At 43.4% G+C, this 57,671-nt stretch carries 43 protein-coding genes and 1 pseudogene (1 of these 44 running past the window's edge); 18 read left to right on the forward strand and 26 right to left on the reverse strand.

All coding sequences use genetic code 11. The features are described 5' to 3' along the window. Window positions 1-12,560 (reverse strand): PKD domain-containing protein (locus AS141_RS27280; RefSeq protein ID WP_157243457.1); only part of this gene is annotated, 12,560 nt, incomplete at its 3' end. A 964-nt stretch (window positions 12,561-13,524) separates the two neighbouring features. Between AS141_RS27280 and AS141_RS12220 the strand changes: the two genes are divergently transcribed. From AS141_RS12220 to AS141_RS12235, 4 genes are all read left to right on the forward strand, one after another. After that, on the forward strand, window positions 13,525-13,992 hold the full coding sequence (locus AS141_RS12220) for a MarR family winged helix-turn-helix transcriptional regulator (protein WP_057937959.1): 468 nt from the start codon (window positions 13,525-13,527) through the stop codon (window positions 13,990-13,992). A 10-nt stretch (window positions 13,993-14,002) separates the two neighbouring features. Continuing rightward, window positions 14,003-14,506 (forward strand): hypothetical protein, encoded by a 504-nt coding sequence (locus AS141_RS12225; RefSeq protein ID WP_057938201.1) that lies wholly within the window; start codon window positions 14,003-14,005, stop codon window positions 14,504-14,506. A 100-nt stretch (window positions 14,507-14,606) separates the two neighbouring features. After that, window positions 14,607-15,491, forward strand: a complete 885-nt coding sequence (locus AS141_RS12230; RefSeq protein WP_057937960.1) for an alpha/beta fold hydrolase — start codon at window positions 14,607-14,609, stop codon at window positions 15,489-15,491. An 86-nt stretch (window positions 15,492-15,577) separates the two neighbouring features. Continuing rightward, window positions 15,578-16,246: a class I SAM-dependent methyltransferase gene (locus AS141_RS12235; protein WP_057937961.1), complete on the forward strand. Its 669-nt coding sequence runs from the start codon at window positions 15,578-15,580 to the stop codon at window positions 16,244-16,246. A 551-nt stretch (window positions 16,247-16,797) separates the two neighbouring features. On the opposite strand, the gene AS141_RS12245 is transcribed toward AS141_RS12235, so the two are convergent. The 13 genes from AS141_RS12245 to AS141_RS12295 all read right to left on the reverse strand — a co-directional run bounded on the left by AS141_RS12245 (window position 16,798) and on the right by AS141_RS12295 (window position 29,397). Then, entirely contained in the window at window positions 16,798-17,175 is a 378-nt protein-coding gene (locus AS141_RS12245) for a nuclear transport factor 2 family protein (protein ID WP_057937963.1), read from the reverse strand. A gap of 89 nt (window positions 17,176-17,264) precedes the next feature. Further along, a complete protein-coding gene (locus AS141_RS12250; protein ID WP_057937964.1) occupies window positions 17,265-18,020 on the reverse strand; it encodes an N-acyl homoserine lactonase family protein in 756 nt (251 codons plus the stop codon). An 11-nt stretch (window positions 18,021-18,031) separates the two neighbouring features. After that, entirely contained in the window at window positions 18,032-18,886 is an 855-nt protein-coding gene (locus AS141_RS12255; RefSeq protein WP_057937965.1) for an SDR family NAD(P)-dependent oxidoreductase, read from the reverse strand. Window positions 18,887-18,963: 77 nt separating this feature from the next. Continuing rightward, entirely contained in the window at window positions 18,964-19,800 is an 837-nt protein-coding gene (locus AS141_RS12260) for a helix-turn-helix domain-containing protein (protein ID WP_057937966.1), read from the reverse strand. Between the two features lie 371 nt (window positions 19,801-20,171). Beyond that, window positions 20,172-22,175: a sensor histidine kinase gene (locus tag AS141_RS12270; RefSeq protein ID WP_057937968.1), complete on the reverse strand. Its 2,004-nt coding sequence runs from the start codon at window positions 22,173-22,175 to the stop codon at window positions 20,172-20,174. Between the two features lie 41 nt (window positions 22,176-22,216). Further along, complete coding sequence (locus AS141_RS12275) at window positions 22,217-22,963, reverse strand: LytR/AlgR family response regulator transcription factor (RefSeq protein WP_057937969.1); 747 nt, start codon at window positions 22,961-22,963, stop codon at window positions 22,217-22,219. Window positions 22,964-23,541: 578 nt separating this feature from the next. Further along, complete coding sequence (locus AS141_RS12280; protein ID WP_057937970.1) at window positions 23,542-23,898, reverse strand: zinc-ribbon domain-containing protein; 357 nt, start codon at window positions 23,896-23,898, stop codon at window positions 23,542-23,544. Window positions 23,899-24,124: 226 nt separating this feature from the next. Then, window positions 24,125-24,406 (reverse strand): SelT/SelW/SelH family protein, encoded by a 282-nt coding sequence (locus AS141_RS12285; protein WP_057938202.1) that lies wholly within the window; start codon window positions 24,404-24,406, stop codon window positions 24,125-24,127. Between the two features lie 549 nt (window positions 24,407-24,955). Next, window positions 24,956-25,099 (reverse strand): hypothetical protein, encoded by a 144-nt coding sequence (locus tag AS141_RS26565; protein WP_157243458.1) that lies wholly within the window; start codon window positions 25,097-25,099, stop codon window positions 24,956-24,958. 245 nt (window positions 25,100-25,344) lie between these two features. Further along, window positions 25,345-25,497 (reverse strand): hypothetical protein, encoded by a 153-nt coding sequence (locus AS141_RS26570; RefSeq protein WP_157243459.1) that lies wholly within the window; start codon window positions 25,495-25,497, stop codon window positions 25,345-25,347. A gap of 102 nt (window positions 25,498-25,599) precedes the next feature. After that, window positions 25,600-25,746 (reverse strand): hypothetical protein, encoded by a 147-nt coding sequence (locus AS141_RS26575; protein ID WP_157243460.1) that lies wholly within the window; start codon window positions 25,744-25,746, stop codon window positions 25,600-25,602. Between the two features lie 315 nt (window positions 25,747-26,061). Then, entirely contained in the window at window positions 26,062-28,227 is a 2,166-nt protein-coding gene (locus AS141_RS12290; RefSeq protein ID WP_057937971.1) for a peptidase domain-containing ABC transporter, read from the reverse strand. Between the two features lie 9 nt (window positions 28,228-28,236). Next, window positions 28,237-29,397, reverse strand: coding sequence for an HlyD family secretion protein (locus AS141_RS12295; RefSeq protein WP_057937972.1), 1,161 nt, complete (start codon window positions 29,395-29,397; stop codon window positions 28,237-28,239). Window positions 29,398-29,642: 245 nt separating this feature from the next. On the opposite strand from AS141_RS12295, the gene AS141_RS26580 reads away from it, so the two are divergent. Then, window positions 29,643-29,795, forward strand: a complete 153-nt coding sequence (locus tag AS141_RS26580; RefSeq protein ID WP_157243461.1) for a hypothetical protein — start codon at window positions 29,643-29,645, stop codon at window positions 29,793-29,795. Window positions 29,796-30,060: 265 nt separating this feature from the next. Here the strand turns inward: AS141_RS26580 and AS141_RS12300 are convergent, their stop codons facing one another. The 5 genes and pseudogenes from AS141_RS12300 to AS141_RS27290 all read right to left on the reverse strand — a co-directional run bounded on the left by AS141_RS12300 (window position 30,061) and on the right by AS141_RS27290 (window position 32,073). Then, entirely contained in the window at window positions 30,061-30,537 is a 477-nt protein-coding gene (locus AS141_RS12300) for a carboxymuconolactone decarboxylase family protein (RefSeq protein WP_057937973.1), read from the reverse strand. 63 nt (window positions 30,538-30,600) lie between these two features. Then, window positions 30,601-31,176 (reverse strand): Crp/Fnr family transcriptional regulator, encoded by a 576-nt coding sequence (locus AS141_RS12305; RefSeq protein WP_057937974.1) that lies wholly within the window; start codon window positions 31,174-31,176, stop codon window positions 30,601-30,603. Window positions 31,177-31,436: 260 nt separating this feature from the next. Beyond that, window positions 31,437-31,748 carry a helix-turn-helix domain-containing protein gene (locus AS141_RS12310; protein WP_232424893.1) on the reverse strand — a complete coding sequence of 104 codons (312 nt, stop codon included), beginning with the start codon at window positions 31,746-31,748 and terminating at the stop codon, window positions 31,437-31,439. Continuing rightward, window positions 31,729-31,896 (reverse strand): annotated as a pseudogene (locus AS141_RS27285) (type II toxin-antitoxin system RelE/ParE family toxin); the annotation flags it as partial. The gene AS141_RS12310 and the pseudogene AS141_RS27285, both read right to left, overlap by 20 nt. Before the next feature lie 12 nt (window positions 31,897-31,908). Beyond that, entirely contained in the window at window positions 31,909-32,073 is a 165-nt protein-coding gene (locus AS141_RS27290; protein WP_317043037.1) for a hypothetical protein, read from the reverse strand. Between the two features lie 744 nt (window positions 32,074-32,817). On the opposite strand from AS141_RS27290, the gene AS141_RS12320 reads away from it, so the two are divergent. Then, a complete protein-coding gene (locus AS141_RS12320; protein ID WP_057937975.1) occupies window positions 32,818-35,151 on the forward strand; it encodes a DUF2339 domain-containing protein in 2,334 nt (777 codons plus the stop codon). A 7-nt stretch (window positions 35,152-35,158) separates the two neighbouring features. Next, complete coding sequence (locus tag AS141_RS12325) at window positions 35,159-36,367, forward strand: DUF3999 family protein (protein ID WP_198293540.1); 1,209 nt, start codon at window positions 35,159-35,161, stop codon at window positions 36,365-36,367. A 402-nt stretch (window positions 36,368-36,769) separates the two neighbouring features. On the opposite strand, the gene AS141_RS12330 is transcribed toward AS141_RS12325, so the two are convergent. Further along, window positions 36,770-38,656 carry a helix-turn-helix transcriptional regulator gene (locus tag AS141_RS12330; RefSeq protein WP_057937977.1) on the reverse strand — a complete coding sequence of 629 codons (1,887 nt, stop codon included), beginning with the start codon at window positions 38,654-38,656 and terminating at the stop codon, window positions 36,770-36,772. A 187-nt stretch (window positions 38,657-38,843) separates the two neighbouring features. Between AS141_RS12330 and AS141_RS12335 the strand changes: the two genes are divergently transcribed. The 10 genes from AS141_RS12335 to AS141_RS12380 all read left to right on the forward strand — a co-directional run bounded on the left by AS141_RS12335 (window position 38,844) and on the right by AS141_RS12380 (window position 46,484). Then, a complete protein-coding gene (locus tag AS141_RS12335; RefSeq protein ID WP_057938204.1) occupies window positions 38,844-39,170 on the forward strand; it encodes an import component protein in 327 nt (108 codons plus the stop codon). A 19-nt stretch (window positions 39,171-39,189) separates the two neighbouring features. Continuing rightward, window positions 39,190-39,588 carry a hypothetical protein gene (locus AS141_RS12340; protein ID WP_057937978.1) on the forward strand — a complete coding sequence of 133 codons (399 nt, stop codon included), beginning with the start codon at window positions 39,190-39,192 and terminating at the stop codon, window positions 39,586-39,588. A 12-nt stretch (window positions 39,589-39,600) separates the two neighbouring features. Next, window positions 39,601-40,491 (forward strand): hypothetical protein, encoded by an 891-nt coding sequence (locus AS141_RS12345; RefSeq protein ID WP_057937979.1) that lies wholly within the window; start codon window positions 39,601-39,603, stop codon window positions 40,489-40,491. A gap of 1 nt (window position 40,492) precedes the next feature. Next, the gene (locus AS141_RS12350) at window positions 40,493-41,041 is read left to right on the forward strand and encodes a hypothetical protein (protein ID WP_057937980.1); all 549 of its coding nucleotides are present in this window, start codon (window positions 40,493-40,495) and stop codon (window positions 41,039-41,041) included. Between the two features lie 19 nt (window positions 41,042-41,060). After that, the gene (locus AS141_RS12355; RefSeq protein ID WP_157243462.1) at window positions 41,061-41,909 is read left to right on the forward strand and encodes a hypothetical protein; all 849 of its coding nucleotides are present in this window, start codon (window positions 41,061-41,063) and stop codon (window positions 41,907-41,909) included. Between the two features lie 18 nt (window positions 41,910-41,927). Next, window positions 41,928-42,812 carry a hypothetical protein gene (locus AS141_RS12360; RefSeq protein ID WP_157243463.1) on the forward strand — a complete coding sequence of 295 codons (885 nt, stop codon included), beginning with the start codon at window positions 41,928-41,930 and terminating at the stop codon, window positions 42,810-42,812. 11 nt (window positions 42,813-42,823) lie between these two features. Beyond that, a complete protein-coding gene (locus tag AS141_RS12365) occupies window positions 42,824-43,387 on the forward strand; it encodes a hypothetical protein (RefSeq protein ID WP_057937983.1) in 564 nt (187 codons plus the stop codon). A gap of 65 nt (window positions 43,388-43,452) precedes the next feature. Beyond that, window positions 43,453-44,145, forward strand: coding sequence for a hypothetical protein (locus AS141_RS12370; protein ID WP_057937984.1), 693 nt, complete (start codon window positions 43,453-43,455; stop codon window positions 44,143-44,145). Between the two features lie 490 nt (window positions 44,146-44,635). Further along, entirely contained in the window at window positions 44,636-45,088 is a 453-nt protein-coding gene (locus AS141_RS12375; RefSeq protein ID WP_057937985.1) for a hypothetical protein, read from the forward strand. Window positions 45,089-45,353: 265 nt separating this feature from the next. Further along, window positions 45,354-46,484: a hypothetical protein gene (locus tag AS141_RS12380; protein WP_057937986.1), complete on the forward strand. Its 1,131-nt coding sequence runs from the start codon at window positions 45,354-45,356 to the stop codon at window positions 46,482-46,484. A gap of 104 nt (window positions 46,485-46,588) precedes the next feature. Here the strand turns inward: AS141_RS12380 and AS141_RS12385 are convergent, their stop codons facing one another. The 6 genes from AS141_RS12385 to AS141_RS12410 form a co-directional block, all read right to left on the reverse strand. Beyond that, window positions 46,589-47,029 carry an ABC transporter permease gene (locus AS141_RS12385; protein ID WP_057937987.1) on the reverse strand — a complete coding sequence of 147 codons (441 nt, stop codon included), beginning with the start codon at window positions 47,027-47,029 and terminating at the stop codon, window positions 46,589-46,591. A gap of 24 nt (window positions 47,030-47,053) precedes the next feature. Next, complete coding sequence (locus tag AS141_RS12390; RefSeq protein WP_057937988.1) at window positions 47,054-49,015, reverse strand: ABC transporter permease; 1,962 nt, start codon at window positions 49,013-49,015, stop codon at window positions 47,054-47,056. A 316-nt stretch (window positions 49,016-49,331) separates the two neighbouring features. Then, the gene (locus AS141_RS12395) at window positions 49,332-50,870 is read right to left on the reverse strand and encodes a RagB/SusD family nutrient uptake outer membrane protein (protein ID WP_057937989.1); all 1,539 of its coding nucleotides are present in this window, start codon (window positions 50,868-50,870) and stop codon (window positions 49,332-49,334) included. 111 nt (window positions 50,871-50,981) lie between these two features. Next, window positions 50,982-54,245 carry a SusC/RagA family TonB-linked outer membrane protein gene (locus AS141_RS12400; RefSeq protein ID WP_232424894.1) on the reverse strand — a complete coding sequence of 1,088 codons (3,264 nt, stop codon included), beginning with the start codon at window positions 54,243-54,245 and terminating at the stop codon, window positions 50,982-50,984. Window positions 54,246-54,264: 19 nt separating this feature from the next. Further along, on the reverse strand, window positions 54,265-55,122 hold the full coding sequence (locus AS141_RS12405; RefSeq protein ID WP_057938206.1) for a hypothetical protein: 858 nt from the start codon (window positions 55,120-55,122) through the stop codon (window positions 54,265-54,267). A 1-nt stretch (window position 55,123) separates the two neighbouring features. Next, window positions 55,124-56,377: a YdcF family protein gene (locus AS141_RS12410; RefSeq protein WP_057937990.1), complete on the reverse strand. Its 1,254-nt coding sequence runs from the start codon at window positions 56,375-56,377 to the stop codon at window positions 55,124-55,126. Between the two features lie 922 nt (window positions 56,378-57,299). Between AS141_RS12410 and AS141_RS12425 the strand changes: the two genes are divergently transcribed. Next, window positions 57,300-57,671, forward strand: partial view of a hypothetical protein gene (locus AS141_RS12425; RefSeq protein WP_057937993.1) — the beginning only. Its footprint extends 870 nt past the window's final position; only the first 372 of its 1,242 coding nucleotides appear in the window; the start codon lies at window positions 57,300-57,302; the stop codon falls past the right edge of the window.

Consider the following 57,671-nt stretch of genomic DNA (forward strand, 5'->3'; position numbering starts at 1 on the left):
AAATCAGGCTCTGGTTCTGCTGGCAATTCCACATTCACTGTAAATGTGGTGAAATCAATGTTAAAGTCTCCATCAATCACCGTTAGCATCACCTCGTATTGACCTACTTCATTATAGATATGAGTTGGATTCATTTCAGCTGAAGCAGTTCCATCATCAAAGTTCCAGGCATAGATCAGGTCCCCGTCATCGGTAGAGTTCTGCCCGATAAAGCTGATCTGCTCTCCTACTTCAGCAGGGTTTGGTGTAGCACTTGCTACTGCTATAGGATCTACCTTTGGTGCATTCACCGTGATCTGAATCACCGTACTGTTGGACAAGCCCTCAGCATCTACCACGGTCAATTCCACATCATAAGTACCGGCTACAGTAAAGGTATGGATAGGATCTGCCAGATCGGAAGTGATTCCATCCTTAAAGTCCCATGCATAGCTTACTATTGCTACGTCATCTGTAGAGTTGCTACCGGTAAAGCTAACCGCCTCTCCAAGCAAGATCTCTTCCTTATCTGCAGTAGCAACAGCCACCGGAGCCTCGTTTACAATTACCTGATGTTTCTCTATCGCCAAACCGGATATACTCGGTCTGTTTGCAGTTGCCGGCATATTGATATTCAAAACCCCGTCTGTCACTTCTACCTCTTCGAATACCAGCTTCATAGGATTGTTGCCTGCTTCCAGGAACAGATCCAGGTTATCTTTTACCAGTGCGCCTTCAATCAGGATATCAAACACTCTTCTTCCTGCAATTCCACTTGGTGATCCAGCCGCCTTGCCATAATACAGTTCATTATGATAAGTACTGATGGTATAGGTACCGTTTGGTACAGGAATACTGTAATTCAGTGGCAACAGATTACCCATAGATCCACGTTCTGTCTGGTACAAACTAATAGTACTTGCATTGGTATTGGTATAGGTATGCGTGCTGTTGTAGTAGCTAGGCGATCCTATATCACCCACAAATACCTTGTCGTCAAAGTTGACCGTAGCGCTGCTACCTGTGTTCAAGTACAGACTAAACTCAATCTCTGGCTCGACCACAATCTGAAGCGTCGCAGTTCCGGTAAGTCCTGAAGCATCCTCCACTGTAAGAGTGGCAGTAAATGTACCGGCAGAAGTATAAGTATGTGTTGGGTTAGCTTCTGAAGAAGCAGGAGATCCGTCTCCAAACGTCCATTCGTAGCTCACCACCTCGAGTTCGTCCGTACTAGTATCACCGTTAAAGACCACAGTCAACGGAACAGTGCCCCCTTGGACGCTGGCTGTAGCTATAGCCACAGGCGGCAGATTCTCCAGTACAGAAATGCTAAGTTCCGCCTCATCTGAAAGTCCATTGTCATCTGTAACAGTCAATGTTACCGTATACTGTCCAGGTGTAGTGAAGGTATAGACAGGACTCATTTCCGAAGAGTTATCCCCGTTGCCAAAATCCCATAGGTAATCCACTATTTCTCCGTCCGAAGTAGAACCACTACCGTCAAAGGAGACAGAAAGCGGAGCATTTCCGCTACTTACATCAGCAGTGGCGACAGTAAGCGGACCAAAGTTTTCCACCACCGAGATGGTAACAGAATCCTTACCTACCAGCCCGGTATCATCAGTGACCGTAAGGACAACATTGTACTCGCCTTCCGCATTGAAGATAAAGCTAGGGTTTGCCACATTGGCAGTTCCAACGCCTCCAAAGTTCCAGGAGTATTCAGCGATCGTGCCATTATCTGAGGAATTGTCTCCGGTAAACTGTACCGTCAACGGAAGTCTTCCTTCAGTAACGTCTGCTTCTACCACTGCAAGTGGGGCTTTGTTGACATCCACCTGCAGCACACTTGAAGTGACCAGTCCATTGACATCGGTGGCAATAACATTGACCTCATAACCTGCCAAGGCAGTAGCGTCGGCATTACCGGAGATTATTCCATTTGCACCCATGGTCATCCAGGAAGGAATTGCTCCACCTCCCACTAAGGTAGCGGTGTACGTCAGTTTGTTGCCCGGATAACCTTTATTAAATGATGCGGTGATATCCTGTGAGAAGAATTCCCCCTCATTGATGAACAAGGCATCAATCGCTTCAGCTGTAGGCACTGCCTCAGGTCTGATGTTGGTAAAGTAGAAGGTATTGTCGTTCCAGTCACAGTTGGCAGATCCTGCACCACATCCACCCTGGATAAAGTCCTGAAGTACGATGTATTCGTTCGGAATGATGTCACCATTATGGTCTATTACTTTATACACCCTGATTCCCAAGAGATCCGGTCTGGCCCCGGTGATATTGTTACCCCCACTGGACAGGTAGTCCGCAATGGCAATTCTAAACGGCACCGTAATACTGGCCGCCAGGTCATTGTTGATGGCACCTGCTCCGTTTTTAGGGAATAAGGTCTGATAGTAAGCACTAGCGTGGGAGAAATTAATTCCTCCAACTGTGCCAGTACCGCCTACCTGTACAAATTTAGCTCCGTTGCTTCCAGGTCCATGTAACGCAGATATCTGGAATCCGATAACCGGTTTGCTTGGGTCAGCCTGCACAAAGTTGCTGGACAAGATCAGATCACCTTCATATCCTGCATCGATATTCTCAGGAATCGGGTAATTGGAACTTGGTCTATAGGTTATGCTATTCGGAGGTGTAATAGTACCCTGATCATTCACTATACTGTTCATTTTGGACTGGAATCCGAATACGTTGAACAGGTCATCAGAGTCAATCTCCACCCCACCTTCCGGTACAGGAGAGAATGCACCATGGAGCACAGCTGTATTATCTGAACCATTGTCAGCATTGGAGACTATCTGTATGCTCTCCTTGAACAGCATATGTCCGTTACCGCCATGGTCACCTTTGAAGGTAATGTCCAGGTCAATGAATCCACCTGGTGCAATGGTACGAGGCAATGCCCCACCAGCTGTAATGATCTCGTATTCAAAATCATTCAGATCAGAGATCAAAATGTCAGAGACAACCAGATTATCCGTGCCTGTATTGTTTATTCTCAACACATTTTTATCATGAACCAAAGCGGTGCCCGGATTTCTAAGTCTGTGGAACGTATAATAATCGTTAGCAGGGAAACCTCTGTTCGTACCTGGAATTTTATTCATATTTTCTATGAACAGCATTGCGCCTGTAGGCTGCTCTACAGTAAACTGGTAAGATTTAACTGACTTATTACCATTACCGTCTTCCGCTTCCAGCAAAACTATATAGCTACCCAAATCTGTCAGTGTTATTGGATTGGTATAATCCTGCAAAGCCTGACCGTTTACACTGAATTGGAATCTTACAATTCCCTCAGCCGACCCACTCAGGTCAGTGGCCTGGGAAGATAGGGTCACAGGACCTCTGTACACATCTTCGGAGAACATCACCCCATCCAGGGTAGTCTCGATCAGCGGAGGCTGCTTGCCTGTCTGGACTGGAGCTATTCTAATGTAGTTCACCTTCGCATTTACACCTCCTGAAGCCAGGGATAGTCGGAGTACTCCGTTGGATACGACTACGGTTTTTGTATCCTGGAAATGTACCGGCGCACTTGTACCTGCAGTTTCCTGGTTGTAATTGATCACATTGACCCCATTCACATCCAGGTTATGGTAACTGTCTGTAGCGGTAATATCCCCTACACTGATGTTAACTGAATAAGTACCATTAGGAAGATTGACTACCCAGTCCCTAAGCGGATAAGTAGCTGCTGTTCTGTGGCCTATAATGGTTAGGGTATTTAACAAAGCATCATTGTTGGATGCAGTATTTCTGTTTCTAGCATTCTCAACCGCACTGGCAGGAGTGGTGGTACCAGGGAGCACCCACCCAAAATTCACCGCACCCTGCTCGGTAGTCTGAGCTCCATAAGGTGCACCCAGATCATTGATCCAGCCCGCAGGAGAAGGGGCAATATTGGTAGGCAACTGGAAGTTGAACTGATAGGTAAATACCGGTTCAGTACCAGTCAGCGTGAGGTTAAGCTGCATCTGGTCAGAAGTATAACCAGGAGCACTTGCATTGATCACGCCCAGGTATTCACTTTGGGACAGTCCCGCAGTATTGATGGTTATGTCAAAAGGCACACCCAGTTCGAATTCCTCAGGTAAAGTAATCCAGGAAGCTGCGCTGGTAAGCGTCACTTCCGAGGCATCCAACCCTCCTGTAGCATTCAGGGTCACCTGCTGGGTGATACTATTTCCATCCGTTACAGCAGCTGATACATTGATGTTATCTGCTTCAAATTCCAGCTTCAGCGCACCGTCTTCATAAGGAATGACATTGTCAATGATAAACATGTAATCCTGATAGTCGCCGTTCGAAGCATCTTCAAAGCTTACCAAGTAACTGTTTTCAATCAGGTTACCGGCTCTGTCTTTCATAGGGTATGTTCTTACACGTCGGGCTACAACCCCACCTGTTCCACCACTAGTCAGGTTTAAAGCGTCTTCTGTATAATTAGATCTTTGGAAGGAATTCGAAGTCACATAGATACCAAATATTGCGCTGCCCGGATCAAAGAAATCATCACCTTCTGCAATTTCTGGGAATAGGGTCTGGGCATTGAAAATATCTGATGCGAGCACACCTACTTGATTTCTTACAATTGACGATCCATTGGTGTACCAACCAAAAGGCAAGGATTCGGCAGGAGAATACCTGCCCACAGGGGTAATGTTTACCTGACCTGGACCCGCTTTGATCCATTGCTGCACCAATACCTCTTCACCTTTTAGAACTTGCTGCACACCATCGGCAAGAGAAGTCCAGCCTACATTGATACCAATACCTAAAGTATTGACTACAGCTTGAAGAGGAGGTTCATTTCCACCTTCAAAACCGTTTTTCTTAAGCGCATATAGGCCAAGTGCAAATTCGGAAGCTTCTGCGTTTGCCAAAGCCAGTACCATTTCAGCTGCATGGTAGCCCAGATTGGAGTTATTGAGCTCCGGTGCATAGGTAACGGTGTAATCAACAGATTCACCAGCTGCAAGGGTAACCGAAGTAGGTCCTGTAGTACTAAAGTGGCTTGCAAATGTACCTCTGAAAGAGACGCCGGTAATCTGAACAGGCTCTTCACTGTCATTGGTAATACTTACCACATGACTATCCGTCTTTCTACCAGGTCCTGCGCTGGAATTCTGTACTTCCACTTCAAATATAAGTTCTTCCGGATCAGCTACCAGAGAAACATCCTCACCACCAGGCGTAATTTGGGTAATACCCAAAGAATACAGTTTGGTATTGAATCCACCGGAAGCATCTATGGTAAGCTTGCCGTCTTCAACAGTAACAATAGCTGAACCTGAGGTAACTCTAGTAGGCGCACCGACAGCTCCGGAAGGAACAAATTCATTTATGACATTGACCCCCTCTGCATTTACATTATGGATAGGGTTGGTCGTTGGATCTCCATCCACATTCAGGTCACCAGCTCCCACAGTCACGGCATAGGTGCCGTTAGGCAGGGCAACTTCCCAGATTCCTTCTACCATTACCCCATTTGGAGTTCCTCCAGGAGGCACACCATTTTGGTATTGCATATGTATAATGGTATTCTGAATGAAGTCAGCACCTGAAACATTCCTGTTTCTGGTGTTGGCTGTAAGATCCAGCGGAGTGACACCGTCTGTATTCATCCAGCCATAGGTGTAGCCATTGCCTCTATCCCCATATGGTGAGCCACTATCTTTCTCATATCCGGCAGGCGTAGCGTCTGCAGGTGTGGAGAAATTGATACTAAGCGGGCCGAATGTAGGCGTTACCGGCTCATTATCCGGGATGATAGAGAAGTCTGAGAACGTGTAAACTACGTTTGCAGTAGCCTCCCTTCGCTTGGTGGCAAAAATCCCTGCAAAACTCAGATTCGAATACGAGGTATTTCCGTTTCTGTAAGCAGCCGGTAAAGCCAATGTACCTACAGTAACTTCAGCACCTCCATTAAGGCTATAGAATCCTGTCAGGGTATTGTTTTCTACGTCCACATACATTCTTAGCGTCACTGTACTGGTATGCAAACCTGCAATTCCAGTAAGCTGTACATCATTATCAGCTGTATTGGGGGCAGCTCCGTTTATTTCACGTAACATCTGTACTGTACCCGGATTTGCTGTTACCAATTTCACGAAATTATCTTCGTTCAATCCAAACCAGATACCTGCCTGCTCTGAATTGCCACTTCCATCAGTATATGGATTGACAATGGTGGTACTGATACTGAAATTGCCGAAGGCATCTGCATCTATTCCGGCACCAAGTGCATTGATCTGGGAGTTGACATCAGTGCTAAAACCTGTACCGGTACCATTTCTAATATAGGCGATGCCATTAGCGGCATTTACCAGTAGATTTCCTCCTGAGAAGCTCAGTCGGCTTGGTTCAAAACCTGGAACAGCTGGGTTGGAGGTTGGTCCATCAGCTGTGATTCTCGCTGAAGGATTATCCACCATGGTAAAGCCTGTATTTGCCATACCTCCTTCAGATCCTGAGAAATCCAAGTTGAACGGTAGCGATACTGCCAGCTGGTCACAATCCAGTGTACTTATAGGAGAGCAACCCTCTTCAGGATTGACAGCTCCAAAAGGCTTGATGTTTCTCACGATCACTACGATATCCTGGTAATCAAATCCAGAAACATGTTCTTCAGTAGCGATCACATAAGCATTGGTTTCACCAGGTAAAGCATATACCCTTACATGGTGCGGGATTGCACCTGAGAAAGTGTTTAGCGCATCCTCACTGAACAGTTGTCTGTTCTGGAAATATGGCCACCTGCTTACAAATCCGAAACTGCTGATACCAGGATCAAATTCCAGTACCCCGTTTACTACAGGCTGTAAGGTCTGCCCATTGGTAACCGGAGAGTTGGATACGGTAAACAGTTCCTGCACTGATCCTGCATTTCCGGACTGGTAATAACCAAATGCCACTACTGGATTGGAATCCGTAGGACCATACACACTCAAAACTTCAACAGATACCGGTCCATCAGAAGCTGCCTGGAATTCCTGTATATCCAATTCATCCCCTATCAGTGAATTGTAATTGGTAGAGGCACCTGTGGTAATCAGGTTGGTAGATGGATCAACATCCCCCACATTTATAGCTCCGGCACCCAGATGGGTATCCAAAACCCACTGTAGAGAAGGCTCATTGCTTCCTCCGTTACCTTGCTTGCCCAAACCATTTAAACTAATGGTCACAGGATCTGCATTATAACTGGAAATAGTCAACAAGGCAGTTTTTGTCCCGTTGGAGGTAGGGTTGAACGTAATAGTAAATGACCCTGAGTTTTGTACGTTTATAGTCTGCGGAAGAGCAGAAATACTAAACTGATCGCTATTTGTTCCAGTGATTGAGGTCTGTATATCAGTCAACGGAGCATTACCCAGATTGGAAATCAGGATTTCCTGGGTGAACACATTATCTCCCGCCGAAATAGCATCCCCGGCAAACCTATCTGTACTGAGTGCGATTACCGGCCTAGGGGAAGCCTGGTTAGAAGGCTTCAAGAGAACAATCTGCTGTCTCGCATAATCAGAGACATAAATATTTCCGGTAGATACATCCTCGATAAGATCCAGCGGGTCACCGAATCCGGTAAATCCTGGTATCCCTATTTTAAAGGTTTGGACATCCCCGCCCGGACCATCAGGCACCAGGGCAATGATATCACTTCCACCACTGTACCGTACGACAAGCATTGCGCCTTGCAGATTTCCGTTTTCCGCGTTGCTCTTATATTCTATGACACCGTTAGGTGATTTGTTCAGTTCAAAATCAAAAGCCGCTCCTCTGTAATTGATATCCGCTTGAACTCCGTTATAAAGTGAATTGTCCACATCGGCATCGCCTCTATTGAGTACAAATTCCCCACGGTAAGGATTAGGATGACCGTAGTAACCGATCGGCTCACTTGGATTAACCCTGAAAAGCCAGTCTTTTTGAACGTTGGTATTATTGATGGCTGAGATGGCAGGGAAAGAAGAAGGATTACCTGAGGTATTATAGAAGGTACCGTTTGGCCTTCTCATTCCATCAATTGATGCTGGGGAGTTACTTCCTCCGGCTGTTCCGTTGGTAGGAATGTAAAGTTGTCCGTTTGAATGCCACACGAGATCATAGGCATTCCGGATTCCGGAGGCATAGATTGTCAATGGGGCATTGACATAATATGGGTTATAACCAGGGGTACCCAAATCAGTAAGTCCAAGAGTCGGTGAGCTTGTGCTGGCAGCTTTGATCGCCTCAATATTTCTTGTAGTTCTTACGTTCAAAGGTAAAGTGGAAGGCAGCTTGGTAAGGTCCAATCTCAAGGCTGCTCCGGAAAGAAGACTTTCCTCCCTTTGCCAAGCTCCATCATAGGCCCCACCTGCTGAATTACTTCCCTGTAGGAAATAAAGTACGTTTGGTTCAGAAGGTCTAAATGCCAGGCTGTTAGTCAGGTGATCACGGTTTGATCGAGGCAGCTGGGTTACCAACAGTTGTTCGTTCTGGAGATTTGCTCCACTTAACTTTGAAATATTACCATCCCAATCCGGTGCCCCGGCATTTACACCAAAAGAAACGTGTGTAATATAGGCGATAAGGTTTCCTGCTGTAGCAGCAGGGTCAAATACGAATCCAATAGCAGTTCTGCTGTTGTTATAATTGGCTTTCCAGGAAGTTAATACTTCTTCATTGGCAAGGGTACCGTCCGCATTGATGGTCCATCTGTGGATGTTTCCATTGAATTCAATCCCATATAACTTTCCATCAGGGCCCATTTCCAATGTGGTATATTGATTACCGCTATCGACTACGCCTGCATTTGAGAATGAAACATTGTCCAGATCGGTAGTGGGTCCTCCGCCCCCGTCACCTGTAGTAAAAGTAGAAGTAAATGCTTCAAGTGTAGCTCCGGAAACATCCTGAACACCATTGATCTCAAAAACATAGGTAGTGTTGGCTTCTAAAGGAAGAGCAGGAACCAGATTGATCGCATCACCTCCACCTGTACCGTTGACACTGGCATTCACCGGGGAAGTACTTCCCTGTTTGAAGAGTCTGACTGTAGAAGTGGTAATCGTGCTATTGTTCAATCCTCCTGGATTTGGAAGGTAAAGGTTGTTGGCCGATACACTGGTGGTCACCGAGACGTTTGTTGCGCCATCTGCGGGATTAACTCCTATAACACTAGGTATCAACTCTCCCTGTGTACTGGTGACTATTTCTACAAAATTTATTTTGGTATTATGGCCTCCTGTCGGAGTAAGTGTCAACTTACCATCGGCCACCGTTATCACTGCGGTGCCGGTGGTGCCCCGTGTAGGACTACCTTGCACACCTGATGCCACGTAGCCATCAATAACCGTGACTCCTTCAGCATTTATAGTATGCACAGGATTGTCTGCGGTTGCTCCGTCCACAGTGGGGTCCCCTACTCCAACGGTTACCGTATACGTGCCATTTGGAACTTCCATCTCCCACTTAGCATCAGGAAGATAGCCCGTACCAGGTGTTTCCACCGTACCATATTGCATATGGATCAGGGTGTTATTCAATACAGAGACCCCACTGATCGCCCTATTTCTTGCATTGGGAGTCAGATTCGCCGGAGCAGAAGTCGCTGCATTTAACCATCCATAGGAATACCCGTTACCGCGGTCAGCATACGGGCTGCCGGAATCTTTTAGATAGCCTTGAGGGGCAGCTGTAGCCTCATCTGAGAAATTAACTTTCAGATCAGTAAGTGGGGTAACAGTAAGATTGACAACCAGGTCAGCATTTGAATACCCGGACTCATCACTGTCCTGAGCGGTAATCGTAGTAGAATAAGTACCTGCGGTTAAACCTGGAACGAACTCAAACTGAAGTTCACCTACAGCAGGATTCTCAGGGAAAAGCAGCCAATCACCAACAGCATGGGGATCATCACCCAGCGTAATTGGAGGAGTGCCTACACTTGAAGAAAGCGTTACATTGAATGGAGGGATGTCCTCTCCTTCTATGGCAGAAACATTTATAGTATTTGGGCTGAAAGTAAGGGTTTTAGGAGTATTGACTCCATCCTGCTCTACTGTAAAATAGTCATAGGTGGCATTGAAAGTAGTGCCATTTCTATAGGTATTATAAATTCCTGCGAAGCTCGCATTCCCTTGCTCAGAATCCAGCTGTTTGCCGGTCAAAAACACCTGTGGAAGAGCCAACTCGCTGATAGCCGAATTGGTAACCTGAATAAATTCGCCAGCGCCTATAGCATAATAAGAGGTAATGGTCATCTCCAGTGGATCAACTACCATCCGAAGGGTGATCGTATTACCGGACGCCCCTGCCACTACCTGAATCTGATCGGTATTCGAAGCAACGCCTGCTGTGGAAGAAAGCCCATTGACTTCTTTTCTGACTTCAATATTGGCATTATTGTTAAAATCAAGTTTGACAAAATTATCATTATCAATACCGAACCAAATTCCCGCCTGGGCAGAACTTCCTCCTGTATTGATGTTTAACAATTTTGTTTCCAAGACTAAAGGAGCTGAGAAATCAGTTAATCCCACGCCCAAAGTATTCACTTGGGCATTGTTGGCCAGATAGGCTATTCCGGCCGAAGCAGCTATGGAGAGATTTCCTCCCTGAACAGTAAGTTTAGATGGCTCATAGCCGTTTACCGAAGGATAGGTCACCGGTCCATCCGCTGCCAATCGAGAAGCTGTATGCGGATCGGCCATAGTAAACCCGGTGGAAATGCTGTTTGCATCGAGCAAACCACCCTCATTTCCGTTAAACGTGAGGTTTACAGGCAGGCTTTTAACAATTTGATCACATGGAAGCAAGCTGAAAGGGCCGCAAGGGGTTTCAACAATAACTTCTTCCAATTCTTCGGTTACGATTTCTTCATAAGCTGAGCTTAGGCGAACCGGGCCCAGCTTGGCATTATTTGTTCCGTTTGAACTGATAAACAGGCGGGTGATTCTGGGTGCAGCACCTACTGTGTGGGTACCTGATGCAGACCAGACCGTCTGGGTTAAATCAAGTTTAGGATCTATGGAGTAAGAATAGGTAATGGTGTTAGCCCCATCCCAAATACCTCTTACCACGAATTGCAGTGTCTTATCAAACTGCGCGGCAGAGTTGCCATTGTCTGAGGCAGGGGCCCCAAGACCTACCCTGGCAAGAAGACTGTTTGAAGGGCCTTTTGCCAGTTGCAACCTTACCCAGTTATCATCGGCCGTGCCGTCATCGATTTTTATTGCAGTCCTGATGCGGTCAGTTGCATTTGGCCCTAAAGAAGAAACATTAAAATAAGTTGAAAAGTAGAAGGGTTCATTTGCCGCCAAGTCGATAGGGCTTGAGGATACAGGCGCATAATCAGTGGTTTGGGTACCCGAGGAAAAATCCAGGGATGTAGTGGTATTAGCACTGATTCCAGTAGCGAGGACAGGAATCTGTGCCTCACCTGAATTTGCCGGGGTCCAATTTCCCGCGGACACAGCAATAAGATTCCCTGAACTATAGTTAAAATCTTCAATTATGGAACCAGCAGGCTCTACCGACTCTTCACCAAGCACAGCAAAATCCTGGATTAAAAAATCCAGCGGCTGCGTAGCCAAAGCGCGTCTTATCGTTGAGAATACCCCACCAAAAACTAGATTTGGTGAAGTAACATTGGTATCATGGTCAACCCCCAAATCTATTTTAGAAGAAACAGGCAACGCCCCACTTGAAAATGAGGCATTGCCTGGGACTTGAATTTCAGCACCACCATCCAGGGAATAGTAGCCTTTTGCCGTGTTGGTTACAGGGTCTATCTCTAACCTGAGTTTTATGGAAGTAATACCGGCTACATTAAAATTGGCAGTATTTAGTTCAGGTAGCCTTAATGATTCTGACGCATTACTCAAATCCTCCGAAAATAATTGGATTTTTTGTTGAGTACTTGATGCTTTGATTATTGCTAATTTTATGTAGTGATCTTCATCCACACCATACCATATTCCTGTTTGTTGTGATTGGTCGCCAGCCGAAAGTGAAAAGTTTGGCTGATCCACTGTGGCAACAACATTTAAAAAGGAGCCAGGGGTATTGAACCCTACCCCCAGCGCGTTGATCTGAGAGTTAGTTTCGGTGCTGTTTGGGGTGCCGGATGGCTGACTGTAAAAAATACCCTTTGTGGCAGTCAACTGTAACTTCCCGGATGCAAGAGCCAGTTTTCCTAATTCCAATCCAGGAACTGCCGGATTAGAAATAGGATTATCCGCTGCAAGTCTTGCTGATGGAGCCTGGACCATGGTGAAGCCGGTATTTGCAATTCCACCTTCACTTCCTGTGAAACTTAGCGAATACGGCAATAAAACCTGTATTTCCCCACAATCCAGGGTGCTAATATTAGAACAGGGTCCGACAAAATCCCGGGAAAAAATATAATTTCCCTGATATTTTTTGAATGGAAACTCCAAGGCTTCAGTCTTAGATCCAGAGGCAAGAAGTAACCCATCATATTTTTCCTTGCCGATAAATGAGACGGAAAAGATGAGAACAATAAAAATCCACCAAAGTGATTTTTGCTGTAGAAAGAAATTGTAACCGTTTTTCATATGAAATAATTTAGAACCGAGAACAAATTTGTACCCTTGGAAAACACGCTCTTTTGAATGAAAATATTTGTATAATAAATACTGTCTTTTGACGTTTACACTAATCAGAATGAAATCAAATAACAAAAATCATTTTTCAAAAAGCAAATATTTGTATTTGAGAAATTCATTTCTTGAAAAAGAATGAATTGGGAAAAAATAAATTAATACTACTATTTATTGTAATTATTATATTTTATCGCAGCTCTAAAAAATCATAGGATTAAAAATTTAAAAGTAGAATTTCGATAGTTTAAATAAACATAAAACCGCTTATCCGAAAAACTAGCTAAATCCATAGGCCCTATTTTTCGTAAAAATCCTATAAAAAAGAGAAAATCATATGGGTAAAAAAGAATGTGGGAATTATGGGTATATTAATGGAAACTTAACGTCAAAAACATTTAAACTAAACTCACACCCTTATTACCTAAGCACTTAAATGATTAAGCAACCCTTTCAAAAATTGTCAAGCTAGGCGAAATCTAAGTAGCTTAGCTCTTTTACGTAATGGTAGCGTGGAAAAATGAAACCTGAAGTCGGGTGTTGATATCCTATGAGAACACTCTTATCGGTAGAAGCTCCTTAGAGCGTCTGCCTGTTCCAACTTTTTCTAAAAAACAAGCCCATTTCCAAGATCACAATTTTAAATCAAGGAAGAATGTTGAATGATGAATCCCGATGAGCAATTTGCTTTTGCTACCTCACCTCCTCTTTTGGCATCGTGATACTCATCCGGGATAGGAAGATAAGTAAGCAGTAACATAGCCCCATTTTTTAAGTGATGTTATCATATCGCAGCAGTTACCTCACCTTAACAGTCTAACCAGCGGACATCCAACAGCTACGTTCCAACAACATTTTACGTGGCTATCAGTTTTTGGAAGGAAAATTTATTTATCTTTGTTACTAAGATATTTAGACAATGAGCAAAAAACAAGATGACAGTATCATCCAAGAATTTAGAATGGCGAGCAGAAAGTATTCCGATGCTTCCATCTTCATGCACGAAGCAATCGCCCGAAAAGCAGGGCTGTCCGGTACAGACCACAAATATTTGGGCCTTATCCTTCAGCACAAGGAACTGACCGCTGGAGACATAGCTAAACTCACAGGGCTTACAACCGGTGCGGTTACGGGTTTAATAGACCGTTTGGAGAAAAAGAACCTGTTGAAAAGAAAGTTGACCAAAGACGACAGGCGAAAGGTGATTATTGTTCCAAACACTGAAAACAGTATGAAACTATTGCAACCGTTTTTTAGCGAACTGCAACAGAAAACAACTGGCCTATTAGCTTCTTTTTCAGAAAAAGAGATCCAGGTCATTCAGCGCTATTTTGTTGAAGCCACAAGCCTAATGGAAGAAACCACCATCAGTTTAAACAGCAAGTAATATGAACAAAATGGAAAACATAACAGCATTATACCTGACAAGGGCCGAAACATGGCTTTGCATTACCACACTCCTTTATTTTTTGATGAACGGGGCGCAGATTTTTGAAACCCTTGTATTCGTCCCCAAGTGGACAGCTTCCCCATCGGAGAACTTCAACCTCTTAGTGGACGGCCGTGGGGCAAGTTTGAAATTCTTTTGGATAATAATGCATTCACTGCACGAGATTGCATTCATCCTTGCCATCATTTTCTGCTGGAAAATTGACCCGGTCAGAAACTGGCTGCTCCTATTATTCGTCGTCCATTTTGCGGTCAGGGTTTGGACCCTATCCTATTTCGCACCCAACATTATTGAATTTCAAAAAGTAGCAGAAACCCCGGCAATGGCAACAGACCTGATAGACCGGACTTCGCTTTGGCAAATACTCAACTATGTGAGAGTAGCAATTTTTATAGCAGTTTCAATAGGACTTATTCCTTTGTGTGTTAAGTTGCTTAATCTGCGACACTAAAAGATACATGAAATCGAGCATGTCGAAAACGACACACACCGGGATGACTTTAATTCATGCGAGATTCCATATGGCCTTTTAAAGACAAAATTACAGTCATATGAAAAGAAAATTAACCTATTTTGTACTGGCAATTTTGACTTTGGCAGCGTGTAACAACAAAAAAGAAACAGAAAACACTATGCAGATTTCAGCACCTAAGGACATAAAAAAAACCGGCTATTCCGAAGTGAACGGACTGCAAATGTATTACGAGATTTACGGCCAGGGTAAACCATTCGTTCTCATCCACGGTGGTGGATCAACCATACAGTCAAACTTTGAAAAGGTCATTCCGCTATTCGCAAAAAACAGACAGGTAATAGCCGTAGAATTGCAGGCCCACGGAAGAACCAGCGACCGAAACGCTGACCTTTCATTTGAACAAGATGCAGATGACGTTGCTACACTCCTGAAAAATCTACTCATTGACAAAGCGGATTTTCTAGGCTTCAGTAATGGGGGAACAACCACTTTGCAGATTGCCATTCGCCACCCTGAACTGGTCAATAAACTAATTTTAGGCTCTACACTTGCCAAACGCAACGGAGTCCCTGAATGGTTTTGGGGCTTTATGGAAAATGCCCGGCTGGAAAATATGCCCGAACAATTAAAGGAAGCCTACATGAAGGCTACACCGGACTCCAATGGCCTACAGGTAATGCACGACAGGGATGCAAAGCGGATGATTAATTTCAAAGACATTGAAGACGGGCAACTCGAATCCATAAAAGCACCGACTTTGATCATAATCGGAGATAAAGATGTGATTACCCCAGAACATGCACTTGAACTTCACAGACAAATTGCAAACGCTGAACTGGCGATAATTCCGGGCGGACATGGCCAATATATCGGGGAAATCACAACCCTAACACCTGACTTTAAAGAGAGTGATCTTGTAGTTCCGATGATTGAAAAATTCCTTGATAAGAAGAACGACTGAATAACAAACCGCCAGTATTGCAAGATCCGGACATTGAATTCAAAGACATGGGTTTCTTTCAATTTTAGGCTGTTAATACAATAAAAATGAACAACGTAGAGCTATTTGAAAACGAAAGGGCAAAAGGTTATAATCAGTTTGTAGATGCCTGGATACCCAACTACCATTATTTTTTGGACTGTTTACCAAAACTACTAAGCAAAACACCGGTAAAAGATTTGTTGGTGGTTGGCTGCGGCACAGGAAACGAAATGGATAGATTTGTTCATTCGGCTGAATACTGGTCAATAACGGGTGTTGATCCTTCACCTGAAATGGTCAGCCAGGCCAGTGACAAATTTCATTCCTGTGAAAATGTGACGCTGGTTGAAGGGTTGGTGACTGACCTTTCCATTGAAAAGAAATACAATGCAGGAACACTGTTGTTGGTTTTGCATTTTCTTGAGGACAATGGAAATAAACTGGCCTTGCTTAAAGACATTGCTGACAGATTGGTCCCGGGTGCTACACTGGTCATGCTGGATATCACGGGAAATAAAAATCAGATCAGGCAGAACCTTAAAGTACTTAGGCTCCTTTTGCCGGACGGTCTGGACGAAGCACAAATAAGCAACCGCCTGAATAGAATAGAAAATGAACTATATCCGGTTTCAGAAGAACGGATTTCGGAATTATGCCAGGAAGCCGGATTTGAAGAACCGCTGCGCTTTTTTCAATCCTCAATTTACATGGGTTGGCTGACCAGGAAGAAATGAGATGTAAAACGGCGATATTTTCTATCTGAACTGAAATGGAATAACCAATTCAAGCGGTTAAACAAATGAACTGGGATATCATACAGCGTCGTTAGATCGTTTTTGTTTCTGGAGTTCAGTGCTACTGAGCGAGCTCGGTTTATTGCGAATACATTTGCCCATCATCGCTTTGGAATTGTTTTCTGGTATAGGTGACAAATCAGGTTTAAATTTGCCTATGATAGCGAGAAAAAAATTTTCGTTAGCTGTGAATAAACATAAGCAGTAAGCAAGGAAACATGAGATACGGCTTTGGGGTATTCGGATTTTAGCTGTACCCATACGCATTATCGCAATTGTTGCGTATTCCGGCAAAGAAGTTTTCCAACCAGTCTATTGATTTACAGGTGCTGCACGTGTAGGATGGTGGAATGGCTGAGAAAACAAAACGTCGGCCTTAGGCAATGCCCCACAGGCAAGAGAAACAACTACTTTATTAGAGGAACAGCTGAAAAACAGCAAATAGACGGGGTAAGGAAATCGAAAATAGTTGATTGTCACCGCATCTTATACTAGTACTGGTTGAAAATTTTTGACACGATCTTCCATTCCTTAGCTATCTTGACCAACAAAAGAAAATCAGTGTAGATTACTTTTCCATCACGCAATAGCTCTACGACTACACTTGCTTTGCCTTCCACAACCTCGATGCTTTTGAATTCCGGTACCAAAGCGATGGTAGCATAGTTGAAATCCGGATCCTCTTTCCGTTTTTTCAATACCTCTTCCCACATGGGGCGGCTAAACAAAAAGAACTTACCATCTTCCTGAATATTGATGATTGCAAACTCAGGATGAAAAACGGTTTTAAAAGCCTGGATGTCCGTTTCATTAAATGCACCGTGCACATAGTTCTGGGTGATCGTTTTTTTTATTTCTTCTGCTTCCATAGTGTCGTTATTTTTTGATGATCATAAGAATACCTATACCGATTGAGGCTATAGTGGATACAGTCAAGGATTCAAAATTAGATCCCAAGTCATTGATAACAGGCAGGACTTAGCTTCAGAGAATCAAATCGGGCCTGGTCGTGCTGTATCCATAACTGAGCCTTTTGTTCTTCTACCATTTTTTTGATTTTCTCCAGAGACGCTATACTTTGCCCCCTATCTGTATTAAAAGTGGGGAGTCCGTTGTTCACATAACTTTCTTGGTAATAAGCGATGTCACCTGAAAGAATTACCGGACCGGTTTCCTCGAGCCGGACCAATAAAGACTGATGTCCGGCAGTATGGCCCGGAGTAGCAATCAGCTGAATCAAACCATCCCCAAACACGTCATAATCACCATTTATTTTGATGAGTTTTGAATTTTTCAAAACCTCATAGTCGGCATAATTGTGGGGCTTGTTTGTTGTGTCAAAAGCAACATTGTATTCCTTTTCCTGCATGATCACAGTGGCTGAACTGAAAGCGTTGGCATTGCCCGTATGGTCAATATGCATATGCGAAAATGCGAGGTAGTCGATATCCTCAGGGCTTAAACCCAATTCATCCAGCTGCTCTTTCACCGTTTTGTGCATTTGGAGCTGAAATATCCAGTTCTCCGTTCCCTGCTTTTCATGAACTAGTCCGTCCGGTAATCCCGTATCCCAGAGCAGGTATCCTTGGGGGTGCTTTATCAGGAAAATAGGATTTGCCAAGGACACTTTTTCCGGTCGGGTGAGTTTATCATTTAGCTGGGAAGCATCTGTACAGATCATACTCCCGGCATATAATACATATAGTTTGATCATATCACCTGCAATTAAAATCCGTAAGCAGCCATTTGTTTCCGGGCGAGGGTGTTGAGCTCCTCAGCCACCTGGTTTGAAAAAGCTTCACCGGAAATTTGGTCTATAGGGTTTCGCAGTGGCCGGCTTCCTTTTTCCATGGCTATCAGGCTGATAATCTTTGTTACCACCTCTTCTGGCTTCGGCTGATGCTTTTTCAGCGCCTCACTCACCTTTACGTTGGCATATGTTGTCATTTGCTCGGCCATCCCATCATAGGAGGCGGTGACCCCTGCTAGGTCCGCTTTGATTCCCGCTTTCTGATAGAGCTCGGTGGGAAACGAACCTGGCTCTACCAAAATGCTTTCAACTCCTTTTTGGATGAGCTCCGGATAAGAACCTGTTACCAATCCCTCTAAAGCAAATTTTGAAGCGCTATACACTGCGTTGAGCGGAATGGAAAAAAATCCCAACATGCTGGACATCGTGATGATCAACCCATCTTGCCTACTCCTCATGGAAGGCAGCACCGCTTTCATCAATCTCAATGGTGCATATACGTTGACTTCAAATAGGCGATGGACCTGTTGGATGCTGTGCGCTTCCAGTAATCCACCCCCAAATACTCCGGCATTGTTGATCAGCACGTCTATCGACTGGAATTCTTCCAGTATTTGCGCAGTTATCTTAGCTACCTGCTCGTCAGAGGTGACGTCCATCTCTACTACTTTTACACCGGGCAGCTCCTCCAGTTCCTTTTTTATAGCATTATTTTGGGCAGTTGAATTTCTCATGGCAGCGATTACGCTGTATAGCCCACTTTTGGCAAGCTCATGGACCAGCATTCTGCCAAACCCTGAACTGGTACCCGTCACTACTATTGTTTCCATACGCTCATCTTATACTTAATGATTATTTTAAGTACAAAACTAGGTGTGGTGAGCTCCTGAAACTTGTCTAAAAAGACTTATCTACTTGTCTGTAAGGTCTTAATTTGAGAAGGATTGATCTGAAATTGTCTTTTAAATGATCTGCTAAAATGCGCCAGGTCCTCAAAGCCGCACTCAAGGTAAATATCCATGGGTTTTCGGTTCGTGGCAGTCAGTAATTTATAGGCATGTTCCAGTCGCTTTTGCTTGAGCCATTTGGCTGGGGAGGTTTTGTAAATGGATTCAAAGTCCTTCTTAAATACGCTGAGACTTCTTCCTGATTCTGAAGCAAATTCTTTGAGCTTTTTGTTTTTAAGGAAGTTATACTTCATGTAATGATGTAGGTCAGCTTTGTTCTTTTCAGAAAAGGTACGCAGTTGAGGAAGTAATTCTGGATGGGTTTGTATAATTCCTATTAAGGCTTCTAGGGTTTTCAGCTTGGCTAAATGCCCATCCATTTTCTGTCCCTCATCAAAAAACAAGTTGAGTGATTGAATAAACTGGTTTAAAACCGGGTTAGGTTTAATGGCAATGATGTTCTCAAGTTGTTGATGGCTTTTAGTTTCAACCTGTATGTCCAATTGGCTGACAGCCTGCTGTACCAGGTCTTCATGAAACGAGAATACAATGCTTGAGAACTTGGTGCCTTCTCCATCCCAGGTTTTGGTGATCGTTACCTGAGCGTATTTTTTGAGCAACACAAAATCACCTTTCGTAAAACAGTATTCTTTGCTTCCCTGCTTTAAAATCAAAATCCCCTCTTTTACATGGGTCAGGAGATGATGGTCGGGATATATGTCCAGCACTGTCCTTTTCTTCCGTTCATGTGAAAGGACAATTCTGTTGCTTTTGTAGGTGATGAGATGATTAAGCATGGGTTTAATTAGAGCTGATTTATCCAATATCGCTACCTTAAGGAAGTTCTTCAGTAAATTCCAGGTAGATAAACCTACAAAATTCCTGACTTTTCCTGGCTTATTATGGCAGTATATATACCTACATCTATCGAAGTCTATACCTAGCTATCCCATAGAGAGGACAGCGCAAACTAAGTGACCTGTGGTGCTCATAGGTTCCAGGAATAGCCACATCCTAAAATCCGGCTTTTTCACAACCGTACCGGTTTTTTAAACTTCTGGAAAATAGCAACTACCTGATTTTCCATTTTAATAGAAGGCCAACTGGTTTAGTTCTTTAGACTTGTATCCGAAAGCGGTTTTTTATTAAAGAAAAAGTAGGTTATTAATCAAAAATCACTCTCCACCGGAATAATCAATTCAACTATTGTCCCGGTAAGGGTGCTGTCCATTTCGTGTCTATCCAGAATTGTTACCTGGACCATTACTCCTTTCTCACGGGCTAAAATTTCCAAACGCTCCCGGCTTATGGTCGTGGAGAGGGATTTCTTTTTCCCGTCAGGTTTCTGTTTTACAGCTTTGATTCCCGGTCCATTGTCGACAATACTCACAAAAAGTGATTCTTCTTGAAGTTTCAATGCTACTGAAATCATTCCCCGCCCGGCGGCATTGGCTACACCATGCACTATAGCATTCTCCACAAAAGGCTGGATAAGCATCGGAGGGATCAATACGTTTACGATATCCTCACCACTTGGCTGATGGATCTCAAAGTCAAAAGTTTCATCATAACGCATCCGCTGCAGTTCCAAATAATACGCCAAAGTCTCAATTTCATTCTCCAGGGGCACCTGGCTTTCCCGTGAAAGCTCCAGGCTGTTACGCAATAACCGGCTGAATTTATTCAGATACCGAAGTGCTTTTTCCTTTTCTTCTATTCTTATATAGCTCTGCAATGCTGAAAGCGTATTAAAAATAAAATGAGGTTCCATCTGCGTCCGAAGCAGGCGTTGTTCTAATTCTATGGCACTTTTTTGCAGCTGCACCTTTTCCTTTTCTTCCTTAAGCCTCAATTGCTTTTTTCCTATATACAATATCGCCACAATCGCCACGGCCAGCAAAGCCGACAGTCCTGATATGACTAACAGTAAGCGGTTTTGGGCCAATTTGCTTTCTGAGAGCAGCACCTGTCGGTTTAAACTCAGGATACGTCTTTCATTGGCCTGCAGTTGATATATAGTGGACATTTCCGCGATCGATTGTGCATACTCGTTTTCATAGAGTATCTGGTTTTTATCCAGAAGCCGGCTATACTCCTGGTATGCTTTTTTATATTGGTGCGTCAAAAAGAAATAATCCACCAAAGCTTCCTGGTACAATACGTAATCTGCGTCTGTCAGGTACTTTTCTTCCTCCTGTAAAAACCGGGTTGCTTCCTGCATATATTGATGTGCAAGTCCCTGTCTGTTTAACTTCAAATAGCTATCGGACAGATAAACATAATCCTTAAATAAGTTGGAAAAAAAGCTGGGATGGGGATTGGCGGACTCAACAGTCTGTTTATCTATCTCCAAGATCTTGAGATGATAGACCACAGCAGAATCCAGTTGCTCAATCTTTGTGAAATAATGTGCTTTTTCATCGTACAAAAAACGGGGGTTCACCTGATCTGGATACCGCCGGCTGAGGGCTTCCATTTTTTGCATATAATGGTAAGCCGAATCAATACTGTCATCACTGGATACACGATAGTTATTTGCCAATTGCCTGAATGCCCTATACTGTAATGCAACAGGAGCCCTGTCATATTCCAATGTTTTAATCGCCCTCCTGTTCCACTCCATCGCCTGCTTATATTGGCCTAAATTGGCATCTGACTGGGCTGTAGCCAAATACAAACTTGCTATCTGAACCGGGGTCAACCCGATCAGTGTATCAGAAAATATGATCTGGGAAGCATGGTTGAAGTAATAATTCTCCTGATGCAGGTTGCCTTCTATGGTGGCTATATTCCCCTGACCATAATTCAACAGAGCCATCATTTCTGTAGGACCATCCTGGCTTTCCATAAGGTCCCAAGCCTTACGCATATGCCATTTAATAGAATCCAGATCACCCTTATAATAATAAGACCCTGCTAGACGATAGTGGATACGGGCGCTCAGTACCGAATCCCCCGAATAGGGTTTTTGGGAAAGTCTTCTTTGCCAAAAAACCGTTTGCTCATCACCTGAGAGTTTTTGGCTTTCATTTTCAAGTTCTTTCAGTACTTCCAGGGCCTCTGCCCTAAGTTGTTTCTTATCCCTGGCTTTTTTTTCACAGCAAGACAACAAGACCAAAACCAAAATCACTGAAAGCTGTTTAAGCAGATCATAGTTACTTAAGAAGCTCATTTCTTACCTGCGGGTTTGGATAGAGTCTGAGAATCTTTGGCTCATCCATTCATCAGTTTCTGCAATACCTCTTCCTTCTTACGGACAGAAACAGGAACTGATGTTTTATCTTTCAGGATGATATACCCTGTTTTTATATACCGGTCAATATACAGTGTATTGACCAAATAAGACTGGTGAGAGCGCAAAAACCACTTTCCGGGCAACAGCTCATGATAATGTTTCAAAGGTTTGGAAACCATGATTTCCCGCTTGCCAGTAAGTATGAAAGTGGTGTAACTGCCCTCACTTTTGCAATAGATGATTTCTTTGAGTTGGAGCAGTTGAAGGTATTCCATCGTATGCAATACAATCTGATCTTCCAGGTCTAGCCCATTCTTTTCCAACTGGGACTTGGCTAGCTTAACCTGTTGCCGCTGCATAGTTTCGTCCAAATGTTCTGTCCTTACTTTTCGCAATGCTGTCTGTAATTCTACTTCGTCCAGAGGTTTCAACAAATAATCTAATGCCCCATACTTGATGGCCTTGATAGCATAATGATCGTAAGCCGTAATAAAAATAATATAAAAAGGTATCCGCTCCATCTTTCCCAGAATATCAAAAGCGGTTCCATCTGTCAATTGGATGTCCATCAACACCAATTCAGGGTCTGATGTGCTGATCAATTCCAAAGCCACGTCAACACTAGCAGCCGAACCGCACAACTCCAAATCCTCCTCCTTGCCTACAAGCCATTCAATTTCTTTTCTGATAGCCGGTTCATCTTCGATTATAAGTGTTCTGATCATCTTTTACTTACTTGAAAATTATTGTTCTTTTTTAAAATATAAGAACCTCTACTTTTAGTGACCCTGAATGCAGTTTACTTTTAGATTTTGCCCCAGTGAGCTGCCTCCCTTAACAAAAAAGACCTATAGGCAATGTTTCCTAAAAGCCAAACTTCCCGAAACAATACCTGTCCAAAGTCAAAACAGAATGATCCTACGTCTGGTAACTGTTAAAATGGGGGTACCACAATCACCGGCGAAAGTAAGATTGACCTTCTGTTAACACACAGCAGATTTTTTATCCGCTGTCAGAAACCTGCTAATGGTAAACTTCGGGTGTTTATCCGTATTTCAATAACAGAGCGCCACCAGTGTTCACCGCCTAGCAGAACTCATAACCTTCATCCAGAAAAACAACCTTATAGTTACCGGAAAGCAGGCTTTCAGAGACAGTCACTACCAGTTGAACAGTGTTGTAATCCTCATTTTCCTTTGATCAGGAACCAGAAATCTTAGTCTGGGAATGGGTACATTGGCATTAACAGCATTACAGCGATAAGAAAGAATAAACCAGACTTGCTCCGGTCTAGAAAGTAATGTTAACCGAAAATCCGGAAGACCATCGACGCAAGCAAAGGCAGTACTATCAGGGCAGAAAGAAGGATAAGTCCCGAGAAGTACCAGACAGGTGTTTTGGTGGCTGACTTCAACTCCTGATAAGTGGTTTTCAGCTGCGGGGAGAGTTCTCTCTTCCGTAGTACCTGTTTGCAATGGTTACACTGCGTCCCCCCTGTCTTTCCTATCGAAAACAGGGGAATCCAGAAGAAATGCGCATACTTCCCAAAAACACTCATGGTCATACTTCCCGCCGTATGGCAATGCTGACATTGTATTTGGGGATCATCCAGCGGAGCAGTTTTGAGATGTGTACTCCGGGTACCGTAGAAAAATATCATTATCAGATCGATTTAAATTATACGGGCAAATTAATAGATACCAAACTGATCACAAACCGTAGCTAACTATCCGTCAGGTTTTAACCCGTATATCTTGGTGTGGTTAAATAAAATGTATCTCCCCTGCCAATTCAGCTATGCTGATACAAATAGGAATACTGCAAACCAGTTTGCAGCGATAGAGTGCTATACTGCACCTGTTTTAAGGGATGTTTTTCTTCTATGCTTACTGCTTCTTCCTGTCAGCGTGCCCCAAGGACTTCTCCGGAGCTATTTCATCACGGATCAGTTGCTTTAATTCGGTGATTTCAGGAAATCCTCCCATAGTTTTCCGGGACCAGATCAATTTACCATTTGCCCTGATCTCAAATATACCGCCGGTTCCGGGCCGGAGGATCAACTCATGCAATTCCTCCTCGAAAGTACTTAGTAGTTCCTGTCCCATCCAGGCAGCCCTCAGCATCCAACGGCATTGGGTGCAATATTGAATCTCAACGCTATTGTTCATTTTCATTGGTTATATCTGGTCAAAAATAATGAAATATGACTATTCTTGTTATTCTGGCTATTCGACATTAAAAATATCTAATCCCTATAACTGTCCCCGGAATTACAGATCCCGGGGAGCGGGGTCACCACATTTTCAACAGACAATATTGAGCAGGACATCCCCAAAAAAGAAAATCATAACTATTACCGTGACACTATTCCGGATCATACGCTAGCCCAAACCTATGAGGGCTATCTGAATCACAAAAACAGTCAAATGGACTTTGTTTTGGAGTTGAAACAGAAGAACACATCCAATCAGAAAAAATTAAACAATAAAGAAAAGCAGTAGGGTCCTGCCTGACAACATGATTTTCTCATAAGTGTAATGACAGGAATTCTGAATTGAAGAAATGATGCTAAGTAAGATGCACTAAAAGTGAGCGCTAATCAAAATCTTCAATTCCTGATAATTTAGCGAGCCTGCCATTTGAATGTCATGCCAGGTTTCTTCAAAAATAAGGTGCGGACAATACCCGCACCTGAATCATTGTACTGAAACGTTACACTACCAGTTCCAACCCATCTCAACCAACTTGTCAGTAGCCACAACAATAAAGATCATATCCAATTCACTTCTCGTGTAACCGCCGGTTGTTTCAACCAATTCCTCGGAGCTGAGCTCCACTACATTCAATTGTTCTAAATTCATGATTTTCTGATTTTAATACGTGAATAATAACTAAAACTTTTTGTCGCGCAACGAATCTAAGGTAGTGAAGCACAGACCTCACTTCAAGGCACATTTCAGAAGCGTGGAAACAAATCCAGAAAACGATCCCATTGGGTTTGTATGCGTTTCAACACTTTCCAGATAGCACTCGGTATCACCGCTTTAACAGTGCATGCTTTTTTACATAAAAAAGGTGCCGGCACATGAATCATTGTGCTTAAACGTTAGTTCCATCCATTCGCCTCCCATACCGCATCCAAAAGCCGGTTATACGCTTCGGGTGTCACCGCAAAGATCGCAGCTAAGTCACGACCGCCGGTTGTTTCAACCAATTCCTCGGAGCTGAGCTCCACTACATTCAACTGTTCTAAATTCATGATTTCCTGATTTTAATACGTGAATAAATAACTAAAACTAGTTAGAAAAAGGAGCCATCAATACCGGCGCCATATAAATTAACTAAGATATTAGGACAACATTTAATAGTCTAGATCCCAATATACCATTGCATCAGTCCATGCCATGTTAAGAAAAGCAAAGTTCCGTACAGGTTCAGCTTTCCCTCCTGTTGTTTCCACCAATTCCTCGGAGCTGAGCTCTACTACATTCAACTGTTCTAAATTCATGATTTTCTGGTTTTAATACGTGAATAAAATAACTAAAACTTATTTCTGTTGCGCAACAAACCTAAGGTAGCAAAGCACAGACCTTACCTCAACGAACAATTCAGAAACGTGGCAACAAATCCAGAAAGCGATCACCTTGGGTTTGTATCTGTTTCAACACATCGTATCATCATGTTCCGGATAGAGCTCGGCATCACCGCTTCAAAATGCCCTCCTGTGAGTGTACCTCGGCTTTGCAGGAAAAAATTCGAAAACAGACTATAAACAAACCAAAGGCACCACAGCAGGGAAATCCTGTTCACTTTTTCGGATTGATCACACTTCGCTCAGAAATACGGGGACTTGCTGACGCCACAACTGGTGATAATCTCCTTTTCTTTCCATTAACGCAAGATGGCTGCCCTCTTCCACAACAGTCCCAGATCGCATCACCACGATTTGGTCAGCCTGAGCCACCGTCCCGAGTCTATGGGCAATCAGGATGATCGTCTTCCCCTGGTCACGCATACTTATCAAAGCTTGCTGGATGTATTGTTCGGAAAGCGGGTCCAAAGATGAAGTGGCCTCATCCAGGATCAGTATTTCCGGATTACGGTACAAAGCCCTTGCGATAGCCAAGCGTTGACGCTGGCCACCGGATAAAGTGGCGCCGTTTTCACCGATATACGTATGGAAACCAGCCGGAAGTTTTTCGATAAACTCCATCATTCCCAAACTGGTACACACCTGAATCAGCTGGTTCATATCGGGATCAAAGTCCCCCACAGCAATATTCTCGATCACATTGCCGGCAAACAGGTCTATCTGCTGGGGCACCACACTCACCACGCGGCGCAGGCTTTCGTGGCTGAGATAACGGATATCAAAATCCCCGATAGTAATACTTCCCTCCCTTATCGGATAGATTCCTTGCAAAATAGACAGAAGCGTGGTCTTCCCCGAACCACTTTCCCCGACCACGGCCGTGATCCTTCCTTTTGGAATAACCAGATTCAGGTTATCAAAAACCTTGGTTCCGGACCCGTAACGGAACTGTACCCCTTTGAAACGAATGTCCCCCACCATTTCTGGAAGCAGGTCTGCTCTTTTCCCGGCTTCTTCCTGCTCCAGATCCATGATCTCAAACAAACGGTCGGCGGCGATCATTGCGTCCTGAATAGTGCGATTCATCCCGATCAAACTACTGACCGGCGCGGTAAAATAGCCGACAATCGCATAAAACGACAACAGTTCACCCGGCGTAATTAGCGTATCGAGCACAAAACCCGCTCCTACCCACAACAACACTATTGTGAGCAAGCCCGAGGTAAATTGGCCTGAATTGCCGATCCACAGTGCATTTACCGAAGAACGGTACATGGTGTCCAGGAAGCGGATAAACCGATTTTCGGTTTTCAGGTTGGCATACTCTTCCAACCCAAACCGCTTCACTGTTCCCACAGCGTTTACCGATTCCACCAACTGGGATTCCAGGTCGGCAGAATGTTCCATGACCTTGCGTTGGGTCTTCCTGTTAATCTTATTGGAGATCACGTAAATCAACGCATACAGGGGTACCACCAACAGCATGACCAGGGCCAGTTTCCAATAGTAACTGAACATCAAGGCAAAAGAAAAAACAACAATGAAGCAGTTTACTGCAAAGGTGATCAGTACATCATTGATAAAAACCCGGATTTTCACTGCATCATTGATCCTGGAGATTATTTCTCCGGTACGCATTGTGTCAAAAAAGCGTTGAGGCAACCTGAGCAGGTGCTTATAGTAACCCAAAATAAGCCGGGCATCAATATGCTGCCCTGTTTTGATGGTAAGTAGTGTTTTGACGTGGTTGATAAAAGTTTGAACCAGTAGCAGCACGACCATCACCACTCCCATCAGATTCAACAGGTTACGGTTGGCATTCGGGATGACCTGATCCACTATTTTCTGTAGGAAAATGGAGGTAGCCAGTCCCAGAACCGTATAGCAGGCCGCTCCCACCAATACCTGTAGCAACACACTACGGTGCGGGTGCAACAGGAAACCCAGACGCCTGAGGACAGACACTTTTTCACTTCCTTGCTTAAACTCTTTTCCCGGTGCCAACAACAGCAATACTCCGGTCCATTTAGCTTTAAAGTCACTATGGGAAAGTTTATGGAGGCGTCCATCGGCGGGATCCATCACATGAACGGTCGTCTTGGTGACCCGATATACCACCACAAAGTGATGCAGTCCTTCTCCCACTACCAGATGGGCAATGGCAGGCAGTGGAACTTGGGGTAGGGTGTCCCATGGACACTTCACTCCTTTGGCCACAAACCCCAGCTTCTCCGCCGCCTCAATCAGTCCCAGCACATTCGTTCCTTTTTTATCTGTCGATGCATATTGGCGGATACGGGCTATTGGCAGGTTCAGCCTAAAATGGTTGGCAACCGAAACCAGGCAGGCTGCCCCGCAGTCGGTCATATCATGCTGCTTTACTTTTATTTTAGACATCAGGTAAGCTTATAGATTTGGATTGAGCCAGTCATCTGCCTTATCGTGTAAAAGCTGGGACAGTGTCCGCTCTGCCACCTGAAAACGGGCCTGAAGGCCCATCCCCTTCCTGAGTTTGCCTTCATAGCCATTGGGCAGAGTCAACGAGTGCCGATCAAGCGCACATTTCACCAGAAAGAAAAAGGTGTTGTTCTGCCCCATCACAACATCATCAGAAATATCCAGGACACGCCCCTCTACCATTCCCCACTGGTTGTAGTTGAACGCGTCTACCTGAAATCGTACCGGCATCCCGGTACGTAGCAAGCCAATATCCCTGGGCAGCACCTGTACCTCAGCGATCAGCCCGGAATCCGGCGAAATTTCAGCCAGGGTTTCTCCCAAAATCATGAAACTTCCTGTTTGCGCTCCATTGAACTGTTGGATGGTACCGTCCATCGGAGCCTCCACGGTGTATAACTCCCGCTCTTTGTCCAGCTGTTCTTTTTGGGCAGTCAGTTCGGCCGACTCCAAGTGCAGTTGGTTCAGCTCAGTTTGCCACTGGCTCACTTGCCGATCATGCAAAATCCGTAACTGCGACTCCGCTTTCTCCAACGCGAACACATCCTTTTCAAATTCCATATCGGGGATCACTTTACTCTGGTGCAGCTTTTTCTGCCGGTCGTACTGGACCTGCGCTTGGATCAAGTTCAATTTAGCCTCTTCCAATTGTTGTCTGAACAGGTTGTACTGTCGCAAATAAAGTGAAGTGGCCAGAGATAGTTCAGGCAGCTCCTCTCCTATCAGTATCCCGGTCAACTGGGTAAGGTCAGCTATCCGCTTTCTCAACTCGCGCTGCCTCTCAGCTACATATCCGTCCTGTCTTTCCAGCAGGTCTGCCTGGAGCGTAAACAACACCGTCCCCGCCTTCACATACTGGTTTTCCAGGACAAATACCTCATTGATCCTCCCGTTAACTGGTGATTTGACCGTATTCCGCTCACTGATCGGCCTTAGTACCCCCACTGCATTGACAGATACGGTCACTTTAACAAAAAATAGGGAGACGAAGCCTATAACCAAAAATGACACGATCAACTGGTAGATGATCTTGGTTCCCGTACCGTGCCGGTGAAAATGGCTTTCAAGGGAAAATTCGATGATTTCGGCAGGAAAGATTCGTTTCATCATGCCAAAATAACCTGCCTTTTCTTGTTCTCAGACCACTGGTTACTTTCCGTCTGAAACCAATTTCTTTTCGTCCAGGCAAAAACATTATCCGTTCCTAGAAGACCGTCACTTTCCACAACACACTGAAAAACGGATACTAAACCATCCTATGCGGATATGTAAACCATCTTTTCTCCGAAGGTGTCGGTATGTTCATACCGTTGTATAACACGTTAATCTTTGTTTAACCATTAAATTCAAAAATCATGAATGTAGAACATTTGAACCTGCAGGAACTGACCGAACATGGGGCAGTGGAGACAACTGGAGGCAGCGTACCCACATGGATGTTTACCATCGAATGGATGAATGCGGTCATCGATGCATGGATTGAAACGCTGCCGGAAGCCCCCAGGTAGAAATCTCGAATCCCCTGCCCAATATGGACGGGGGATTTTTTCGAAAGTCACCAGGAATGCCAGTAAGGGCTATTAGGGCGGAGCTATTTACTTTAGTTGAGCAGATGAGAAACTCTTTCCTATTTCCCCAGAATGTATTAGGAGACCCGGTTTTCCTCAAAAGCCTGGTCTATTGGGTACTGCGGATAAATGCACTGGAAACAGTGAACCTGGTCCAAGGCTGACCTACATTATCAATTTTTGTTCAATTGATAAAAGCATCTTCCTATAGATCCACTTTATCTAAGCCCAAGACTTTGTCAACCGACCCCGGTTCGGCCCGAAACCCCACGCCAAAGCGATTAAGTGCATTGATAAGGGCTATCAATAGTGAGAGTTTGGTGAGTTCGGATTCACTGAAATGGGATTTTACGGACTGATAAACTTCATCTTTTGTGCTTTCAGGACTTAGTCGGGTTAAAGCCTCTGTCCATAACATGGCTGCTTTTTCCTGTTCTGAAAACAGTGGGGATTCTTGCCAGCCCGGTAAGTGGTGTAACCGCAAGGGTCTTTCACCCTCCCGGATAGCTTCTTTGGTATGGATGTCTATACAAAACAAGCAACCATTGATTTGGGATGCCCGCAATCTTACAAGATGGACCAGGAGCTTGTCCAACCCTGAACTACCAGCCAACCTATCCAGTTCCAGGAGTTTGTTGTAAGCTTCGGGAAAATGTACGCTGTAATTTAATCGCTGTGCCATATCTAATTGTAACTGATGTATGGCAAAAGTACAGGGTGCCTTACGGAGAAAAATTGAACGGGTTCAAGAAATGTCCCTGCGTCTCAATTTACTAACGTATTCCGCCGAAAGACCGAGGTAACTTGCAATAAGATATTGGGGAACACTGTTTACAAATTCCGGAAAGGAATCCCTGAATTTGAAATAGATTTCTTCTTTGGAATAACTCAGGATATATTTCATCCTTGTTTGGTAACTTCCGTAAGCGATTTGATATACCGCCCTGAAATAAGATTCCATTTTTGGAAAAGCGCAAAAAAGTTCATCCCGTTTTGTCGGGGATATGCTTAGTAGCTCTGAATTTTCTACTGCCTGTATATAGAATCCGGTAGGCTCCTTTTTCTGAAGGGCTAAATAGTCTGCCAGCCACCAGCCCTTTAAAGCAAATTGTATAGTGTGTTCGGTGCCATCATTGTCTATAAAGAACATTTGCAGGCTACCTGACAGTACAAAATAATCGTGAAGCACCTTATCTCCTGCACGCATTAGAAGTTCTTTCTTCTTAACTTTTTTTCGAGCGAAATACAGAATGATTTTTTCAAATTCACACGCTTCAATGGAGACAAATTTGTTGATATGCTGAAATAAACCTGTGTCCATTAGTTATACTTCTTATGCGTAGCTTGCGCGAATTATTTTTTGGTTTTTGTTGATTTGAGGCAGCTTTTCAGCAGTGACGCCAAGCGACTGACTAAAATGCATTTTAGGTTTTGTGCGCGCCATGAATGGTGAACATAGACCAAAAAGATGATCGTTCCAACGGATGAAATACGAAGCATTCATGAAAACCATTGAATGCTGTACTCCGTGAATAAAGTCCCTTAAGCACGGTGGTAACGTTGTTGCAAAACGTACTTTTTTTATACTTCGATTGAAATCGTAACTTTTCCGCCAAGACCTTTTTCCACAATTTCGTAAAGCGTTTTCAAGGTCAGATTGCTGCCGTTGTTTTCTACTCGTGAAATATAAGTCCGTTTTTTCTCTACTAATTCGCCCAGTTGTTCCTGCGTAAGGTTTTTTTCTTCCCGTGCATTTCTCAAAAGCAAACCGATTTTAAAAGACTCAAAATCTGTTTCCAATCCGTCTCTACGTTCCGTTCCTTTTTTTCCATAAACGGTGTCCTTGATTTCTTTCCAACTCTTGGTGTCCATCTTATTTGTTTTTGTCTTCATAGTATGAATTCATTAGTCCGACCGCTTTGTCGATTTCTTTTTTTGGTGTTTTCTGCGATTTTTTGGTAAATCCGTTCAAGAGTATTACCAATTTTCCTTTGTCGAAAAAACAGAAGACTCTCCAAATGTCCGAGCCTAATTTTATTCGGGCTTCGTAGAGTCATTTAGTTCCGACAAGTGCTTTCAGATAAGTGGAGGGAACTCTTTCAAAAGTCTCGATTATTTCGATTACTTTAAATATCTTGTCCTGGACCTTTTTCGGTTGTTTGAGCAAGAATTCTTCGAAATACCCTTTATACTGGATAACTTCCCTTACTTTTTCCATCACCCAAAGGTAACTTAAAAGTTACTATTTTAAAAATATTTTTTGAACTTAGTTGGTCACTTAAATTTGGTAGTATGTTTTACAACACCTGTATTTACAGAACTTCAACTAGCTTATTACGTGTATCACCCTTGTCCACAGGTCTTCAGGTGTGGTTGGGAAGTTAATAAATTACCTCCCCAACCACACCTGAAGAGGTACACGTTTAGTACTATCGTTTTGATTTCAATGTCAAAGGCTATTTACCTGTTTCCGGCATTAAGGCCGCACGGATCCTATAAAAATTGGTGCAGTTTACCTCATCCTATCCTTCCGGATATGCTGCGCTACAGGACATTCAATTTAGGAGAGGGGGTATGGCTGTACTAAAATAAAATGTTTGTGTTCTCCATAAGGAGTGTAGTGCAAAGAATTAAACTATATCTGGCAATCAGTATTCTGATTTAATGCTTGCTATATAGCTTCGTACACGTTCTAGTGCCTTAGCTACCTCAAGCGATCCTCCTCTCAGGATTGATTTGCTTCAAGGGCAGGTTATCACGCTTCGAATTCTATGATTAAAGGAGGTAAGCGGCTTTAAACAATCTTGTGCTCACATTAAAAAAGGATGGATTTTGAAGACTGGTAAGTCAGACTTCTGAAGAGTATAGTGCTCCTTACGAGACGAAAAACATTCAACTAAATTTACTATCTTCACTTAGCCGGCGAAGCTATTGAGCCATACCTATCACTTAAGACCACTGCATGACAGAAAAACGTGATCAAATAACTATTCTCTCTGAGAAGCTGGATCTGCTGCTGAAAAGGCAATCAGACTTTTCAAGGGAAATAGAGATCCTGCGTCAAGAAATCAACAAGTTAAATCCGGATTCGACCACAGCCTTATCAAGCCCAACCTCTACAGGAATCCCTCCAGGCGAGGGGACATCTGAAGCACTGAACCCCAAACCTTTTCGTCCTTCTTCCCCCTCCTCAGCTTTCAGTGGGACAAGTTCTCCTAAGGTTCGGAAAAAGAGAACCAAATCAGAAATTGAGAAATTCGTCGGAGAGAATCTGATTAATAAAATAGGCATTGCCATTACCATCATCGGTGTGGCCATAGGCGCCAAGTACTCTATTGACCATGAGCTGATCAGCCCACTTACAAGAATAATCCTGGGTTACCTGATGGGAGTTGGACTATTGGGGTTTGGGATGAAGCTGAAAGAAAAATATGAAAATTTCAGCGCTGTACTCGTCAGTGGGGCAATAGCCATTATGTACTTCATCACCTACCTGGCCTATGACCTTTATGCTCTTATCCCCCAGCTTGTGGCATTTGCCCTGATGGTAGTCTTCACTGGATTCACCGTTGTAGCATCCATCAAATACAACAAGCAGGTGATCGCCCTTATCGGTCTGGTGGGAGCTTATGCCGTTCCGATGTTGCTGAGTGATGGTAGCGGAAATGCAGCAGTATTCTTCAGTTACATAGCGATCATCAATGTAGGCATCTTGGCTTTGTCCTTTCGAAAGTATTGGAAAAAACTCTATTATGCCGCGTTTGGACTGACCTGGATCATCTATTCCTCCTGGTATTTTTTTTCCTACCAGATGGGCAGTCACTTCTTTTTAGCCTGGGAATTTCTGACTCTCTTCTTTGTGCTGTTCTATGCGACATTTTTGGCATACAAACTTTTGCGATCAGAGAAATTTGGGCGCAGTGACATCATTCTCCTCTTAGCCAATTCCTTCCTATTCTTTGGGCTCGGATATGCACTGCTCTCCTCACATGAAACTGGCGAGCAGCTGTTGGGATTATTTGCACTCTGCAATGCGGTGGTTCACTTTGTGATCAGCGTAGTCGTCTTTAGGAAAAAACTTGCCGATAGCAATTTGTTCTATCTTGTGTCCGGACTTGTACTTGTATTTATCACGATTGCCGTCCCTATTCAGCTGGATGGCAACTGGGTCACGCTGCTATGGGTCGGGGAAGCCGCTTTGCTATTTTGGATCGGACGGGCAAAGCATGTGCTGGTCTATGAAAAAATAGCTTACCCGCTGATGTTACTCGCTTTTCTAAGTCAGCTTCAAGACTGGTCTATGTTGGGCTATTGGTATGCGAACACACAAAGTATACCCTTACTTAATGTGAATTTCCTCTCCTCCGTTTTGTTTGTCGCAGCTTTTGTATTTATCACTGTACTTCACAGAAATAAAAACCACCCTTCAGCCCTTTCTCCCAATGGACTGATTTTAAAACTAATCTCCATTGCGATTCCCGGCATTTTATTGATCAGTGTATACAATGCCTTCCGTATAGAAATAGAGATGTATTGGAATCAGCTATATGAAGCCTCCAAAATAGTATTGCCCAATGAAGGCTATGACGATTCGTATTCGAACTATGATCTGTTGAAATTCAAGGCAATCTGGGTGAACAACTACTCCCTTTTATTTGTCTCTATTCTATCCTACATCAATTACAAGCGGATCAAAAACAATGTATTGGGACGGGTCACTTTTGGCCTGGGGCTGCTTGCAATCCTGTTGTTTTTGACTGAATCGCTCTATGAACTCAGTGAACTGCGCCTCTCCTATTTGGATCAGGACTTGGCAGCCTATTATCCTGTCAGCTCGATGAACCTCTGGATCAGGTATGTGTCGTTTGTTTTTGTTGCGCTGGCTATTTACACCTGCTGCAAGTTTAGGATACTGGATTATTTCAATAGAAATACCCAGCTCGTACTTGACTCCCTGGTACACGTTTCCGTTCTGTGGATTCTGAGCAGTGAACTCCTGCATTGGATGGATATAGCAGGATCTTCCCAGACCTATAAACTAGGCTTGAGTATCCTATGGGGATCCTATTCCCTTATGCTGATTTCATTGGGAATCTGGAAGAAGAAAGCTTACCTACGCATCGGAGCGATTGCTTTATTCGGCATCACACTCCTCAAGCTTTTTGTCTATGACATCTCCAACCTAACTACAGTCTCAAAAACCATCGTTTTTGTATCCCTGGGGGTTCTTTTGTTGATCATTTCATTTCTATACAACAAATACAAGCACATTATCTCCGATGACTCTAAAGGCTAAAATCTGCATGCTCATAGTATTCTGGTTTCATTCGTACTCCTATGGACAGCTGGATCAATACAGCTACGCCCGGGAATTGGACGGGATTTCCGATCAGTGGCATCGGGTCATTTTGCCTGAGGGGGTGTTCGGAAAGGTACGGGGAGATCTGTCAGATTTGAGAATATATGGGATCACGGAAGACAAGGATACCATTGAAGCTCCCTATCTACTCCGTATAAAAACGGATCAGGTAACTGATAAAGAAATACCCTCTAAAATCATCAACTCCGTTTACGGGCCGAAAGGTTACTATTTTACTTTTGAAGTCAGTTCAGCTGAAGCAATCAACCTGATCAAACTGGCTTTTAGAGAGGATAATTACGACTGGAAAGTACAGCTTGAAGGAAGCCACAATCAACAGGATTGGTTTGGCATCCTGGAAGACTACAGGATTCTGTCCATCAAAAATACGCTGACTGATTTTCAGTTTACCAACCTATCCTTTCCCTCTGCCAGCTACAGATACTTTCGCCTGCGGATCCCAAGTGAGAAAAAGCCTGATCTGCTAAGCGCCACTATCGTAAATCAATCGCATCTTAAAGGGACATTTAACCAATTTCCTATACAGCAAAGGAAGTATCTTAATAACACCCAAAATAAGCTGACCGAAGTTGAGCTGACCTTGAAAAACCCCAGACCGGTAAGCCGTCTGAAAATCAACGCCTCGGATGAATTTGATTATTACCGGCCTCTAACCATCTCCTACTTATATGACAGTGTAGAAACCCAGCAAGGCTGGAAGCGTAACTACCGTACCTTAACATCAGCAACGTTGAATTCCCTGCAAGAAAATGAATTCACCTTTCAGAGCACTATTCTCCAACAGTTAAAAATCAGCATACAAAACCAGGACAACCAACCTTTAACCCTTAGTGATTTTGAAGTCAGCGGATACGGACATGAAATGGTAGTCAGGTTTACCCAACCTGCGGCATACTTCCTGGCCTATGGTAATGATGAAGCTGTGATACCTAGTTACGACATCCAGCAATTTGTCGATAAGATACCCGAAAACCTGACCACTTTGGTTTTAGGTGATCAGAAAGAGATCACAAAGAAAACGGTCTTTAAAACCGCTCCCCTATTTGAAAACAAAAGTATCCTGTGGGGAATTATGGTAGTTATTATAGGCCTTTTGGGATGGTTTACACTAAGTATGATGAGGAAAAAATGAAGCTGGGTGGGATTTGAATTGTCCAAATAATCTTGGTCCACCCCTCTCCTTAATCGCTTTGCTCCCCGCAATACTGTGGGGTAGGCACCTAAGATAAGTGATAGTCTGCTCCAATATGAATGAAAGGGTAAGAAGTTGGCTGGTCGTTCCCCAATTACTTATGCCCCGAATCTTCGATTTAAAGAACTAAAAGACCTGTGCAATAAAAGGAATAAAAATGACATTTTCCCGCCTCGAATACCGATTCCTTTCTAAAACAGCCTACAGGATTGTTTCAATACCTCCCCTAAGATTACCGGGAACGAGAATCCGGAGCCGTCCGAATCTTCCAGAAATGGGCTGAGCACCTAGAGAAAGTCAGACTTCTCCGGAGTTATCATACACCTTCATTTTGTGACTAACTTAAGGATTCGCCCCTGATGTTATCCCTAAATCACTAATAAATGAATCCAGCTTATCATTTTCGTCCAGCTTTAACTTTTGCTTGATCCGGTAGCGTGCCATCCTGATGCTTTTGGGGGCAACATTGAGCTTTACAGCGATTTCTTTATTGGTTAGCCCCATTAAAATATAGGAACAATATTTTAAGTCTAAACGGGTCAGTTTGTTGTTGGCCTGTTTTTGGAGTCCGGCGATAAACTCAGGATGTATATCGGTAAATTCGGCCCTGATTTCTTCATACCCCCTGTCTATGGTCTGATTTTCGGACAGCAAACGCTGGATTTGTTTTCTAAGAGGGTCACTTCCTTCGAGAGATTCTAATTTTTCCTTCAGGTTTTGCATCAAGGTATTTTTTTCCTCTACATGCAAGGTTCCCGCGAGAAGCTCCCGCTCAAGCCGGTCTAGCCGCTCTTGCATCAACTCACGTTCTGTCTGCAATCGGGCGGTTTCCTCTTCTTTAAGGGAGGCCTGCAACCTGGCCTGGTTATTTTCGCTGATGAGCAGCAATTGACGTTGTTGCGATGCCTTTAATTTAAAATGATAAGAGCGGAACAAAAAGAACAATCCCACCAGTGAGGCGATGATCAACACCAGGTAATACCGGTTTAGTTTTTTGGTAAACGCGGTCTCCTGTTTGGCGGCATTAAGTTCCAATTCTTTTTTTTCTGATTGGTATTGGGCCTCCAGTTGCTGGGAAATGGAGAGTTTCTCCCTGTCAAACAGTTCCTTGTCAAAGTTCATGTACTGTTTGTAATACTTCAGGGCTTTGAGATCATCGCCCATTTTTTCGGCCACCCGGGAAAGCGCATTGGTGATACGTGATTTGACCAACACCCCGCTGGTATTAGCTGAAACCTCCTCCAAAGCCATCAGTAAGAGGTTCTCGGCATGTCCATAATCACCCGCTTTCTGAGCAAATTCACTTAAAATCCCGTAGCTGTTGGCAATGATCTCCGTATTATCGGCTTCTCTTCCCAATGCCAATGCCTTGTTGAGGTATAGTTCGGCACTGTCCTTATAGGAAGAAGGATAAAATTCATAATAAAGATTGGCCATGTTCAGGGCCGCTATTCCGCCGGTACTCCGCATAGTGATCTTCGATTGAAGGGAATCGGTCAGTTTCAGTACCAATGCATTATAATATTTCGAAGAATCAAGTAATTGCTTCTCATCCTTGGTTTCGCGGAAACGATAAAGATAATTGGACCCCATACTGAGGTAGGCATTGGTTATCGCATCAGGATCAGCACTAGACAGAGCTGCTTCAAGGCAAAGCCTACTATAATACAGCTGTTTCTCAGTATCTCCCCAATAGCCGTGGATGGCGGCAAGATAATGGTAGATGCTGCTTTTGTAAAGAGGAGCATCCTCTTCTTCAAGGATACGAAGTGCTTCCAGCATGTATTGATAGGCCTTGTCTGTGTTATCGATGATATGTTCCAGCCAGCCCCTGCGAAAACGCACCAGCCCCTGAATGCTCTTGTCCTGAGTACGGGATGCATACCAATCAGCGCTGTCCAAGGCCTGAAAGGCGATGCTCAGGCTATCCTGATTTACGCGCAAAGCGGCCAGTCTCGCATGGACAAGCGCACCATACCGCCCGTCAGCTTCAAGATAGCTGAGCTGTTGGGATTCCTTGGCTATTTTCATGGCCTTCTCCATTTTATTTTGTGAAGCCATTACCTGGGATAGCTGAACCATTGCCTCTATACGGTCCCCGTTCGAAGTAGCAGGTTTGTCAATAATACTAGTTAGCGAGTCTATGACTACAGACTGGGCCTGTGCATCAAATGGGTCCAATAAAATAACAAAGACGGCTGTCAGCCAAAGCAGCAGAGGTTTAACCATTGGAAAAAGATATAAACAATTAAAAGTCCTTTTGCCAAATATACGAATTCCATAGACGCTTTGTAGTCGCTTTTAGGAAACTTGTAGTCGCTGTATATGCGCTTGAAACTAGGGCATGCCTTTCCTATGGTCTAGCTTTGCTCCTATGTTTTACGTCAATTTTATATCATCAAAAAAACAAGAGATTATGAATGCGAAAACAATTTCAATGGTAGCGTACATGACCATCATCGGCTGGATTATCGCCTACTTCCAACATAAAGGGAGCGAATCAAAAAGCACATTAGCCTCTTATCATCTTGAACAAGGGCTGGGGGTATTTATTTTTGCGGTCCTTCTCAATATTGTCCTTACCGTAATTATTAGGATAATCCCTTCACTCGGGAGTGTTATTTCATTGGTGGGTATCCTGCCGCTTGTTCTACTTATTCTCGGAATCATCGCGGCTGCTAATGAGGCACAGAAACCCGTTCCGCTTATCGGGAAATTCTTTGAGGGAAAGTTTGGATTTTAGGTAAGAAACAACACAACTGATGAGTCAAGAACAAACCGCAGCACTACAATTTATCCCAAAGGTAAGGCAAGAGGAATTTGATGCTGTTCTAATCAACTACCAGCATTATATAAAAGGGCATCTGTGGGTACGGATTCCTGCTTTTTTAATGGTTACAGCCATAGCCGGTTACAATTTTCTATTTGCCGGAAAAAGTTATTCTATAAATGAGGCTAATAACATAAAAAGTACGATGATAGTTATACTCAGTTTTGTTGTGCTTGCCTTGATTATTGGGGCCATTTTACTGTTCAAACGTCAAGGTACACTCAAGAAAAAGGTGAAGGGGATTGCTCTAAAGTATGGTTTTGCATACAAGGAGTTTAAAAAAGAAGTCAATCTCGTATTGAAATCACATTACGGTGGAAATGGGATATAAAAACCATACTCTATGAAAACACTAGCATTCATTTCTTCCTGCATTTTAACGGGTTCTATCCTGTTGGCTTCCTGTGAATTCAACAAATCTGCAAGCAAGGATTTTATCTCCGGGGCTGTTTCCACTGGCGATGGCATTTCCTGCTATAAAATCACCGTAGAAACCGGCGGACAACCAAGCAAAAACAACCAATTTGTGTATGGGGAAACGGTAAATCTGGTGTTTGAAAACGTTAGTGGATTTCAAAAAGAAGACGGAAAAACCTATCCTGCCCTGTCTTTGGATCTTGTGAAAAACGAAAAAGACACGGTGCTCTCCTACGCTGATTTACTCTCCGATATAAAAGAAGGAACGAGCCTATCACCACTTGAGCTGCAAGCCAATTTCACCGCAGCCCTACCCTACAACAACGATGAGCAGTACAAGGCACACATCCATATATGGGATAAAAAAGGCAAAGGGAGCTTCACCTATGAAATGCCCTTTACAGTAAAAGACGCCGGATTACTAACTGTTGAGTCCACCGGAATTGGGTATTCAACTATTTATCTGTGGAATGAAAGCCAAAAACAACCGGTGCGAACTTCTGAAATAGACCAAAACGATAAAATTATCCTGCTGCTGGAAGGAATCAAGGGATTAAGCTCTGAAAATGAGAAGGTTTACCCTATTCTTTCATTGGAACTCCTAGATCAGGAAGGGACTAAAATCCTGGACAATCCTAACTTGTTCAGCACCTACAAAGAGGTGGGTATTAAAGCCGAAGATGTTGCCAGGCAACTAAGTGCCACGATCACTTTCTCAACAGGCGCTGTGAAAAACCCTTACCGCTTAACTGCGATCTTAAGCGATCAAAAATCAGCTAATCAAATTAAAGTAACCACTGAATTAAAAATCAAATAAAATGTCAGAACCTAGTTCACTGTACCTAAACATAGAAATCAAAAAAGAAAAACTGGAAGAATTCTTAACAGCGAAACCCAAGCCATTGATGGTGGATGATAATATTCTTGCTTGGTGGGAAAGCAGGGAAATGTATTCTCCAACAGATGTTGCAACTGTCCCTCAAAGTCATTTGTATTATCCTAAATCCAGCAATGGGAAGATAATTGGAGGTTTTATAGCTGACCACCGTTTTGGAGCTAAGCAGCAGTATAATGATACAGAGCAACTTTGGACTTTTATCCTATTGGCATTCAGTGAAAACTTTTATGAAATCCTTCCGATGATTTCGTTCTGTAAGCAACTGGTGACCTATCAAAGTAATGCAGAAAAAGGCACCGCAATAATTTATGACTTTCTGTGGGACAGCGGTATGGTAATGGCACAGCTCGATTTTTCAGACCGTCAGGCATTACTGACTAAGGTTTCAAAAACAGTATCTGTAGATTCTGAAATTATAGAAAAAGCAAATATGAGCCTGCAACAGATGCTAGACGAACTGAATAACTAATATGATGATTCACAATCCTATGAAAACCATATTCGTATTAGCGATTGTCTGTCACTTTATTCCTCTAATGCTGCTTGCCCAAGGAGCAGAACTTGTTCTAAAAGGCAGCGATGAGAAGAGACACATCGGTTTTTTGCCAAGTAATCTGGAATTTACAACCGAGCTTACGGGCATAGAAGTAGATGAAAATCATCAGGTGAGTCTGAAGGAAATCACAGCAGTAGATGATTTGGGCAATTGGTTAAAACCGATTGGCAGGTACCCTTCCCCTACCAATTATTTCACCCAACATAATGAAATGGTAATCGGTATAGAGCCGCCGGTAAGACAAGCAAAAAGCGTTTCCTTACAAGGAGTACTGGAATATTTCACGATTTCAGAAGAGCTTCAATCCAAACTGAATTTGAAAAATCTACAACAGCGATACCACATAAATTTATTGCCTGAAAAACAGATTCGCTCCAAGCTGGTATTGATTGATTTACAAGGGTTGCAAACTTTAAAAGAAGAAGATGAGGCCTCCTATTATCAAAAGATAAAAGAAATACACCTGAATGCAGGCGTGGGAACCGACTTGGACGACGCAGAGCGCTACTTGGATAAAGCGCTGCACGATTTTACTTTATGGACTAGTGATCCTTCAAAACTATTACACTTTTACCGTTGGGATCCGGAGGATAACATTGTTGAAATAAAAGTATTCAGAGATGGGGAAAATTTATTTGACGGCACGTATTATAGTAACAACACTTACACTTGTAGTTTATTGAAAGATGTAGATCCTGAAACGGAATTACGCATCCTGGTAAAAAATGAAGATGCCATCAAAGAAATCCCCTTTGGTTTTGAAAACATTATTCTTCCCTAAATCATAAATGCATTGATTATGTACAGACTACTTATTGTAATGATACTGGGTTGTTTTTTAAGCATTTCTTCCTATTCGCAGGAATTGAATTTGTTTTTACAGGATATTAAAGAAGAAAGGCTTCATGGACAAACACAGCGAAGCACATCCGATTCTATCAGTAAAATCACATTTACTACCGCAGTGAACGGTATTAAGCTGGATGAATACCACCTTATAAAACTTGGCAGGATACAGGTCATAGATGATACGGGAAAATCATTGGAAGAAATTAAAGATGTCTTTTACAATAACGAGGTCTACCACAAGGATAAAAGAATGGAATTCACAGTAAAAGCACCCGTACGCCAAGCCACCAAGATAAAAATGGTTGAAGGTATTCTGCTCTACTTCACCCCTACCCAAGCGAATAAGGGCAAAGTGATTATCCGTGATTTTTTACAACGAAAAGATGAAAATCTATTAGCCGATAGTTACCCGGAAATAGAACTAAAACTAATGGACAACGAAAAACTTATCAATATGCAGGAAGAAATGCAAAAGATGGTCGATAAGGAAGTGGAAAAACGCAAAAAAGAAGGGACAATCAGCGAGGAAGAACAACAAGAAATAGACTATGCCCGTGAATTTATCGAGGATATAATGGGAATGGTAAACGGTAGTTCGAAGCGCGCAACACTCACTTTTCAATTAAACCAACCCCTGGATCAGGCATTTTACAGAATCTCCATTTTTAATGAAAATGATACAAAAATCAGCAGTGGGTATTACTCAATCGATACTATCTATCAATTCTATCTGAGCGAAGCACCCACAAAAAACTGCTATATCGAGATTCTTATGGAAAACGAAAATGCGGTAAAAGAACTCCCCTTTCAATTCCTAGATGTGGTATTGCCCTAATCATCCATAAAATGAAAACAATATACACCAAAATCATCTTCGTTTTGCTGACAGTTATATCCCTCAGCCTCACTTCATGCAACCCGGTTTCACCCGACAAAGTGGTGCAGAGAGCCTGGTTAAACACCAATAATATAACAACCAGATATTCACCCAAATTCTTTGGGCAACTCCGCGAACTTAAAGCAAAAGGAAATATTACCGTATTCAAAGACAAGGAGGTCACAAAAGGAACAGCAGTAGAATATGTTAACCAAATGATCATTGTCCCTCACAATGAAAGCTTACAAAAAGTAGAAGAGTTACCCGAAAAAGAAGATACCAAAGCATTAAAGGCTGCCTCTCTGGAATTGTTCCGATACAGCAAAGAAATCTTTGAAAATGACTACCTCGACATTGCAAGGATGATAGATGAGAATCGGCCGGATATGGAAATCAATACCGCTATTGAAGACCTGTTCCTCAGGCACGATCAGGAGATGGAAACCCGGCTGAACCGATTGGATGATCAGGTGATCCCCTATGCTGAAAAACACAATATTCCTATTGAAACGGTACACAATCAGCCAAACTAAGTGGTATTTGGATACCCGCTAAAAAGACCCGAAAAGCAACATAAACACCTTAAAAATCAACTAACATGTGGATTAGGATAACAGATTATATTGTAAAAAAAATAGAAGCAGACCATTTAAAGAACCCGAAAGACCCGGAAAAGCCGATGGTACTCGCTTTCTTTCAAAGAGAAAGCAGATCGGTTTTTCACGTACATCAACCTAAAAAAGTGTTTCCCAAATATTATCAAACGCCTACCGGAGGTTCTGTTCCAGCCCGAAAGTGGACCCATGAAATGGAAGCATTTGCACAGCAGGAACTGGCAAAACTGCCCCCGCAAAATGGACGCTTTAAAATCACCGTTTTTGGATGGATAATGTTGTTGTTCTCCTTTTCATTAATCGGCTATGCCCTATATGAAACAGCGACCTTACCTGCACAGAAGGAAGCCTATGCGCAAAAAAACGCTGCCTTGGCAACCGTAAAGGAAGGAGAAATTTACTTTGGCAGGTATCGGTTGTATCAGGAAAAAGGAGATTTTACAGGCAGTGAAGGAGGCTTCGGTTGGTTTAAAGTGGTAAGCATTGAAAATGACACCTACCATATTGCCAAAAGCGTGGAAATAAGTACTACCTCAAAACCGAAAGAACAAATGAACAGCAGCGATTTTGAAGAAAAAAGCTTTGCAGTAAAAGCCAAAGAGCTGGAAGCCTATACCAAGCAATTTCTTTCCGAAGACGGGTTAACGGAGTTTAATTTGGGTGAAAGGAAAGAATGATGGCGCTAAAAACATAGAACACTGAGGACGCAGGTTTAGTAGTTGTTCAGCAGCTACTAAACAGTGCAAATCAGCAAGATCAGTTTTTCAATCAAGAAAATAAATGATAAACCTATTCATCAAAAAAGCAGAACCTATAAACATCCACTATCAGGAGGATGAAACCACCAAAACCGCCATAGACTGCTAGGACAATCAAGAGGTCTATCCGAATTCATCTTATATCTTTCACATTTTGTTGGTTACCGATAAACACCCCATAAAAAATCAATCATAATCACATGAAACCGAGCTTGCCAGGAGTCAAGCTTGCCCCCCTACCTACAGGTGCACACACTGTGATGGTTATATGGAATTCAATATTGCATGCGCCCCTAGAAAGACAAATTATAAACGGATGAAATCGAGCATGACGGGCGGACGTCACACACCGGGATGATTATAATGCATGCGAGATTCCATCTGACCATTTTAAAATGGTAATAAACAGATGAAACTACATATTCCTGAACTAACTCCCGACAAATTCTTACGTAAGGAACTGGAGATTTATCAGAACCTGGACAATGAAAACTTTGGTGAACAATTAGCATTGAGGGTCGCCCAAAAATTGAAAGCGAACCCAACAGAAAGTGGCGGGCTTTATCACGCGCACCGGGATTATTGCGGGATGGGGCTATACATCCACAACGGCAAATTCACCTTAGGAACAGTAAATGATGGACGCGGGCCGTATCCCATTGTTGCCGATTTTGATACCGAAGCCGCATTTATAAGTTGGCTGGCCTATGAAAGCGACCAAAGTATGGCCATGTACGGTGAGCAGTTCAATAACCAGACCCTTACCAAACTACGTCTGGAGTGGTTCCTGGAGGAGGATTATAGTTCGGTATGGAATGCGTACTGTTTTTACTTAAGAAAAAGAGAGGAAACAAATAGATAGGAGACGGGAGACTGAAATATGCCGAAAATCATAACATCCGACTCCGGGTGTAAAACAAAAATCAGACAATAAGCCAATGGAATTGCCACACTAAAACAACAAAAGAGCCGATAGGACATAAATAAAAACTTTGCACTCCTGAACGTGGAAGGGGATGTCTATACCATTGTATGTGAATTTACCGCAAGCAGCGTTTCCCCTTACTTTTTAGACCCTCAAACAGGAATATTGAAGTACAGGATACAAAATGAGAACTAAAACAAGTATGCATAGCAAAATTCAATATCCGATCATAGCCTTATTGTTGGTTTTGGTCGGCTGTAATACCGAAAAAACAAGAAAGTTTGAATGGGACGCGGAAACAGCACAGCTCACCGGGAAAGATCTTGGTGCATGGCTCCGCCGGGCACCGTTTACAAATGAGCTTTCCCAAAGCGGGGAAAACCATCTTGTGTTTACCAATGCAAGTCAGGTTTTTCCTTTTATGGCACGCTACAAAAATGCCATCGAAGAGCTGTGGCATACCTTTAACGATCCCGACAATCCCATTTACCAGGAGGAAACTGTCTTGTTTCAGGATCAGGAATGGGGCGACCTGTTTGTGAGCGGAACCTTGCTTTACGACAAGCAGGAGGTGTTTTTGGATCGTTACTATAGCGAAGCCGGGAACCCTGCCTTTGACGGGTTAAATGCAGGTGCTACAACCTACAGTGCCACGCTGCATGAAACCTCAGTTTTTGCCCGAACGCCGGATTATAAAACAGGGATCTATTGGGCAAGTGCTTCAGGAACGGACTACCTACTTGGGTTTTACCAGAAAAACCGGCTTGTTTTCTCTACTGCTATTCCGCTTCGGACTGCAGACACATTGGCTACATTGTCCAAGTTAAAGCAGGTAAGCAACAGCCTCAATCTGCAAATTCCAGAATGGAATAATGCAAACGTTCAGGATCTTCGGCTAAAGGATACGTACAACTCATTCTGGAAAGACCCATTTACGGGAATCTATTTGGACAATAAATTCCTGATGCCCAGAGTTTATCTCAAAGTAAAGGACACTCCGCTACAACCTGCTCGCTTCCCTACAGAAGGTGATTACTATTATGATTATGATACCCCAACAGGGAAGGTTATACTCTATACCGTTTTGAAAGAAACCAGCGATGACAGGCAAACTTTTATCAAAGCAAATGAAAAGTTACAGACCTATAAAATAACTTGGGAATCGGTATTTTACGAAGAAACACCTGTTGAAGGACGGGTGATAGGCCTTGCCAAAGTCCTGGTCAAAGACAGTGAATACCTAGAAGTCCATTTCTCCTATCCTGAAAGGAATGAGTCTGCAAGGAAGATGATTCATGGAATCCTGAAAACTATAAAGATTCCAAATCTTTAAATTACAGCATCTCGGAAATTCATTTTGTCAGAACTAGACCTAAACAACAAATCGAGCGAGCCGAACAAATAAAGTAACCAGGAAACTTCCTTCAGACTGCCAAACTATTCTGATCTCAGGGAATTTACCGGATTGATCCTTGCAGTCCATAGTACGCGTACACCGACTGTAGAAAGAGCCAAGATTGCAGCAAGTAAGCCTGCACCGACAAACATCCACCATTGCAGTGATATTTTATAGGCAAATCCGCTTAGCCACAAATTCATACCATACCAGGCGATTGGAGAGGCTATCATCAAGGCGATCACCACCAATTTGATGTAATCCAAAGAAAACAACTGCACGATGCTACCCGCAGAAGCTCCCAATACTTTTCTCACTCCTATCTCTTTGACTCTCTGCTCGGTGGCATGCACCACCAATCCAAATATCCCCAGTGCTGCAAGGAATAACATCAACACACTGAAGAATGTAAAGAGATGTGCCTGGGCTTGCTCCTTTTCATATTGGCTTTTCACCATATCATCCACCCATTCAAACTCCATGGGTTTTTCGGAATAAAATCCATTCTACAATGTATTTAACCCGGCAAGTACGTCTCCTTCCCTGCCTTCCTGAACTTTGATCAGCACTGAGGCATAATTAAATTCATTACTTACCATAATAACTGTAGGCTTGATAGGATCCCTTAATGAGATGCTGTGAAAGTCCTCGATGATCCCAAGGGGGATTGCTTGCAGATTGGATTCCAATACCCCTAGTTCCGAAACCTGCAAAATATCCGCCGTGCCGGAAGTCATCAAAATTTTAGAAGGCACCTCTGCTATATTTTTCGCAGTATCCAACGCTGTCAAACCCTCGCCTTGCTCCCGCTCATCAAATCCTCTTCCATCAAGCAGTTTGGTCCCTAATACAACGGGAAGGTCACTATCCCCCAGGATAAAATTGACAGGAATGGTTTGATCAGGGTCTTCAGGATGCTTAATGAGCTTCACCATAGATGCGGAACCACGCGTAGGAACCCAACTGCTTAAGCTGACCCTTTCTACTCCCGGGATCTGGGCAATCTGCTGTTTTAATGCAGCTGCTTTGCCCTCTGTGGCAAAAGAGGAAATACTTAAAACATTGGCAGGATCATACCCCAAATCCTTTTTTTCCATGTAACTCATTTGGCTCCAGACCGTCACGGTTCCTATCAATACCAAAATTGCAAATACAAATTGTGTGGAAACCAATGCTTTGCGGATTGCTGGCACAGAGGTATTCATGCCCTTTCCAATTCGGTTTTTCAGTGCATTTCCTACAGCAAAGCCAGAAACCATCCAAGCGGGGTAAAGCCCAGCAATCACACTGATCAGCATCACCCCCGAAACAAAGGATAGTAAAAGCAGGCCATTATCAAATAGTTGCACTTCCAGATGATGTCCCAGGAAATTTTCTAATTGGTCCAGACTCAAAGCATAGACCAAACCGGCCAATACACCGGAAATGACAAAAAATAAAAGACTCTCAAATAGAAACTGGAAAACCAGTTGTTTCTTACCGGCACCCAAAACTTTCCTGACTCCGATTTCACGGATTCTTTTAATAGAGCGTGCCGCACTCAAATTGATAAAATTTATGCATGCGATGAGCAGTAAAAGCAGTGCAATCCCTGAAAACAGGTAAACATTGTTTTGGCTGCCTTTTACTTTCTGATGGGCAAAATCCGAGTTGAGATAAATATCCTCAATAGGCTGAAAATCAAAGGTCGGCGCTCTTCTTCTGGTATCATCGGAAGCATCGGTGATAAACTCAAGATACCATTGATTGATCTTTTCTTTGAAAGCCGGCATATCTGTATGAGCTTTCATCCGAATCATCTGCTCCTCGTAATAACCCCAACCTTCACGGCTGAGCTCCCGGTTAGCCGGAAGGGAAACCTGGATTCCATCTGACCTGAGGTAGGTATTGGAAGGAATATTGGATATCACTCCTGTAATCATAAATGGTTTAGACTCTTCCAAATAGGGAGAAACCATATGGATGACCTTGCCTACAGGGGATTCATTTGGAAAATTAGCCTTACTGAATTCTTCGGAAATCACCAAGTTCCCGACGCCTGCAATATAGTTTTCCGGCACTCCTTCCAAAACAGAAAAATCCAGCAAATCCCAGACATTGGTATCCGCCTGGATAAGATCCATCTGAACCGCATCCTTCTTATTTTCTTCCAGACGAAAACTATAGCTCGCCTTGGAGATTTTTCCTGCAGCTTCTACTTCTGGAAAGTTATCTTTTAATTCATTGCCCAGATTCATATACGCTGACTCTGTTCGCCCTTCCATTCCTGCGGAGGTTTCCACTGTCAGGATACGGTATAGCTGATCTTTATTTGCCCAGAATCTGTCGTATGAAATCTCATCCAAAACCACTGTTCCCACGAGCATACAAGAGGCCAATCCAATGGTCAGTCCTAAGATAGTAATGGTTGAATAAGTTTTGTCTTTGGTGAGATTGCGCCAGGCAATTTTGAGATTATTTCGCCACATTTTTGATTCTATTTCTTTAAGGGTTTGGAATTAAAAAGTAAGTAATTGAGTGCCTTTTCTGATCTTCAGGATTATAGCTAAAGTCCAATTCTATGCCATTCAAACATCGATTTAAAGGATGTGATTACAGCTTTTCTATCCTTATTAAAAAAACAGGCGAACAAAACCGTCCGAAATCGGGCAAGTCCATGCTAGTAGCGATAGTGAAAAAAATCTGAACAGGTTTTTTCGCCATAACCTTCTGGGAAATACTATGCGGGAACCCATAAAGAAAAAGGAGCCTTGCGGCCCCTTTTATTATGAAATTTAAAATCCTTTAATTGTATCCAGGATTTTGGTACATGCGCTCGGGATCGAGTTGGTATTCATCAAATGGAATTGGGTAAAATCTATCTTTCTCCGAGAAATTCTGAAGATTAGCAATGCCGTAGGCTGACTGGTCTTTGCTCTTGAAAAACTGAACCAATTCAGGAATAGTAAAGGCTCTAAGTAAGTCGTACCAGCGCTTCTGCTCGAAAGCTAATTCCACTCTTCGCTCATGAAGTATCGCCAGCTTCAAGCTGGGATAGCGTGACACATAATCAGGATTTTGCAGAGCCTGCTCATAAAGCGGAAGTCCTGCCCTTTCCCTCACCTGATTCAGCAAAGCAATTGCTTCTGCGGTATTTCCCAGACGCTCATTTACCTCTGCCAGCAACAAGATCACATCTGCATAGCGCATCATAATGTGGTCGTTTCCACCAAAACCGTTTACCCCTGCCGCATCACTTACATCACGGAACTTGGAGATGAAGTATTCCTGAACTCTGGAATCTTCGGCATAATTTACAGAAAAGGTTTTCCTCGGATCATTCGATTCATACTCATTCACCAAGTCCAGATTCACACGGGTCCCGCTTCCTGTAGCCGGCCTTTGTGAATTGATAGTTTCGCCCAGCGCTTGGTTGTTTCTGGCTACCGCAGAACTAAGATCCTGATCTCCCTGACGGTAAACAATCTGAAATATCAATTCCGGATTAGTAGATTTCTGGTCCACATCAAAAACTGATTCATAGCTAATCTCTTTCAAGTCTCCAAAGGTTCTTTTGGAGTAGGCTTCCTCCAGATTTTTCTTGGCCAGTGTGAAAAATTCACTCGGACTCTTACCAGGTATCTGATTGCTGCCCATGGTGAGATACACCTCTCCCAGCAAAGCCAAAGCTGCCACTTTGGATACTTTCCCCTTACCCGACACCGGTTGATGATCGGGCAGCGAGCTAGCAATAGCCACTTCCAGATCGGCAATGATCTGTGCATAGATATTGGCTTCTGCTTCCCTAAAAGTCACCTCTTCCAATTCATCCGGCGTTTTCACTTCCCGGATTACTAAGGGCACAGCTCCCCATTTTCTTACCAGGTGATAGTAAGCCAACGCTCTCAAATAGGTTGCCTGAGCAAGGTGGTTACTCCTTAAGTTTTCATCTGAATAAGTAACTATTTCTATGTTATTGATCACGTAGTTGGCCCGGGAAATGATCGTATAGAGCGCAGACCAATGATTTTTTAGAAACGTATTACTTGGAATCAGGGAGAAATCATTGAACTGAAAAGGCTCCCCGGCACTGGATTGGTTGTCATTTCTTCCCATGTCGTCGCTTCGTTCATCAATATAGACGCCGCTGCTTTCCCCCAGCGCACTGTTGCTCCGAATAGCTGCATAGATACCGTTGACTGCTGCTTCCACATCCGAAGGTGCTTTCATATATTCACCTGCAGGCACTGCATTTGGATCAGATAGATCCAAGAAATCTTCCCCACAGGAAAAGAGTGCAGCCGTACTGATGATGGCAAAGAATATAGCAATGTATTTTTTCATCTTAAGTTTTGTTTTTCAATGGTCATTTGGAATCTCGCACTGTGAATAATCATCTGGCTGAGTGTCTTTTCCGCGGTGCTCGATTTCATGATTTTCAGTTTTGGGATCAGATTAGAAAGTGACTTTTACCCCTAAGTTGTATGATCTCATCAGCGGGTACTTACCATAATCAACCCCTGGAGTCAGGTTAGCCCCGTCGTTGTAATCCACCTCAGGGTTGTATCCTAAATACTTGGTAAAGGTGAAAGCATTATCCACGCCCACGTAAACTCTGAATGCCGAAAGTTTCATCTTCTGTAAGGCTTCAGGTTTTACATTATATCCTACTGTGATATTGGTGATCCGAAGGAATGAACCATCCTGAATGTAGAAAGTAGAAAGTCGGGTACTATTACTCTGGGTTCCGCCTCTGGAAGCTTTGTACACCCAGCCATTTCCCGGATCGCTCTCGCTTCGGAATCTGTCGTCGACTACTGCATATTGGTTGCCGGAAGCCTCCATATTGAAGAGGTAGTAATCCTGCCCATCCAGCACTTCATTTCCCTGTGAACCGTTCATTGCTACTGCAAAGTCAAAACTTTTAAAGTTGCCTGAAAGAGTAAGTCCGTATGTAAAATCAGGATAAGGGGAACCGATCACCGTTTTGTCCTCATCACTTACAATACCATCGCCATTTACATCTTCAAAGTAAAGATCTCCCGGACGTAGCGGATTACTGGAAGCCAGTGATCTAGGAGGGCCTTTGATTTCATATCCTTCCGGAAAGGACTGTGCAGCTGAATTATAGGCTGCATCATCGGCAGCAATATTATCCATATCACTTTGCCTCACCATTCCTGCTACTTTGAATCCATAGAACATACCGATCGGCTGACCCGTGGTAGTGATATGTGTCAGGTACGAACGCTCCGCACCTCTGGAAAGGATAGTACTTGCATCTCCCAGATCCAGTACTTTGTTGCGGTTCAGGGAAATATTTCCACTAAGGTTCAGATTGAAATCCTTTATGGAAACCAAAGCTGCATCGATCTGAAGATCAACTCCTTTATTTTCTACTTTGGAATCCGGCATATTGGTCAGGACGGAAGTTGCTCCTGAAATAGCCGAAATCGGTCTGTTCAACAATAGATTGAAAGAACGGCTCAGATACCCATTGGCAATGACGGAAAGTCTTCCATTCAACAGCTCGGTATCCAGACCTATGTTGAACTGGCTGGTGGATTCCCAGCCCAGGGACTGGTCTCTCATATTCAAAGGCCACACGCCTGATTCCACCGTGCCATTTCCGAATACCACCGGTTGCGGTGTGGACATCACCTGGGAATAGTTGTAATCCCCGATGTTGTTGTTTCCGCTAAGACCCCAGCTCGCTCTGAGTTTCAGCGATGATCCTTCTCCCAGCCAATCATTGTAAAACTCTTCGTTGGAAATATTCCATGCTGCAGATACCGAAGGGAAATTTCCGTACCGGTTTAAGGGGCCAAACCTAGAAGATCCATCCCGTCTAAATGAAGCTGTCAGGTAATATCTGCTATCGTAATTATAGCCCACTCTGGCCAAATAAGACAATAAGGTGGTTTTGGTTTTACCTGTTCCACCATTCATCTGGAAATTGGTAGGGTCAGCACCTTTTCCCGTGATTTCAGGGATGTTGTCATTTTCAAAGCCATTGGAAGTAACACTGATCACATCCGTATCAGTGGCCTGTACAGTATAGCCAGCCAACACATTGAGCGCGTGTTTATTGAAATCTTTCAGGTAGGAAAGTGTGAATTCCCCCAGCTTATCCCTGCGATCATAGGTTTGGGCAGTAGCATAGGCGGCATTTTTTGCCTGATCTGAATAAGGGGGGTTGGCTCCGCTGCTCAAACTGGTAGGCTTGTAGAATTCATACTTTTCAAAGTAGGTCTGCATACCCAGGTTCGCTTTGAACGTCAAGCCTTTCAATAAATCATAGCTGGCATTGGCATTATAAGTACCTCGTTGCCCACGGCGGCTGATGATGGTTTCACTGGCCAGGGCAAGTGGGTTTTCTATGCTTTGAAATCCATAAGCCGAAGAAAGTGAAGCGGCTTCATTTTTAGCCAAGGTTCCATCCTCGTTATACGCTTTGAAGATCGGCATGTAAATTAATGCTCCAAGAATAGGTCCTTGGTGAAATCTTCCTTCCTGAACCTCCCGGTTGATATTACTTGTAAAAGCTACATTGGCTCCTACTCTGAACCGTTCACTTACTTTTGAATCCACATTCAGCCTTAAATTTAACCGATCCTGATTGGTCGTTTCGATAATTCCAGGCTGATGCTGATACCCACCGCTTAGAAAATAGCGGGATTTTTCATTGCCCCCGTTTACGGAAAGGTTATATCGCTGGGTGTGGGCATTTCTGTACAACACATCCTGCCAGTCGGTATCGTACTCAGGAGCAATTGCCTGCTGATTTTCAAAATCGTAGAATTCAGTCGGAATACTTACCCCTCCTGCATTCCCTACATTGGCAACCCTTGTTTCATTAGGATCAGAATACATCGCATCAGTCCATGTTCTTCCTGAATTTTCGATTAGGTTTCGGTAGTTATTGTTTCTTGCATCAATCAGGAGGTCCACAAATTGCGTTGAGTTAAGCAGATCTACTTTCTTGGCCAGTTGTTGAATACCTGACTGATAGTCAAATTCCACTTGTGTTTTTCCTTCCTTTCCTCTTTTGGTAGTGATCAGCACTACTCCACCTGATGCTCTGGAACCGTAGATAGCCGCTGAGGCGGCATCCTTGAGAATGTCAATGGATTCAATGTCATTAGGGTTGATATACACGTCATTCGCCGCCGGATAGCCATCGATCACATATAAAGGAGAGGAACTGGCGTTGATGGAACCTATACCCCGCACTCTGATTTTGGTAGTTTCATAGGGCGCACCGGATACCTGCGATACCTGCACACCTGCTATTTTACCGGTTAGTGCCTGTCCGAGTGTGGGCGTGGTTAAATTCAGGTCTTTAGCCTTCAGATTGGATACCGCTCCGGTGAGGTCAGACTTTCTCAGGCTTTGGTAACCGATAACGACCACCTCTTCTAATGAAAGATCCTCTGCTGTAAGCTGCACATCCACCGTGGATTGGGTTCCGACTATCACTTCTTTGGAGCCATAGCCCATGAGCGTAAACACCAATACTGCATCCTGTTGCGTCTCGATCTGGTAACGCCCATCCGGATCAGTGATATCATAGTTACTGCTTCCTTTTTCCAGTATGGAAACCCCATCGAGTGGTATTCCATTCTGATCCGTCACTGTACCGCTTACCATTCCCTGGGCAAAAACAGCGCCCACGGAAAGAAGTGATAGCAGGATCACGTTTAATAATTTTCTCATCATGTAATTAAATTTTTAAGAATTAGGGGATTTTGATAAGGGCGGCATTTTGGGTTTTGGAGGAGGAGACTGCAATTCCCAGCGATGGATTCAGCAGGCAAAAGCCTTCCAACTCGTCTTTATTATCAAAGTCAATCTGTTTAAGCACCACCTCTTTACCAGCCTTCATAGAAGCTTCCAGATCAAGGAATGTCAATCGCCACAGTCTTCCTTCAATCTGGTTTTGTACCAATACCAATGCGCCTTCTCCAGGTATCCAGTGAAGATTTTGTACCCAGGGAGAGCAGGTGAATTTTCCTAGGAGTACGCCTGGCTCAGAAGTCTTTTTAGCCTTTTGGAGTTTCTCAGGGTCATAAAGTCTAACTTCATTTCGGGATGGGCCATAATCAGCAGTGGCAACGATCATCCTGCCCTGATAGCTGACGTATTCGGGTCGTGTGCCTTGAATGCAGGCGTCATCCTCAATGACGGCCATTAGATTTCCATCCAGGGTCTTTGTCTTTAAAAAGCCTTCCCAGTCTATTGCGTAGATCACTGCCTTCCACTCCGTCCCTTCCCTGTTTAGGCGGATGGAATTGCCGATGAAAGTGGGTAAACCCTTGGTGTATGCAATCCCAGTAGGGTGGTTGATGAGGTCCTTTCCCTCCAATGTAAACTGATACTCCTCACCAGAATACAGCAGCGAATCCTTGAGCGTATATCTTCTCATCATGCCCACTTCCCGATCTCCATAGATAAAGATCTGGTCTCCTATTGTTGAAACTCCCTGGGCAGCCCCCAATTCGGGAAGGGTCTGGAGTTGGTCGATGGACATCTCCTGGGCATTCAAACTAGTCGAAGAAAGAATCAAGAGGCATATAAATGCAGAAAAAAACTTCATTTTAAGGGTCAAGAGGTTCATCGGTATCTATCTGTAGTGAGCTGATCAAGGGGTAAAATTCCGCAGTGGTGGCAGAAAGGCGCTTTCCATTGGAATAAGGATGATAACCCAATTCCTTCATGCATCTATTGTGCATCGCATCAGAATAGATGTATGCGCTTTGGGCCGGGGTGGTCACGGTTATGGAAGGCCTGTCCATAGGAAATCCATACCGAAACATGATCCTGGCGGTGTTTCTCATGTTGGTGGTGGTATGCCGTGCATGCGGATCTATGAGAATCGCTGACTCGGGCACTCCCAATTTGAGCAGGTAGCGTTTCATTTCAATCGCCTCATTGTGAAGCACCTTATAAGGGTGTACATACCCACCAGAGACCAGAATAAAAGGTGCTTTCTTTTTGCTATATGCCTCAAAAGCCAACTGGCATCTTAGTACCCCTCCAGAACTGAGGCTGTCGAGGTAATTCTCCGTTCCTGCACCTGGAATAAGGATGAGCGGGTAGTTATATTCTTTCCAATCTGTAGTTTTCACAGCTTGGTAGGCGGCCATATTTTCATGCTCCATCATGGGTTCGAAGTCCCCTGCCCGTTCAAACCTGGCCATAGCCAACGCATCCATGGCATAGCCCAGCGTCAATTGATAAAAGAGTTTTGAATCTCCATACTTCACAGAGGCCAGTTCATTCAACGCCTGGATATTTGCCCGGTAGGAAGAGGATTGAAGGCTCATTCCCAATGAGTCTATGTTGGGATAATTAGGCTTTTGCCCTTTCGCATATACTGAGATGATATGGTTAATTGCCGTGGCATCCTGCTTCCAGGCGTTGGCCAAGAAGACCGCTGGATCATCTGCCACATTCATCTGGTACATTCCGGAAGGCGCCAGGTGCTCTTTGGGAATTTTGGATAAAGCACTGTGTTGAGTTGCAAGTTGCACTAGACGCTGGGCTACCAACTCAATCTCTTGGGCAGTAAAGCCCATTTGAGCTGGATAACAAGAAGCTTCTTTTCCACAGTTTATCAGTGAATTGGACAAGAGCACATGTTTATCAGAAGCCATTTCTGCTAAAATGACATCTTTTTCGAGTAAGGATTTCAGTTCTGGCATCTGCTCGATCAGGTGGAGCAGGTAAACATTTTTTGATTGTGCAGGTTTATCCCCTAAAACTGGCCTGTAGCTGGATTGGGGACTGTCCTGTCCCCAGCAAAAGCTCGCTAAAAGCAGCAATAAGAGGAATAAAGGCAGCTTTTTCATGTGTTTAGAATTTGTCTTTTAAAGGCCATATGGAATGTCGCATGCCTTATAATCATCCCAGTGTGTGACGCTGGAGTCATGCTCGATTTCATGCCACAAAGGACGATAGCAACTGCATCAATCTTACTTCTTAACGAGTTATCAAAACGTGAAAAAAACGTAACGCAAGGCACCTTTGCGGCCCTGCTAAACAATTCTGATCCGGAGCAAAAAATTACTGAAAGTGAGTATAGAAAATTTTGTTTAGGACATCTTTATCCCATTGCCTTATTTAGTTATTGGAATTTGAAGCCGTTTTTACGTTGAATTCTATAAATTTTCTACAAAGCCTATTTCCTAATAAAGGTTTAGTAGTTGTTAAACCAATGTTAAAATCACCTGTTATTCGGTAGTTATCCTTCCCGTGCATTAAAAAATCAAGAAATATGATGAACGGAAAGGTAGAATTAAGAAAGATCTGACTGCTCAGGCTTGCAGTTTTTAACCTTCCTGATGGAACAGATGGGGAAATTTGTTAACCATCCAAATTGGGAAAACAATCAAGTTTACCATGGAATTTCTTGGTTTAGATGCTATATTAAAACAAGCTTGAATTCAATAACAGTACTCAGACTGGTACTTATTCCCTCCTCAATTGAGAGAAGATTTAATCACCCTACCCTAGGTGTGAAAAATACTTACAACTCACGACAATACTTGGCAAATGGGTAGTTGTGCACTTGGATCATTTTAAGGTGCTGTACCATTGCCGTCTGGCTAAGCAGGAGGGCACAAAATACTAGTTTTTTCATTTTCATTTACTGTTAGTTTACCCTGCAAAAGATTGAAAAATGCTTGACCTGTTGTGTTCAGATTCATTCCAACCTCATTCAGGATGAATCCAAGCCATAAATTCATTAATTTGTACCCAAACCAACTGACCATGGCTATACCGTCACTTCTGGCTGAGATCGAAGAAAAGCTTAACCGCGGGAAATCAGAAAACTGGACCCAGTATGATTTTGAGCAATTGAGTGAGATGATTTTTGAAGCTATCCACGTTCGGCTCAGTGTGACCACGCTAAAACGCATCTGGGGCAAGGTTAAAAATACTCATAAACCTGCTGTACAAACGCTGAACACCCTTTCACAATTTGTCGGCTACGTGGATTGGCGTGATTTTGAACAAAATCATCCTTATCAGGACAAGTTGGAAGTTCCTGGAACCAAGACAAAAAGGAAAAGACTGCCAACTGCCAGACTGGTATGGAGTTTTGCAGGCGTTTTAGTTGTTTGCATCATTTATTTTGGATTC

The sequence above is a fragment of the Algoriphagus resistens genome, assembly GCF_001442615.1.
Lineage (GTDB): Bacteria > Bacteroidota > Bacteroidia > Cytophagales > Cyclobacteriaceae > Algoriphagus > Algoriphagus resistens.

Excerpts from the sequence above, each read along its gene's own strand:
- AS141_RS12340 (WP_057937978.1), top strand. The coding sequence starts at position 39,190 with ATGAGTCAAGAACAAACCGCAGCACTACAATTTATCCCAAAGGTAAGG.
- AS141_RS12405 (WP_057938206.1), bottom strand. The coding sequence starts at position 55,122 with ATGAAGTTTTTTTCTGCATTTATATGCCTCTTGATTCTTTCTTCGACT.
- AS141_RS12400 (WP_232424894.1), bottom strand. The coding sequence starts at position 54,245 with ATGATGAGAAAATTATTAAACGTGATCCTGCTATCACTTCTTTCCGTG.
- AS141_RS12310 (WP_232424893.1), bottom strand. The coding sequence starts at position 31,748 with ATGAAGACAAAAACAAATAAGATGGACACCAAGAGTTGGAAAGAAATC.
- AS141_RS12380 (WP_057937986.1), top strand. The coding sequence starts at position 45,354 with ATGCATAGCAAAATTCAATATCCGATCATAGCCTTATTGTTGGTTTTG.
- AS141_RS27290 (WP_317043037.1), bottom strand. The coding sequence starts at position 32,073 with ATGGAAAAAGTAAGGGAAGTTATCCAGTATAAAGGGTATTTCGAAGAA.
- AS141_RS12250 (WP_057937964.1), bottom strand. The coding sequence starts at position 18,020 with ATGATCAAACTATATGTATTATATGCCGGGAGTATGATCTGTACAGAT.
- AS141_RS12220 (WP_057937959.1), top strand. The coding sequence starts at position 13,525 with ATGAGCAAAAAACAAGATGACAGTATCATCCAAGAATTTAGAATGGCG.
- AS141_RS12360 (WP_157243463.1), top strand. The coding sequence starts at position 41,928 with ATGTACAGACTACTTATTGTAATGATACTGGGTTGTTTTTTAAGCATT.
- AS141_RS12370 (WP_057937984.1), top strand. The coding sequence starts at position 43,453 with ATGTGGATTAGGATAACAGATTATATTGTAAAAAAAATAGAAGCAGAC.
- AS141_RS12355 (WP_157243462.1), top strand. The coding sequence starts at position 41,061 with ATGAAAACCATATTCGTATTAGCGATTGTCTGTCACTTTATTCCTCTA.
- AS141_RS26575 (WP_157243460.1), bottom strand. The coding sequence starts at position 25,746 with ATGAATTTAGAACAGTTGAATGTAGTAGAGCTCAGCTCCGAGGAATTG.
- AS141_RS12345 (WP_057937979.1), top strand. The coding sequence starts at position 39,601 with ATGAAAACACTAGCATTCATTTCTTCCTGCATTTTAACGGGTTCTATC.
- AS141_RS12235 (WP_057937961.1), top strand. The coding sequence starts at position 15,578 with ATGAACAACGTAGAGCTATTTGAAAACGAAAGGGCAAAAGGTTATAAT.
- AS141_RS26570 (WP_157243459.1), bottom strand. The coding sequence starts at position 25,497 with ATGAATTTAGAACAGTTGAATGTAGTGGAGCTCAGCTCCGAGGAATTG.
- AS141_RS26580 (WP_157243461.1), top strand. The coding sequence starts at position 29,643 with ATGAATGTAGAACATTTGAACCTGCAGGAACTGACCGAACATGGGGCA.
- AS141_RS12325 (WP_198293540.1), top strand. The coding sequence starts at position 35,159 with ATGCTCATAGTATTCTGGTTTCATTCGTACTCCTATGGACAGCTGGAT.
- AS141_RS12410 (WP_057937990.1), bottom strand. The coding sequence starts at position 56,377 with ATGAAAAAGCTGCCTTTATTCCTCTTATTGCTGCTTTTAGCGAGCTTT.
- AS141_RS12225 (WP_057938201.1), top strand. The coding sequence starts at position 14,003 with ATGGAAAACATAACAGCATTATACCTGACAAGGGCCGAAACATGGCTT.
- AS141_RS12245 (WP_057937963.1), bottom strand. The coding sequence starts at position 17,175 with ATGGAAGCAGAAGAAATAAAAAAAACGATCACCCAGAACTATGTGCAC.
- AS141_RS12320 (WP_057937975.1), top strand. The coding sequence starts at position 32,818 with ATGACAGAAAAACGTGATCAAATAACTATTCTCTCTGAGAAGCTGGAT.
- AS141_RS12290 (WP_057937971.1), bottom strand. The coding sequence starts at position 28,227 with ATGTCTAAAATAAAAGTAAAGCAGCATGATATGACCGACTGCGGGGCA.
- AS141_RS12280 (WP_057937970.1), bottom strand. The coding sequence starts at position 23,898 with ATGATATTTTTCTACGGTACCCGGAGTACACATCTCAAAACTGCTCCG.
- AS141_RS12335 (WP_057938204.1), top strand. The coding sequence starts at position 38,844 with ATGAATGCGAAAACAATTTCAATGGTAGCGTACATGACCATCATCGGC.
- AS141_RS12255 (WP_057937965.1), bottom strand. The coding sequence starts at position 18,886 with ATGGAAACAATAGTAGTGACGGGTACCAGTTCAGGGTTTGGCAGAATG.
- AS141_RS12385 (WP_057937987.1), bottom strand. The coding sequence starts at position 47,029 with ATGGAGTTTGAATGGGTGGATGATATGGTGAAAAGCCAATATGAAAAG.
- AS141_RS12260 (WP_057937966.1), bottom strand. The coding sequence starts at position 19,800 with ATGCTTAATCATCTCATCACCTACAAAAGCAACAGAATTGTCCTTTCA.
- AS141_RS12365 (WP_057937983.1), top strand. The coding sequence starts at position 42,824 with ATGAAAACAATATACACCAAAATCATCTTCGTTTTGCTGACAGTTATA.
- AS141_RS26565 (WP_157243458.1), bottom strand. The coding sequence starts at position 25,099 with ATGAATTTAGAACAATTGAATGTAGTGGAGCTCAGCTCCGAGGAATTG.
- AS141_RS12295 (WP_057937972.1), bottom strand. The coding sequence starts at position 29,397 with ATGATGAAACGAATCTTTCCTGCCGAAATCATCGAATTTTCCCTTGAA.
- AS141_RS12305 (WP_057937974.1), bottom strand. The coding sequence starts at position 31,176 with ATGGACACAGGTTTATTTCAGCATATCAACAAATTTGTCTCCATTGAA.
- AS141_RS12300 (WP_057937973.1), bottom strand. The coding sequence starts at position 30,537 with ATGGCACAGCGATTAAATTACAGCGTACATTTTCCCGAAGCTTACAAC.
- AS141_RS12230 (WP_057937960.1), top strand. The coding sequence starts at position 14,607 with ATGAAAAGAAAATTAACCTATTTTGTACTGGCAATTTTGACTTTGGCA.
- AS141_RS12350 (WP_057937980.1), top strand. The coding sequence starts at position 40,493 with ATGTCAGAACCTAGTTCACTGTACCTAAACATAGAAATCAAAAAAGAA.
- AS141_RS12330 (WP_057937977.1), bottom strand. The coding sequence starts at position 38,656 with ATGGTTAAACCTCTGCTGCTTTGGCTGACAGCCGTCTTTGTTATTTTA.
- AS141_RS12270 (WP_057937968.1), bottom strand. The coding sequence starts at position 22,175 with ATGAGCTTCTTAAGTAACTATGATCTGCTTAAACAGCTTTCAGTGATT.
- AS141_RS12375 (WP_057937985.1), top strand. The coding sequence starts at position 44,636 with ATGAAACTACATATTCCTGAACTAACTCCCGACAAATTCTTACGTAAG.
- AS141_RS12285 (WP_057938202.1), bottom strand. The coding sequence starts at position 24,406 with ATGAACAATAGCGTTGAGATTCAATATTGCACCCAATGCCGTTGGATG.
- AS141_RS12395 (WP_057937989.1), bottom strand. The coding sequence starts at position 50,870 with ATGAAAAAATACATTGCTATATTCTTTGCCATCATCAGTACGGCTGCA.
- AS141_RS12390 (WP_057937988.1), bottom strand. The coding sequence starts at position 49,015 with ATGTGGCGAAATAATCTCAAAATTGCCTGGCGCAATCTCACCAAAGAC.
- AS141_RS12275 (WP_057937969.1), bottom strand. The coding sequence starts at position 22,963 with ATGATCAGAACACTTATAATCGAAGATGAACCGGCTATCAGAAAAGAA.